Source organism: Streptomyces sp. NPDC029956, from assembly GCF_055574655.1.
In genome coordinates, this window is record NZ_JBVHZJ010000002.1 from 1 (window position 1) to 56,512 (window position 56,512).

The 56,512-nt window shown below is 72.3% G+C and carries 50 protein-coding genes; 26 read left to right on the forward strand and 24 right to left on the reverse strand.

All coding sequences use genetic code 11. The features are described 5' to 3' along the window. A partial coding sequence (locus tag ACZ4XX_RS01230) for an ROK family protein (protein WP_468505934.1) occupies nt 1-333 on the forward strand: 333 nt, incomplete at its 5' end. Between the two features lie 16 nt (nt 334-349). On the opposite strand, the gene ACZ4XX_RS01235 is transcribed toward ACZ4XX_RS01230, so the two are convergent. From ACZ4XX_RS01235 to ACZ4XX_RS01255, 5 genes are all read right to left on the reverse strand, one after another. Continuing rightward, nucleotides 350-1,486, reverse strand: coding sequence for an XdhC family protein (locus ACZ4XX_RS01235; protein WP_468505935.1), 1,137 nt, complete (start codon nt 1,484-1,486; stop codon nt 350-352). 43 nt (nt 1,487-1,529) lie between these two features. Continuing rightward, nucleotides 1,530-2,996: an NCS2 family permease gene (locus ACZ4XX_RS01240; RefSeq protein WP_468505936.1), complete on the reverse strand. Its 1,467-nt coding sequence runs from the start codon at nt 2,994-2,996 to the stop codon at nt 1,530-1,532. 297 nt (nt 2,997-3,293) lie between these two features. After that, the gene (locus ACZ4XX_RS01245) at nt 3,294-5,693 is read right to left on the reverse strand and encodes a xanthine dehydrogenase family protein molybdopterin-binding subunit (protein WP_468505937.1); all 2,400 of its coding nucleotides are present in this window, start codon (nt 5,691-5,693) and stop codon (nt 3,294-3,296) included. 2 nt (nt 5,694-5,695) lie between these two features. Beyond that, on the reverse strand, nt 5,696-6,292 hold the full coding sequence (locus ACZ4XX_RS01250) for a (2Fe-2S)-binding protein (protein WP_055601528.1): 597 nt from the start codon (nt 6,290-6,292) through the stop codon (nt 5,696-5,698). Between the two features lie 2 nt (nt 6,293-6,294). Then, complete coding sequence (locus tag ACZ4XX_RS01255) at nt 6,295-7,185, reverse strand: FAD binding domain-containing protein (RefSeq protein WP_209497449.1); 891 nt, start codon at nt 7,183-7,185, stop codon at nt 6,295-6,297. A gap of 309 nt (nt 7,186-7,494) precedes the next feature. Here ACZ4XX_RS01255 and ACZ4XX_RS01260 point away from each other — a divergent pair, with 309 nt between their 5' ends. After that, nucleotides 7,495-9,192 (forward strand): PucR family transcriptional regulator, encoded by a 1,698-nt coding sequence (locus ACZ4XX_RS01260; RefSeq protein WP_468505938.1) that lies wholly within the window; start codon nt 7,495-7,497, stop codon nt 9,190-9,192. Nucleotides 9,193-9,495: 303 nt separating this feature from the next. Further along, nucleotides 9,496-10,284, forward strand: a complete 789-nt coding sequence (locus ACZ4XX_RS01265; protein WP_468505939.1) for a hypothetical protein — start codon at nt 9,496-9,498, stop codon at nt 10,282-10,284. A gap of 33 nt (nt 10,285-10,317) precedes the next feature. Here ACZ4XX_RS01265 and ACZ4XX_RS01270 read toward each other — a convergent pair whose 3' ends face one another. The 3 genes from ACZ4XX_RS01270 to ACZ4XX_RS01280 form a co-directional block, all read right to left on the reverse strand. Beyond that, on the reverse strand, nt 10,318-11,994 hold the full coding sequence (locus ACZ4XX_RS01270; protein WP_468505940.1) for a hypothetical protein: 1,677 nt from the start codon (nt 11,992-11,994) through the stop codon (nt 10,318-10,320). A 124-nt stretch (nt 11,995-12,118) separates the two neighbouring features. Further along, nucleotides 12,119-12,793 (reverse strand): hypothetical protein, encoded by a 675-nt coding sequence (locus ACZ4XX_RS01275; protein ID WP_468505941.1) that lies wholly within the window; start codon nt 12,791-12,793, stop codon nt 12,119-12,121. Between the two features lie 28 nt (nt 12,794-12,821). Then, a complete protein-coding gene (locus ACZ4XX_RS01280; protein ID WP_468505942.1) occupies nt 12,822-13,757 on the reverse strand; it encodes a GntR family transcriptional regulator in 936 nt (311 codons plus the stop codon). A gap of 194 nt (nt 13,758-13,951) precedes the next feature. Between ACZ4XX_RS01280 and ACZ4XX_RS01285 the strand changes: the two genes are divergently transcribed. After that, nucleotides 13,952-14,818 carry a (2Fe-2S)-binding protein gene (locus tag ACZ4XX_RS01285; protein WP_468505943.1) on the forward strand — a complete coding sequence of 289 codons (867 nt, stop codon included), beginning with the start codon at nt 13,952-13,954 and terminating at the stop codon, nt 14,816-14,818. Nucleotides 14,819-15,022: 204 nt separating this feature from the next. Continuing rightward, entirely contained in the window at nt 15,023-16,147 is a 1,125-nt protein-coding gene (locus tag ACZ4XX_RS01290) for a DUF2637 domain-containing protein (protein ID WP_468505944.1), read from the forward strand. A 59-nt stretch (nt 16,148-16,206) separates the two neighbouring features. Here ACZ4XX_RS01290 and ACZ4XX_RS01295 read toward each other — a convergent pair whose 3' ends face one another. From ACZ4XX_RS01295 to ACZ4XX_RS01310, 4 genes are all read right to left on the reverse strand, one after another. Then, complete coding sequence (locus ACZ4XX_RS01295) at nt 16,207-16,611, reverse strand: ATP-binding protein (RefSeq protein ID WP_468505945.1); 405 nt, start codon at nt 16,609-16,611, stop codon at nt 16,207-16,209. Nucleotides 16,612-16,681: 70 nt separating this feature from the next. Then, entirely contained in the window at nt 16,682-18,424 is a 1,743-nt protein-coding gene (locus ACZ4XX_RS01300) for a pyruvate dehydrogenase (RefSeq protein ID WP_468505946.1), read from the reverse strand. 55 nt (nt 18,425-18,479) lie between these two features. Then, nucleotides 18,480-20,108: a protein phosphatase 2C domain-containing protein gene (locus ACZ4XX_RS01305; protein ID WP_468505947.1), complete on the reverse strand. Its 1,629-nt coding sequence runs from the start codon at nt 20,106-20,108 to the stop codon at nt 18,480-18,482. Between the two features lie 123 nt (nt 20,109-20,231). Next, nucleotides 20,232-23,993: a S8 family peptidase gene (locus ACZ4XX_RS01310; protein ID WP_468505948.1), complete on the reverse strand. Its 3,762-nt coding sequence runs from the start codon at nt 23,991-23,993 to the stop codon at nt 20,232-20,234. A gap of 233 nt (nt 23,994-24,226) precedes the next feature. Between ACZ4XX_RS01310 and ACZ4XX_RS01315 the strand changes: the two genes are divergently transcribed. From ACZ4XX_RS01315 to ACZ4XX_RS01325, 3 genes are all read left to right on the forward strand, one after another. After that, nucleotides 24,227-25,210 (forward strand): helix-turn-helix domain-containing protein, encoded by a 984-nt coding sequence (locus ACZ4XX_RS01315; RefSeq protein ID WP_468505949.1) that lies wholly within the window; start codon nt 24,227-24,229, stop codon nt 25,208-25,210. An 81-nt stretch (nt 25,211-25,291) separates the two neighbouring features. Continuing rightward, the gene (locus tag ACZ4XX_RS01320; RefSeq protein ID WP_468505950.1) at nt 25,292-25,774 is read left to right on the forward strand and encodes a DUF456 domain-containing protein; all 483 of its coding nucleotides are present in this window, start codon (nt 25,292-25,294) and stop codon (nt 25,772-25,774) included. A gap of 123 nt (nt 25,775-25,897) precedes the next feature. After that, nucleotides 25,898-26,296 carry a PPOX class F420-dependent oxidoreductase gene (locus ACZ4XX_RS01325; RefSeq protein WP_468505951.1) on the forward strand — a complete coding sequence of 133 codons (399 nt, stop codon included), beginning with the start codon at nt 25,898-25,900 and terminating at the stop codon, nt 26,294-26,296. Here the strand turns inward: ACZ4XX_RS01325 and ACZ4XX_RS01330 are convergent. Beyond that, complete coding sequence (locus tag ACZ4XX_RS01330) at nt 26,217-27,674, reverse strand: DNA-3-methyladenine glycosylase 2 family protein (protein WP_468505952.1); 1,458 nt, start codon at nt 27,672-27,674, stop codon at nt 26,217-26,219. The two genes, ACZ4XX_RS01325 and ACZ4XX_RS01330, sit on opposite strands and share 80 nt — an antisense overlap. A 107-nt stretch (nt 27,675-27,781) precedes the next feature. Beyond that, nucleotides 27,782-28,903: a ribosome small subunit-dependent GTPase A gene (gene rsgA / locus ACZ4XX_RS01335; protein WP_468505953.1), complete on the reverse strand. Its 1,122-nt coding sequence runs from the start codon at nt 28,901-28,903 to the stop codon at nt 27,782-27,784. A gap of 371 nt (nt 28,904-29,274) precedes the next feature. On the opposite strand from rsgA, the gene ACZ4XX_RS01340 reads away from it, so the two are divergent. Beyond that, entirely contained in the window at nt 29,275-29,685 is a 411-nt protein-coding gene (locus tag ACZ4XX_RS01340; protein WP_468505954.1) for a VOC family protein, read from the forward strand. On the opposite strand, the gene ACZ4XX_RS01345 is transcribed toward ACZ4XX_RS01340, so the two are convergent. After that, complete coding sequence (locus tag ACZ4XX_RS01345; RefSeq protein WP_468505955.1) at nt 29,613-30,359, reverse strand: helix-turn-helix domain-containing protein; 747 nt, start codon at nt 30,357-30,359, stop codon at nt 29,613-29,615. The two genes, ACZ4XX_RS01340 and ACZ4XX_RS01345, sit on opposite strands and share 73 nt — an antisense overlap. 27 nt (nt 30,360-30,386) lie before the next feature. Then, nucleotides 30,387-31,511 carry a YihY/virulence factor BrkB family protein gene (locus tag ACZ4XX_RS01350; protein WP_468505956.1) on the reverse strand — a complete coding sequence of 375 codons (1,125 nt, stop codon included), beginning with the start codon at nt 31,509-31,511 and terminating at the stop codon, nt 30,387-30,389. Nucleotides 31,512-31,528: 17 nt separating this feature from the next. Between ACZ4XX_RS01350 and ACZ4XX_RS01355 the strand changes: the two genes are divergently transcribed. From ACZ4XX_RS01355 to ACZ4XX_RS01425, 15 genes are all read left to right on the forward strand, one after another. Beyond that, complete coding sequence (locus ACZ4XX_RS01355) at nt 31,529-33,166, forward strand: acyl-CoA dehydrogenase family protein (RefSeq protein ID WP_468505957.1); 1,638 nt, start codon at nt 31,529-31,531, stop codon at nt 33,164-33,166. Nucleotides 33,167-33,452: 286 nt separating this feature from the next. Then, nucleotides 33,453-34,754, forward strand: coding sequence for a GAF domain-containing protein (locus tag ACZ4XX_RS01360; RefSeq protein WP_468505958.1), 1,302 nt, complete (start codon nt 33,453-33,455; stop codon nt 34,752-34,754). Nucleotides 34,755-34,998: 244 nt separating this feature from the next. Next, on the forward strand, nt 34,999-35,568 hold the full coding sequence (locus ACZ4XX_RS01365) for a GNAT family N-acetyltransferase (protein WP_468505959.1): 570 nt from the start codon (nt 34,999-35,001) through the stop codon (nt 35,566-35,568). Between the two features lie 209 nt (nt 35,569-35,777). After that, nucleotides 35,778-35,861: a putative leader peptide gene (locus ACZ4XX_RS01370; RefSeq protein ID WP_310591794.1), complete on the forward strand. Its 84-nt coding sequence runs from the start codon at nt 35,778-35,780 to the stop codon at nt 35,859-35,861. A gap of 136 nt (nt 35,862-35,997) precedes the next feature. Further along, nucleotides 35,998-37,695 (forward strand): nitrite/sulfite reductase, encoded by a 1,698-nt coding sequence (locus tag ACZ4XX_RS01375; protein ID WP_468505960.1) that lies wholly within the window; start codon nt 35,998-36,000, stop codon nt 37,693-37,695. Beyond that, on the forward strand, nt 37,692-37,871 hold the full coding sequence (locus ACZ4XX_RS01380; protein WP_078944884.1) for a hypothetical protein: 180 nt from the start codon (nt 37,692-37,694) through the stop codon (nt 37,869-37,871). Before ACZ4XX_RS01375 ends, ACZ4XX_RS01380 begins: the two co-directional genes overlap by 4 nt. Beyond that, complete coding sequence (locus tag ACZ4XX_RS01385; protein ID WP_468505961.1) at nt 37,868-38,575, forward strand: phosphoadenylyl-sulfate reductase; 708 nt, start codon at nt 37,868-37,870, stop codon at nt 38,573-38,575. The genes ACZ4XX_RS01380 and ACZ4XX_RS01385 overlap by 4 nt, the downstream gene beginning before the upstream one ends. Next, nucleotides 38,557-39,138: an adenylyl-sulfate kinase gene (gene cysC, locus ACZ4XX_RS01390; RefSeq protein WP_468505962.1), complete on the forward strand. Its 582-nt coding sequence runs from the start codon at nt 38,557-38,559 to the stop codon at nt 39,136-39,138. The genes ACZ4XX_RS01385 and cysC overlap by 19 nt, the downstream gene beginning before the upstream one ends. Then, nucleotides 39,135-40,070: a sulfate adenylyltransferase subunit CysD gene (gene cysD, locus ACZ4XX_RS01395; protein ID WP_055600886.1), complete on the forward strand. Its 936-nt coding sequence runs from the start codon at nt 39,135-39,137 to the stop codon at nt 40,068-40,070. The genes cysC and cysD overlap by 4 nt, the downstream gene beginning before the upstream one ends. Continuing rightward, on the forward strand, nt 40,070-41,413 hold the full coding sequence (locus ACZ4XX_RS01400) for a sulfate adenylyltransferase subunit 1 (RefSeq protein WP_468505963.1): 1,344 nt from the start codon (nt 40,070-40,072) through the stop codon (nt 41,411-41,413). Before cysD ends, ACZ4XX_RS01400 begins: the two co-directional genes overlap by 1 nt. Nucleotides 41,414-41,618: 205 nt before the next feature. After that, on the forward strand, nt 41,619-42,728 hold the full coding sequence (locus tag ACZ4XX_RS01405; protein ID WP_468505964.1) for an ABC transporter substrate-binding protein: 1,110 nt from the start codon (nt 41,619-41,621) through the stop codon (nt 42,726-42,728). A gap of 55 nt (nt 42,729-42,783) precedes the next feature. After that, nucleotides 42,784-43,578: an ABC transporter ATP-binding protein gene (locus ACZ4XX_RS01410; RefSeq protein ID WP_030323069.1), complete on the forward strand. Its 795-nt coding sequence runs from the start codon at nt 42,784-42,786 to the stop codon at nt 43,576-43,578. Continuing rightward, nucleotides 43,565-44,452: an ABC transporter permease gene (locus ACZ4XX_RS01415; RefSeq protein ID WP_468505965.1), complete on the forward strand. Its 888-nt coding sequence runs from the start codon at nt 43,565-43,567 to the stop codon at nt 44,450-44,452. Before ACZ4XX_RS01410 ends, ACZ4XX_RS01415 begins: the two co-directional genes overlap by 14 nt. A 10-nt stretch (nt 44,453-44,462) precedes the next feature. After that, nucleotides 44,463-45,263 carry a sirohydrochlorin chelatase gene (locus ACZ4XX_RS01420; RefSeq protein WP_468505966.1) on the forward strand — a complete coding sequence of 267 codons (801 nt, stop codon included), beginning with the start codon at nt 44,463-44,465 and terminating at the stop codon, nt 45,261-45,263. 177 nt (nt 45,264-45,440) lie between these two features. Next, entirely contained in the window at nt 45,441-46,307 is an 867-nt protein-coding gene (locus tag ACZ4XX_RS01425; RefSeq protein ID WP_468506142.1) for a D-alanyl-D-alanine carboxypeptidase family protein, read from the forward strand. Nucleotides 46,308-46,410: 103 nt separating this feature from the next. Here the strand turns inward: ACZ4XX_RS01425 and ACZ4XX_RS01430 are convergent, their stop codons facing one another. From ACZ4XX_RS01430 to ACZ4XX_RS01450, 5 genes are all read right to left on the reverse strand, one after another. After that, the gene (locus tag ACZ4XX_RS01430; protein WP_468505967.1) at nt 46,411-47,037 is read right to left on the reverse strand and encodes a mycothiol-dependent nitroreductase Rv2466c family protein; all 627 of its coding nucleotides are present in this window, start codon (nt 47,035-47,037) and stop codon (nt 46,411-46,413) included. Nucleotides 47,038-47,111: 74 nt separating this feature from the next. Further along, nucleotides 47,112-47,669 carry a DUF1697 domain-containing protein gene (locus ACZ4XX_RS01435; protein WP_468505968.1) on the reverse strand — a complete coding sequence of 186 codons (558 nt, stop codon included), beginning with the start codon at nt 47,667-47,669 and terminating at the stop codon, nt 47,112-47,114. A gap of 152 nt (nt 47,670-47,821) precedes the next feature. Beyond that, nucleotides 47,822-49,117, reverse strand: coding sequence for an ABC transporter substrate-binding protein (locus ACZ4XX_RS01440; protein ID WP_468505969.1), 1,296 nt, complete (start codon nt 49,115-49,117; stop codon nt 47,822-47,824). Continuing rightward, on the reverse strand, nt 49,114-49,956 hold the full coding sequence (locus ACZ4XX_RS01445; protein ID WP_468505970.1) for a carbohydrate ABC transporter permease: 843 nt from the start codon (nt 49,954-49,956) through the stop codon (nt 49,114-49,116). The genes ACZ4XX_RS01440 and ACZ4XX_RS01445 overlap by 4 nt, the downstream gene beginning before the upstream one ends. After that, nucleotides 49,953-50,897, reverse strand: coding sequence for a carbohydrate ABC transporter permease (locus ACZ4XX_RS01450; protein WP_468505971.1), 945 nt, complete (start codon nt 50,895-50,897; stop codon nt 49,953-49,955). The genes ACZ4XX_RS01445 and ACZ4XX_RS01450 overlap by 4 nt, the downstream gene beginning before the upstream one ends. Before the next feature lie 223 nt (nt 50,898-51,120). On the opposite strand from ACZ4XX_RS01450, the gene ACZ4XX_RS01455 reads away from it, so the two are divergent. Together ACZ4XX_RS01455 and ACZ4XX_RS01460 are read left to right on the forward strand one after the other, a co-directional pair. Next, on the forward strand, nt 51,121-51,978 hold the full coding sequence (locus ACZ4XX_RS01455; RefSeq protein ID WP_468505972.1) for a phosphotransferase: 858 nt from the start codon (nt 51,121-51,123) through the stop codon (nt 51,976-51,978). Nucleotides 51,979-52,023: 45 nt separating this feature from the next. Beyond that, nucleotides 52,024-52,848: an alpha/beta fold hydrolase gene (locus ACZ4XX_RS01460; protein WP_468505973.1), complete on the forward strand. Its 825-nt coding sequence runs from the start codon at nt 52,024-52,026 to the stop codon at nt 52,846-52,848. A gap of 19 nt (nt 52,849-52,867) precedes the next feature. On the opposite strand, the gene ACZ4XX_RS01465 is transcribed toward ACZ4XX_RS01460, so the two are convergent. From ACZ4XX_RS01465 to ACZ4XX_RS01475, 3 genes are all read right to left on the reverse strand, one after another. Next, a complete protein-coding gene (locus ACZ4XX_RS01465) occupies nt 52,868-53,593 on the reverse strand; it encodes an exonuclease domain-containing protein (protein ID WP_468505974.1) in 726 nt (241 codons plus the stop codon). 87 nt (nt 53,594-53,680) lie between these two features. Beyond that, nucleotides 53,681-54,964, reverse strand: coding sequence for an SAV2148 family HEPN domain-containing protein (locus ACZ4XX_RS01470; RefSeq protein WP_468505975.1), 1,284 nt, complete (start codon nt 54,962-54,964; stop codon nt 53,681-53,683). Between the two features lie 110 nt (nt 54,965-55,074). Then, a complete protein-coding gene (locus ACZ4XX_RS01475; RefSeq protein WP_468505976.1) occupies nt 55,075-56,445 on the reverse strand; it encodes a copper amine oxidase in 1,371 nt (456 codons plus the stop codon). Between the last annotated feature and the right edge of the window lie 67 nt (nt 56,446-56,512).

Genomic DNA, 56,512 nt, shown 5'->3' on the forward strand with positions numbered 1-56,512 from the left:
ACCGCCGAGTACCTCGGTGCGGGATTCGCCGACCTCATCAACCTCTTCCAGCCCGAACGCATCCTGGTCGGCGGCTGGGCCGGCCTCCAGCTCGGCGCCCGCTTCCTGGAGACGGTCAAGGGGTACGCGAACGAGTACGCGCTGGCGTACCCGGCGGCCCGGGTCGGCATCGGCATGGGCACGCTCGGCCCCGACGCGGTCACGGTCGGCGCGGCGATCCTGCCGCTCGCGGACTTCTTCGGCCGGGGCGGGCGCCGCGCCGAGGCGGAGACGACGGAGGAGCAGCCGGCCTGGGCGTCGACCGTGAGGGAACGGGTCCGGGGCAGGAGCTGAGAGGTGTCCGACACCCTCAGGCGACGGAGCCTATGCGTCCCGCCGGCTCGCGGGGGCCGTCGTGGTGGATCGGGGTGTGGGCGCCCGTGAGGGAGAGGCCCGTGCCGCCCCGGCGGTTCGCGACGATCTCCGCGCCGATCGACAGGGCCGTCTCCTCCGGCGTACGGGCTCCGAGGTCGAGGCCGATCGGGGAGCGCAGACGGGCGAGTTCGAGTTCGGTGACGCCGACCTCGCGGAGGCGCTCGTTGCGGTCCTCGTGGGTGCGGCGGGAGCCCATCGCGCCGACGTAGGCGACGGGAAGCCTGAGGGCGGCCCGGAGCAGCGGCACGTCGAACTTGGCGTCGTGGGTGAGGACGCAGAGCACCGTACGGCCGTCCACCTCCGTGGACTCCAGGTAGCGGTGGGGCCATTCGACGACGATCTCGTCGGCCTCGGGGAAGCGGGCCGGCGTCGCGAAGACGGGCCGCGCGTCGCACACGGTGACGTGGTAGCCGAGGAACTTGCCGACCCGGACCAGGGCGGCCGCGAAGTCGATGGCGCCGAAGACGATCATGCGGGGGGCCGGGACCGAGGACTCGACCAGGAGGGTCAGCGGCTGTCCGCAGCGGCTGCCGTCCTCGCCGATCTCCACCGTGCCGGTGCGGCCCGCGTCGAGCATCGCGCGGGCCTCGCCGGCCGCCGTGCGGTCCAGCTCCGGGTGGCCGCCGAGCTTCCCCTCGTACGCGCCGTCGGGGCGGACCAGGAGGGCCCGGCCCATCAGGTCCTCGGGGCCGGAGACGATCCGGGCCAGGGCCGCCGCCTCCCCCGCGGTGGCGGCGGCCAGCGCGGCGGGGTAGACCCCGCCGCGGACCGGGGTGACGAGGATGTCGATGATGCCGCCGCAGGTCAGACCGACCGCGAAGGCGTCCTCGTCGCTGTAGCCGAAGCGCTCGACGACGGTCTTCCCGTCTTCGAGGGCCTGCTGGCACAGGTCGTAGACCGCGCCCTCCACACACCCGCCGGAGACCGAGCCGATCGCCGTGCCGTCGCTGTCGACGGCGAGCGCGGCGCCCGGCTGCCGGGGCGCGCTCCCGCCGACCGCCACGACCGTGGCGACGGCGAACTCGCGTCCCTGCTCGACCCACCGGTGCAGCTCTTCGGCGATGTCCAGCATCTCGAACTCCTCGATATGTGTGTGGAGGGCGACGGTACGGGCGTCAGCTGACGCCCAGCCAGCTCTCGATCGGATGGATCGCGAAGAACACGATGAAGATCGCGGTCAGGCCCCACATGAAGGCGCCCACTTCGCGTGCCTTGCCCTGCGCCGTCTTGATGACGGCGTAGGAGATGACGCCGGCCGCGACACCCGTGGTGATGGTGTACGTGAACGGCATCAGGACCACGGTGAGGAACACCGGGATCGCGACGGAGCGGTCGCTCCAGTCGACGTGCTTGGCGTTCTGCATCATCATCGCGCCGATGACGACCAGGGCCGCGGAGGCCACCTCGGCCGGCACGATCGCGGTGATCGGGGTGAAGAAGAGGCAGGCGGCGAAGAACGCGCCGGTGACGACGGAGGAGAGGCCCGTGCGGGCACCCTCGCCGACGCCGGTGGCCGACTCGACGAAGACGGTCTGGCCGGAGCCGCCGACGCCGCCGCCGATGACACCGCCGGCACCGTCGATGAACAGCGCCTTGGAGAGGCCGGGCATCCGGCCCTGGGAGTCGGCCAGCTTGGCCTCGGAGCCGACGCCGATGATCGTGGCCATGGCGTCGAAGAAGCCGGCGAGCACCAGAGTGAAGATGATCATGGTGATCGTGATGTAGCCGACGTCGCCCCAGCCGCTGAACGACACCTCGCCGATGAGCGAGAAGTCCGGCGTGGATACCGCGCTGCCGTTGAGCTCCGGCGGGCCGGAGAACCAGGCCTTGGCCGGCAGGTCGCCGACGGCGTTGACGACGGCGGCGATGACCGTGCCCGCGACGATGCCGATCAGGATGGCGCCGGGCACGTTGCGGGCCTGGAGCGCGAAGATCAGCAGCAGCGTGAAGGCGAAGATGAGGACCGGCCAGCCGGCCAGCTCACCGGCCGGGCCGAGGACGACCGGGCCGCCTCCGGGAGAAGGGTTCTCGTGGACGAAGCCGGCCTTGACGAAGCCGATCAGCGCGATGAAGAGGCCGATGCCGATGGTGATCGCGTGCTTGATCGCCAGCGGGATCGCGTTCATGATCATCTCACGGAGGCCGGTGACCACCAGGAGACAGATCACCACACCGTAGGCCACACACATGGCCATGGCCTGCGGCCAGGTCATGACGGCGATGACCTGCGAGGACAGCACGCCGGAGACGCTGAGACCGGCTGCGAGGGCGAGCGGGACCTTGCCCCAGAAGCCCATCAGCAGGGTGGTCACGGCGGCGGCGAGCGCGGTCGCGGTGATGAGGGCGGGCTGGCTGAGGACGTTGCCGTCCACATCCTTGCCGCCGAGGATCAGGGGGTTGAGCAGGAGAATGTACGCCATCGCCATGAAGGTGGTGACGCCGCCGCGGATCTCCGTCGCGACGGTGGATCCTCTCTCCGAGATGTGAAAGTACCGGTCGAGCCAAGAGCGGCCGGCGGGGACGTTCGAGCCGGAGCCCGCGTCCTCCGAAGCGGTCTTGGGCTCCACAGACGACTGGGTCATGGGGCCTACTCCCAAGGTTCAAAGGGGCACCCGCGTCAGACCTCGAAGGACTTCTGATCTGCTGAAGTTGCGGGATTTGGGATGCTGCGTGGGCTGCACGACCCGGGGGACGGCCCGAGACGAACGGAATGAAGCGGTACTGCGTGATGAAGCGGTACTGCGGTACTGCCGTTACCACGGGTGCTGCTGGTACTGCGGTTACCACGGGGTGCTGCTGGTACTGCTGGGGGTTACTCCGGGCGGTACGGGCTGGGGAGGCGTGACGTTCCCTGGGAGGCACGTACCGCCCGGAGAGTCCTAGAGGGTGCCGGTGAGCGCCTCGGGGCGGACCGGCGTCTTGTTGAGCTCCAGGCCCGTCGCCGCCCGGATCGCCGCGAGGACGGCCGGGGTGGACGACAGGGTCGGCGCCTCACCGATGCCCCGCACGCCGTACGGCGCGTTGGGGTCGGCAAGTTCCAGGTAGTCGACCGGGATGGTCGGCGTGTCGAGGATGGTCGGGATCAGGTAGTCCGTGAAGGAGGGGTTGCGCACCTTCGCGGTCTTCGGGTCGACGATGATCTCCTCCATCACCGCGACGCCCAGGCCCTGGGTGGTGCCACCCTGGATCTGGCCGATCACGGAGAGCGGGTTGAGCGCCTTGCCGACGTCCTGGGCGCAGGCCAGTTCGATGACCTTGACCAGGCCGAGCTCGGTGTCGACCTCCACCACCGCACGGTGTGCGGCGAAGGCGTACTGGACGTGGCCGTCGCCCTGGCCGGTGACGAGGTCGAAGGCCTGGGTGGGGCGGTGCCGCCACTCCTCCTCGACCTCCACCGACCGGTCGCCGAGGACGTCCGCGATGGAGGCGAGGGCCTCGCCGCCGTCGGTGACGACCTTGCCGCCCTCCAGGAGGAGTTCGGCGTTGGCCCAGGCCGGGTGGTACGAGCCGAACTTGCGCCGGCCCATCTCCAGGACCTTCTCGCGGACGATCCCGCAGGAGTTCTTGATGGCGCCGCCGGTCATGTACGTCTGACGGCCCGCGGAGGTCGAACCCGCCGAGCCCACCTGGGTGTCGGCGGGGTGGATGGTGACCTGCTGGACGCCGAGCTCGGTGCGGGCGATCTGCGCGTGGATGGTGACACCGCCCTGGCCGACCTCCGCCATCGCGGTGTGGACGGTGGCGACGGCCTCGCCGTTGATGACCTCCATGCGGATCTTGGCGGTCGAGTAGTCGTCGAAGCCCTCGGAGAAGCCGACGTTCTTGATGCCGACGGCGTAGCCGACGCCCCGCACGACGCTCTCGCCGTGCGTGGTGTTGGACAGGCCGCCCGGCAGCGCGCGGACGTCCGCGCCCTCGCCCGCGGTCTCCCACTGGCGCTCCGGCGGCATGGGGCGGGCCTTGACCCGGCGCAGCAGCTCGGCGACCGGGGCCGGCGAGTCGACGACCTGGCCGGTCGGCATGATCGTGCCCTGCTCCATGGCGTTGAGCTGGCGCAGTTCCACCGGGTCCATGCCCAGCTTCGCCGCGAGCTTGTCCATCTGGGCCTCGTAGGCGAAGCAGGCCTGGACGGCGCCGAAGCCGCGCATCGCGCCGCAGGGCGGGTTGTTGGTGTAGAGGCCGATCGCCTCGATCTCGACGTCCTCGATGACGTACGGGCCGACCGAGAGGGACGAGGCGTTGCCGACGACCGATGCCGTGGACGAGGCGTAGGCGCCGCCGTCGAGCACGATCTTGCACTTCATGTGCGTGAGCTTGCCGTCCTTGGTGGCACCGTGCTCGTACCAGAGCTTCGCCGGGTGCCGGTGGACGTGCCCGAAGAAGGACTCGTACCGGTTGTAGACCATCTTGACCGGCTTGCCGGTGCGCAGCGCGAGGATGGACGCGAGGATCTGCATCGAGATGTCCTCGCGGCCGCCGAACGCGCCGCCGACGCCGGCCATGGTCATGCGGACCTTCTCCTCGGGCAGGCCGAGGCAGGGGGCGATCTGCTTGAGGTCCGAGTGCAGCCACTGGGTGGCGACGTACAGGTCGACGCCGCCGTCCTCGGACGGTACGGCGAGGCCGGACTCCGGGCCGAGGAAGGCCTGGTCCTGCATGCCGAAGGTGTACTCGCCGGAGACGATGACGTCGGCCCGCTTGGCGGCCTCGGTCGCGTTGCCGCGGATGATCGGCTGGCGGTGCACGATGTTCATGTGCGGGACGTGACCGGAGTGGTGGTCGTCGCGGTTCTCGTGGACCAGGATCGCGTCCGGAGCGGTGGCCGAGGCCTCGTCCGTGATGACCGGGAGCTCCCGGTACTCGATCTTGATCTTCGCGGCGGCGCGGCGGGCGGTCTCCGGGTGGTCGGCGGCCACGAGGGCGACCGGCTCACCGTGGTGACGGACCTTGCCGTAGGCGAGGACCGGGGTGTCCTGGAACTCCATGCCGTAGTTCTTCGCGGCGGGCAGGTCCTCGTGGGTCAGGACGGCGTAGACGCCGTCCATGGTGAGGGCCTCGGTGGTGTCGATGGACAGGATCTCGGCGTGCGCGACGGTGGAGCGCAGGATCTGGCCCCACAGCATGTCCTCGTGCCACATGTCCGAGGAGTACGCGAACTCGCCGGTGACCTTGAGGGTGCCGTCCGGGCGGAGCGTCGACTCGCCGATGCCGCCCTTGACGTGGTTCTGCGTGACGTCGGTGGGCGTGCCCACCGGAACGGTGCGTGTGTTCTGAGCCATCGTCAGACCGCCTCTCCCTGACGCTCCTGGCGAGCGGCCGCGAGGCGGACCGCGTCGAGGATCTTCTCGTAACCGGTGCAGCGGCAGAGGTTGCCGGAGAGCGCCTCGCGGATGTCCGCGTCCGTCGGGGACGGGTTGCGCTCCAGCATCTCGTCGGCCGCCACCAGCAGACCGGGGGTGCAGAAGCCGCACTGGACGGCGCCGGCGTCGATGAACGCCTGCTGGATCGGGGACAGTTCGACGCCCTCGCCGGTCTGCGAGTCCTGACCGGGCTTGGCTTCCCACTTCTTGGCGGCGTCGAGCGAGGTGCCGCAGGCGCCGGAGGCGCAACCGGCGTGCTCGGAACGCTCCTTGGCGAACTCGGCGAGGCCCTCGACGGTGACGACCTCGCGGCCCTCGACCTGACCGGCGGCGACGAGACAGGAACAGACCGGCACTCCGTCGAGGCGGACCGTGCAGGAACCGCACTCGCCCTGCTCGCAGGCGTTCTTGGAACCGGGCAGGCCCATCCGCTCACGCAGGACGTAGAGGAGGGACTCGCCCTCCCAGACGTCGTCGGCTTCCTGCGGACGTCCGTTGACCGTGAAATTGACGCGCATGGTTATGCAGCTCCCTCAAGCGTGCGGCCGGTGCCGCGGTACTGCTCCCAGGTCCAGCCGAGCTGGCGGCGGGCCATGATGCCGACGGCGTGGCGGCGGTACTTGGCGGTGCCTCGGACATCGTCGATCGGGTTGGCGGCGCCCGAGCAGAGGTCGGCGAACTGCTTCGCGATCGACGGGGTGATGATCTTGCCGTTGTCCCAGAAACCGCCCTCCTCCAGAGCCGCGTTCAGGAAGGCCTCGGCCTCCTTGGCGCGGATCGGGGTCGGCGCGGCGGAGCCGATGCCGGTACGCACGGTCCGGGTCTCCGGGTGCAGGGCCAGGCCGAAGGCGCACACGGCGATGACCATCGCGTTGCGGGTGCCGACCTTGGAGTACTGCTGGGGGCCGTCCGCCTTCTTGATGTGGACGGTCTTGATGAGCTCGTCGGGCTGGAGCGCGTTGCGCTTCACGCCCGTGTAGAACTCGTCGATCGGGATGAACCGGCTGCCGCGGACCGACTCGACCTCGACCTCGGCGCCCGCGGCGAGCAGGGCCGGGTGGGCGTCGCCGGCGGGCGAGGCGGTGCCGAGGTTGCCCCCGACGCCGCCGCGGTTCCGGATCTGCGGGGAGGCGACCGTGTGCGAGGCGAGTGCCAGGCCCGGCAGCTCGGCCCGCAGGTTCTCCATGATCTGGGTGTACGGAACGGCGGCGCCGAGGCGGACGTTCTCCTCGCCGACCTCCCACTCACGCAGCAGCTCGATGCGGTTCAGGTCCAGGAGGTACTCGGGCCGCCGGTGGTCGAAATTGATCTCGACCATGACGTCCGTGCCACCCGAAAGGGGCACGGCCGTGGGGTGCTCTGCCTTGGCGGCGAGCGCCTCCTCCCAGCTGGCGGGGCGAAGGAAGTCCATGGTGGCTCTCTTCCAGTGATTCTGGTGATCGGGGGTCGTGCGCAGGGGTTCCGGGGAGACGGCCGGTCCTCGACTTCACGTTCATGTGCTGTTCACGCGGTGTGTGGCCTAGTACACAAGCCGACGCTCGCCCGGGTGCAGTCACCGAAAACATGAAGGAGTTGGCTGGGTCCCGTCGTCGTCTTGTAGATTCGAACGAAAGGCGAGGAACAGTTACCTCGCTGTTTTCCCCTGGAAACGGTGGCCCCACGCCACCGTCGACAACGCGACAACCTCACCACCCACTGACGAAGGAACGGCGGCGACACGATGCGGCTGCGCGCACTGCTGGAGAACGACGCGCTCGGGCTGCGCCTGCTCGGCGGCGAGGACGAGCTGGACCGCACCGTCCGCGGCGTGATGACGACGGACCTCAAGGACCCCAGCCGGTACCTGTCCGGCGGCGAGCTGGTGCTGACCGGCCTCGCCTGGCTGCGGGAACCGGCCGACGCCGAGCCCTTCGTCCGGATCCTGGCCTCGGCCGGGGTCGCCGCGCTTGCGGCGGGCGAGGCCGAGCTGGGCGACATCCCCGACGATCTCGTAGAGGCGTGTTCACGCCATCGTCTGCCGCTTTTCGCGGTGAACGAGACCGTTGCGTTCGCGACGATCACCGAACACGTTGTTCGACAGGTCTCCGGCGAACGGGCGGGCGACCTGGCGGCCGTCGTCGACCGGCACCGGCGGCTCATGACCTCGGGACCGGCGGGCGGCGGCCCCGAGGTGGTCCTCGACCTGCTCGGCTCCGACCTGGACCTGCGGGCCTGGGTCCTCTCCCCCACCGGCCGCCAGATCGCGGGTGCGGGCGAGCCCCTTCCGGCCCCGCTGGCCGCCACCCTCGCCGGTGAGCACCTGGCCGCCACCCGGACCGGGCGGCGCGGCCCGCACCGGCTGAGCACGGGCGGCGCGGCGTACTCCCTCTTCCCGATCCGCAACACCGGCCGGGGCGCCGCCCCCGCCTCCCGGGACGTGCGCGAGACGGTCCTCTCGGACTGGCTGCTCGCCGTCGAGGCGGACGCCGGTGACTGGCCGGCCGCCCGGCTGGACCTGCTCCAGGGCGTCACCCAGCTGATCGCCGTCGAGCGGGACCGGCGCGACGCGGCCCGTACGGTGCGGCGCCGGCTCGCCCAGGAGGTCCTGGAGCTGGTGCAGACGGGCGCCGCGCCCGCCGAGATCGCGGCCAGGCTGCGGGTCGCCGCCCCGGTGCTGCTGCCCGGACTCGGTACGGCCCCGCACTGGCAGGTGGTCGTCGCCCGGGTCGAGTGGGAGCAGGAGGCCGGTCAGAGTCCCGCCGTGGACGCCGGCCCGGTCGCCCAGGCGCTCCTGGAGGAGATCCTCGTCGACCCGGCGACCGTGGGCGCCGAGTCCGCCGACCGGATCGCCGTGGCGCACAGCGGCGACGAGGCCGTCGCACTGGTCCCGCTGGCCGCGGGTCCGCTGCCGGACAGCGAGGACGACGGCCCGGCCACCGCGCTGGGCCTGCACGCGGACGCGCTGCTCGCGGCCGTACGCGCTCCGCTGTCGGCCGGCCTCGCGGACGACGGGCGGCTCACCCTCGGCGTCAGCGCCGCCGTGCACTCGGCGGAGGGCCTGCGCGGGGCCCTGGAGGAGGCCCGGCACGCCCGCCGGGTCGCCGCGGCCCGTCCGGGCCGGGTCTGCGCCGCGGGCCACCACGAGCTGGCCTCGCACGTCCTGCTGCTGCCGTTCGTCCCGGACGACGTCCGGCGCGCGTTCACGGCCCGGCTGCTCGACCCGCTGCGCGACTACGACCGCCGGCACCGCGCGGAGCTGATCCCGACCCTCGAGGCCTTCCTCGACTGCGACGGTTCCTGGACACGCTGTGCGACCCGGCTCCACCTGCACGTGAACACGCTGCGGTACCGGGTGGGCCGGATCGAGCAGCTCACGGGCCGTGATCTGTCCCGCCTCGAGGACAAGCTCGACTTCTTCCTGGCCCTCCGGATGAGCTGATCGGATGACCCGGGGGGCCCACGTGGATTCACCCCTTCGGGCGAGTCCGACGGAGTGACGTCCGGGCCGGTGGGGGCCCGTCGGCCGGGACGTCCGGCGGGCCCGGCCGGGGCCTGATCACGGGCCCGGCGGCCGTCCGACGGCCCGTCGACCGCGGTCCTGACGGCGGCCCGTCGATCCATCGGTGTCTTGTGAATTCTTTCACCTGACCCCTTGGCCAGGTACTCCCCTTCGTGCTGAGATGCGGGTCTCACTCAACAGCTCAATGGCGCGCTCGGGGAGGGCAATGTGGCGGATACCGCCATGTCTGGTTCCGAATCAAGGGGCGGCGAAGATCCGTCCCTCGCCTACGGCAAGGAGACTCCCGTGGAGACCGCCATATGGCGGCTCCGCTCCCGGGGTTGCTGGACGGACGCGGCCGCGCTGCTCGCGCCCCACGCGACCGAACCGGCTGCCGCACTCGAACGGGCCGCGCTGCTGATCGAGCGCTGCCTCTACACGGAACAGGGCTGGGCCGACGCGGAGGAGGCGCTCCGGGCGGCCGAGGCGGTGGCCGGCACCGACGAGGAACGCGGGGCCGCCGCCTGTGAACGCGGTTATCTGGCCTACGCGTCGACACTTCTGGGGGTACGGGACCGGGCCGACGAGGCGCGGATGGCACTGGGCCGGGCGGCCGCACTGATCGCCCCGTCCGCCGACGGCAGGCCGCTGCTCGACCTGCGGCGCGGGCTGATCGCGCAGAACCTCGGCGACTCCCCGCAGGCGGCCCGCGCCGCGTACCGCAGGGCGCATGCCGGGGCCACCGCGCAGGGCGACTCGCTCCTGCTGTCCTCGACATGGCGCCACCTCGCCGGACTCGCCCTGAGGGAGGGCGAGTTGGCGGAGGCGAGACACGGTTTCGCGGAGTCGCTCCGCATCCGCGAGGAACTGGGCTACCTGGTCGGTACGGCCCCGGCCCTCACCGCCCTCGCCACCACGGAGACCGAGCCGGAGGCGGGCCGCCTGCGCGCCGAGGCCCGCCGTCTCTTCCGCCTCCTGGGCGGGGTGCCGACCTGGCTCGCGAGCCAGCTGACACCCCGGCCGGCCACCTGAAGTCCCTTCTTCCGAAGGGTCGGTGACAGTCCCTCAGGACGTCGTGCGCCTCGGCGCGAGACACACCAGGCTCTCGTCGGTGCCGATGAGCAGGGAGCCGGCGCCGGTGACGGCGACCGCGCGGACCGGGGGGCCCGGGCGGAACGAGAGGGTCGGGCCGCCCTCCGGGCGGTGGAGTTCGACGAGACCGTCGCCCCAGGCGACGGCGATCAGCGGACCCTGCGGGGTCTCCGTCGCATGCAGGGAGACCACCGGCGAGGGCCGTTCGGTGAGGGGTTCGGGGCGCGGATCGCGGCCCGGGGTCCAGAACCGGACGGTCCCGTCGACGCCCCCGGAGCAGACGAACGGGGTCTCGGACTCCACCGCCGCGACCGCCGTGACCCGGCCGCTGTGCGAGGCGGCCTGATGCAGGCCCCGCAGACCGAAGGCGTGCACCGAGCCGAGCCGGTCCCCCACCACGACCGAACCGGCGATCGCCGCGAGGGCCGTTCCCGGATGCCGCGCCAGGGTCGCCGACACGGCCTCCGTGAGGCGCTCCAGATACGGGGCCCGCGGCGTGGTCCCCCGCACGGTGTGCAGCCGCCCCCGGTCGTCCAGGAGCAGCACGGCGCCGTCGGGCGCGGGCGCGAGCGCGGTGATCCGGCCGGGGACGGTGTGGGCGAGGCGGCCCGCCGGGCTCGCGTCGGCCTCGTGGAGGAGTCGCACGGCTCCGGTGCGGTCGCCGACGAGCAGTGTCCCCTCCAACGGCCCGCCCGCCGCGCCGAGGACGGTGACCGGGCCCGGCCAGGGCGGGGTCAGGTCGCCGCGGTGCCGGGCCCAGCGGAGTCGCCAGGGCGAGCCCTCCGCGAGCTGGGCGAGCGCGGGACGGAGCCGGGGGTCGGCACCGTCGCCGAGAGCGGCGAGCAGCACCGACGCCCTTTCCGCGGGCGTCTGTTCACGGCAGAGGGACTGCCCGGCCCGCATCCACGCGGCTCGCAGTCCGCCGTGGTCCTCGGCGGCGTTCTCGCCGGGACGGGCGGGCACCTCGGGGCCGTCGAGCGTGCCCGGGAGTCCGGCGGCGGCCGCCCCCGTGACGTACGCCGTGGTGACGAGCAGCGGGTCCGCCGTGCAGACGGCCACCGGGTCGGAGAGGTCCGGCAGCGGCCGGGCCCGCTCGGGGACGCCGGGGTCGACGGCGTCGGCGTCGCCGTCGAGGTCCACGACGGCGACCCGCCGGTCGGTGCGCAGGGCGGCGGGGGCCGGGGTGCCGCTGCGCGCCTCGACCACGAGACGGACCCGGCCGACGCCCGCGAGCTCGGCGATGAGATCGGTGAGCGCGGCGGGTTCGGCGGCGGCGTGCAGATCGGTGAGGAGCAGGACGGCGCGTCCCGCGGGCCGGGCCTCACTGGTGGCGAGGGCGTGCACGAGGTCGCCGGGCGACCGTGCCACCACACCGAGGCGGTCGGCGATCGTCCAGGTCGCACCGAGGGCGCTCTGTCCGGCCAGCGGGACGAGCACCCGGGCCGTGCGGCGGCGCGGCCGGCCGGCCCGCGGGCCGTGCTTGGCGAACCAGCCGAGCAGAGCCGTCTTGCCGCTGCCGGGGGCGCCGGTGACGAGGCAGAGCCGGGGCGCCTCGGGATCGGTGAGCCAGCCGAGCAGGGCGGTGGCCTCGGTCTCCGTACCGGTGACGGGTCGGCCTCCGTCCGCCGGGGACGGGGTCGCGGACGGCATGGGGCACCTCACGGGCGACGCGGTACGGGCGGCTGTCGCCCTTGACCTTAGTGGGCGCGGGCCCCCGGGGGACCGCCGTCGCGGGGACGGTCCTCCGGGAGCTTCCGCGGGTTGCCCGGGGCGGTCAGGCGTCGGGGTCGCCACCCGCCGCGACGACCTGGAGCCGGCCGAGCTGGACCTGGGCCGCGCTCTCCGCCCGCTCGGGTCCGAACCGGTAGGTGCTCACATAGGACACCACGGTGCCGACGCGCATGTAGACCCCGACGTAGTCGTCCCGCTCGAAGGCGAACGTCTCGTCGGCCCCGGACTCGGCCTTCACCGGCGTGAACGTTCCGGCCTCGCCCTTCGACGACGTCCTCACCTTCTCCACCGCCTTCAGTACGGCGGTCGCCTCCGCCTCCGTGCCGAAGGTGTAGAGCGTGAAGGTGGCCCCCTCGTCCGAGGAGGAGCCGGCCAGGACCAGGTCCTTGATGCTCGCGGCCTTCACTCCGGCGCAGTCCACGTCCTCCAGCTTGTCGGCGCAGAACGCGGCGGCCTCGGCCTCCGGGACCAGCTCGGCGTCGCCGCCGGTGAACGTGCCGCTGCTGAAGTCGGAGGATACGGGCAGGGCGTTGATCAGCCCGGTCGCGTCCAGCGAGGCCGGCTGGAACGTCTCCTCGCCGTCCGCGAGCCCCGCGGCCGCGTCGGTCACGTCGCTGTCGCCGCATCCCGTGAGTGCGGCCGCCAGAGCCGCCGCGACGGCGATCCCCCGTACACCTGTCCTCATCCTGATTCCCCCTGCGGCCTTGCCGGTTGACATGATCATCAACCTTAGCGGCCGGCAGGGATCAGGCGTTCGAGCCGGTGAAGTGCTCGCGTACGAGGGATTCGACGACGGTGAGGTCCTGGGCGATCAGGGCGTCGAGCAGGGCGGTGTGCTCGGCGGCGTCGGCGACGAGCACACCGTGGCGGACGACCGGCGCGCTGATCAGGGGCCACTGGGAGCGGCGGTGGAGGTCGTCGGCGACCGCGAGCAGCTGCTCGTTCCCCGCGAGGGAGAGGACTGCGCGGTGGAAGGCCCGGTCGGCCTCGGCGTAGTGGGCGCGGTCGCCCCGGGCCGCGGCGGTCGAGGTGGCCTCCGCGAGCGGGCGGAGCTCGGACCAGCGGGCGGCCGGGACCGTGCGGGCGAGCCGCAGCATGACGGGAACCTCGATGAGCGCGCGGACCTCGGCGAGTTCGGCGAGCTCGCGCGGAGTCCGTTCGGTGACGCGGAAGCCCCTGTTCGGCACGACCTCGACGGCGCCCTCGACGGCGAGGCGCTGCATGGCCTCGCGGACCGGGGTGGCCGAGACGCCGAACCGCTCGCCGAGGGCGGGGGCGGAGTACACCTCGCCGGGGACGAGCTCGCCGCCGACGAGGGCGGTACGGAGCGCGTCGAGGATCTGGCCGCGGACGGAGTGCCGTACGACACGGGGGGCGGGGAGGGGAGCGCGGGCGGCAGCCGGCGCGACACCGGGTGCCGGTGCGAGGCCGCATGCGGGTGTGGTGCCGGCTGCGCGTGCGACGCCGGGGGTGTCCGGCTCGCCGTGGGTGTGCTCGCCCCGGGCGGACTCCGCGCCGTGGGGCCGCCCCGTGTCGAGGGCCTGCTCGACGCCGCCCTGAGGCCGTCCGGTGCCACGCGCCTGCTCCGGCACCCGTGCGCCCTCCTCCGAGCCCCGGGCGGCGTCGCCGGAGTGCGGGGACGGCCTCTCCGTCGCCCGCTCGCGCGCTGCGCCCTGCTCCACCCGGGTCCTCCTGCGGCCTCGTGCCGGGCCCGGCTCGCGTCGCGCGGGTCCTCTGTGCACCATAGGCGAACGGACCGACATCAGGGGTGTGAGGGCTGCCTCGCTGGTGGGGGGCCCTTGGCCGGTGGTGAGAGGTGACTCCGAATCGGGTAAGGTAAGGCTAACCTGCCAACGCTCGCGATTCGGTGGTCCGCATGACCGTCCCCGCCCTGTTGCCCGCCCTCCCGACCTCACCCGTCGCGGCCGCCTACGCCCGGCTCGCCGAGGTCTTCCCCCATCTCCGGATAGAGGAACACGTCGACGGCGAGCGGCTGCCGCGCGGCGCCGGCTGGGTCGGCGCGGACGAGCTCGCGGCCGGCGGCCCGGACCTCGACGCCTTCCTCGCCTGGGACAACGCGCAGGTGCTGCGCGACTACGGCACCCAGGCCCGCCCCGACGTCGTCGCCAGCTTCGGACTGCACCGGTACGCCTGGCCCGCCTGTCTGCTCGTCACCGTCCCCTGGTTCCTGGACCGCAGGGTGCCCCGGCTGCCCGCACGGAACGTGTCGTTCCAGCGGGCGCTGGGGCGGATGGCCGTCCGAGTGGAGGAGTTCGCCTGCCTGCCCGGCGACCCCGCGGCCTCGCTCCCAGGCGCCCGGGTGGTCGCCGACGAGGACGCGCTCCGGGCCGAGGTGCGCGCCTCGCTCGCCGAGCACTTCGAGGCGATCCTCGACGGCTTCGGCTCCCGGATGCGGCGCGGCCGCCGCGCCCTGTGGGGGATGGCCACGGACGAGATCGTCGAGGGCCTCTGGTACGTCGGCGCCCTGTTCGGCGAGGAGCGGCGGGCGATGGACGAGCTCGACCTCCTGATGCCGGGCACCGTCAAGCCGTACAAGCCCTACGCGGGCTCGGCGGGCTTCCGTGAACTGCCCGGCACCGAGGGGCCGGACGGCGCTCCGCGGGCCACCCGCGACCGGGCGACCTGCTGCCTCTTCTACACGCTGCGCCCCGAGGACACCTGCATCACGTGTCCGCGTACGTGCGACGCCGAGCGGGTCCGCCGGCTCGCGGCGACCGCCTGAGGCTCCCGAGTGATTACGCCACCCGGACGGGTGGCGTAAATCGAACTCAAACCCCGTTCCCTGCATGGGCGTTCGACCAGATCGCACCTATTCGTATGCCGTGACTCCCCGATGGCGTGCTCTTGCCCGGAAACCCCTTGAGCGCCCCGCGGGGTCGGCCAGTATGGGCCGCCAAACGCCCTACTGCGATGCAAGGGACACCGCATGAGACTGACCGACATATCGCTGGACTGGCTGCTTCCGGGCGGCGTCATGGTGGCCGGAGTCCTGACGGCGGTGGCGGTGCTCGCGCGCGGGAAGCGCGCCGGTGACCAGGCCGCGGCCGAGGACTCCTGGGAACGCAGCGAGGAGCGCCGCAGACGCAAGGAAGCCGTGTACGGCACCGCTTCCTACGTCCTCCTCTTCTGCTGTGCCGCGGTCGCCGCGGCCCTGTCCTTCCACGGCCTGGTCGGCTTCGGCCGGCAGAACCTCAACCTCACCGGGGGCTGGGAGTACCTCGTCCCCTTCGGCCTCGACGGCGCCGCCATGTTCTGCTCGGTGCTCGCGGTCCGCGAGGCGAGCCACGGTGACGCGGCTCTCGGCTCGCGGCTGCTCGTCTGGCTGTTCGCAGGCGCGGCGGCCTGGTTCAACTGGGTGCACGCCCCGCGCGGCCTCGGCCACGACGGGGCGCCGCAGTTCTTCGCGGGCATGTCGCTCTCGGCGGCGGTCCTCTTCGACCGGGCGCTCAAGCAGACCCGCAGGGCCGCGCTGCGCGAGCAGGGCCTGGTGCCCCGCCCGCTGCCGCAGATCCGGATCGTGCGGTGGATGAGGGCACCCCGGGAGACGTTCGCCGCCTGGTCGCTGATGCTCCTGGAGGGCGTACGCACCCTGGACGAGGCCGTGGACGAGGTGCGCGAGGACCGGCGGGAGAAGGAGCAGAACCGGATCCGCCGGCGCGACCAGGTCAAGCTCGACCGGGCACGGCTGAAGGCGATCAACCGCCAGCACCGCGCCTTCGGGCTCGGCCGGGGCGGCGGGCGCCAGGTGGAGATGGCGGCGCTCAACGCCACCCCGGGCTCCGGAACGGGCTCGGGTGCGGGGTCCGGCACGGGCTCAGGTTCCGGTTCCGCGTCGGCGTCCGTGCAGGCCGCCGTCGCGGAACCGGCCATAGCGGATCCGGGACAACTGCCGCTTCGACCCCGGCCCTCCCTGCAAGCCGTCAGAGGCCGTGACAGCCACACGGGCGACTCCCGGACGGTGGACCTCACCGCGGAGGACGACACCCAGACGCTGCCCCGTCTCGACTCCCTCGAGCGCAAGCTCAAGGACCTGGAGCAGCAGTTCGGCTGAGCACCGCTCCGTCCCGGCCGGGCTCCGCCCGGTCCACCGCACACCGGCGGGGCCGCCTCTCAGGCGGCCCCGCCGTTCAGTTCGAACCAGACCACCTTGCCCACCCCGTGGTTCTCGACTCCCCAGGAGTCGGCCAGGGCCTCGACGAGGATCAGCCCCCTGCCGTGCGTACCGTCGTCGGCGCGCGGTACGTGCGGTGGCGCGATACCGGGGACGAAGTCGCGGACCTCGACCCTGAGCTGCTCGGGCACGACCGTCGCCGTCACGACGGCCCCGTGCTCGGTGTGGATCAGGGCGTTGGTCACCAGCTCGCTGGTGAGCAGTTCCGCCACGTCGGAGGCGCCCGGTCGACCCCATTTCCCCAGCAGTTCGCGTAAGGCGTGTCGCACCTCGGGCACCGCGGTGAGATCCGCGCATCCCACCTTTCTGAGCAGTTGAGTCGGCTGTCGTGCCTCCCCGGCCATATCCCCCACCCACAGATCGCGTCGAACAGGCTCACGGGGATGCATGCCCCGCCAAATCGTCCGCATTCCCTCAGAGTCGGGGCACGTTGCGCAGGTTGGAGCGGGCCATCTGGACCATCCGGCCCACTCCCCCGTCCAGGACGATCTTGCCGGCGGAGAGGGCGAAGCCGGTCACCATGTCGGCGCTGATCTTCGGCGGGATGGAGAGCGCGTTGGGGTCGGTGACGACGTCCACCAGGGCCGGGCCCTTGTGCCTGAAGGCGTCCTTGAGGGCGCTCGTCAGATGCTTGGGCTTCTCGACCCGTACGCCGTAGGCCCCGGCGGCCCGGGCGATGGCCGCGAAGTCCGGGTTCCTGTTCGTCGTTCCGTACGAGGGAAGTCCGGAGACCAGCATCTCCAGCTCGACCATGCCGAGCGAGGAGTTGTTGAAGACGATCACCTTCACCGGCAGGTCGTACTGCACGAGGGTGAGGAAGTCGCCCATCAGCATGGAGAATCCGCCGTCGCCGGAGAGCGAGACGACCTGCCGGTTGCGGTCGGTGAACTGGGCGCCGATGGCCTGCGGCAGCGCGTTCGCCATCGAGCCGTGGCTGAACGAACCGATGATCCTGCGCCGCCCGTTGGGGCTGAGGTAGCGGGCCGCCCAGACGTTGCACATCCCGGTGTCGACCGTGAACACGGCGTCGTCGTCGGCGAGTTCGTCGATCACGGAGGCCACGTACTCGGGGTGGATCGGTACGTGCTTCTCGACCTTGCGGGTGTAGGCCTTGATCACGCCTTCGAGTGCGTCGGCGTGCTTCTTGAGCATCTTGTCGAGGAAGCGCCGGTCGGTCTTCGCCCGGACACGGGGGATCACACAGCGCAGGGTCTCGCGGACGTCACCCCAGACGGCGAGGTCGAGCCGGGAGCGTCGTCCGAGGTGCTCGGGCCGGACGTCCACCTGCACGATCCTGACGTCGTCGGGGAGGAAGGCGTTGTACGGGAAGTCGGTGCCGAGCAGGATCAGCAGATCGCACTCGTGGGTGGCCTCGTACGCGGCGCCGTAGCCGAGGAGTCCACTCATGCCGACGTCGTACGGATTGTCGTACTGGATCCACTCCTTGCCCCGCAGGGCGTGGCCGACCGGTGACTTGATCCGCTCGGCGAACTGCATCACCTCGGGGTGTGCCCCGGCCGTCCCGCTGCCGCAGAAGAGCGTCACCTTGTCGGCCGCGTCGATCATCCGGACCAGGGCGTCGATCTCGGCGTCCCCCGGGCGTACGGTCGGCCGGGAGGTCACGAGCGCGATCTCCACCGCCTTCTCCGGGGCTGGCTGGGAGGCGATGTCGCCGGGCAGCGCGACCACGCTGACGCCGCCGCGGCCGACGGCGTGCTGGATCGCGGTGTGGAGCAGCCGGGGCATCTGCTGCGGGTTGGAGATGAGTTCGCTGTAGTGGCTGCACTCGCGGAACAGCTGGTCGGGGTGGGTCTCCTGGAAGAAGCCCAGGCCGATCTCGCTCGACGGGATGTGCGAGGCGAGGGCGAGGACCGGGGCCATCGAGCGGTGCGCGTCGTACAGGCCGTTGATGAGGTGCAGGTTCCCCGGGCCGCAGGAGCCTGCGCAGGCGGCGAGGCCACCGGTGATCTGGGCCTCGGCGCCGGCGGCGAAGGCCGCGACCTCCTCGTGCCGCACCTGGATCCAGTCGAGCGAGGGGGTGCGGCGGATCGCGTCGACGACCGGGTTCAGGCTGTCGCCGACGACGCCGTACAGGCGCCGGACCCCCGCGCGGACGAGGATGTCGACGAACTGCTCCGCCACGTTCTGTTTGGCCATGGCTCCATCAACCCACGGCCCGGCGGGTTGCGCCCGGCGGGTTGCGCCCGGTGGATTACGCCTCCCAGACACCCACCCCCGTACGGTCGTCGGCGTAACCGGTCACCCTCAGCTGGGTGTCGGCGAGGAACGCGGCCAGGCCGGGCGCCTCCGCGTCGGCCCAGCGGGCGGCGAGCTCGCGGGCAAGCGCGGGTTCGCCGCGCATCGGCTCCGCCAGACCGGGTGAGGCGAGGAGCAGGGTGTCGCCGGGGCGGGCGACGGACGCGCGGAAGCGGAACGGCTCCGCCGGCGGAGGTACGGGCTCCTCGACGAGCGGCCCCGGCGCGGTCGTGATGCCGAGGTCCATGGTGAGCCGGTCGCCTTCCTCGGTCTCGGAGGCCACGTCCTGGGGAGGCGGCGAGCCGAAGCCCACGACGGGGGCGCCGGTGACGGCGGCCGGCTCGGGCAGGAGCGGCTCGATGTCCTGCCAGGAGCCGTCGCGGAGCCGGAAGAGACCGCCGCCGCCGATGCCGAAGAAGACCCGGGTGCGGCAGTCGGGGTCGGCGGGGACGAGCAGACAGCGGAGGGTCGCGGTGTACTCGTCGGGGGCGAGGCCGCGCTCGGCGGCGCGGGTGCGGAGCTTGCCGTACGTACGGTCGGTGAGCCGGTGCAGTCCCGACTTGAGGTCGCCGCGGCGGCCGGACCTGATGTCCTCGGAGAGCCGGGCGTGGCTGCGGCAGACGGCCTCGGCGATCCACCGGCAGGCGTCGGCGGCGGCGAGATGGGCGTCCTCGGCGGCCCGGGAGCCGGCGGCGACGGCGACGAGGACGAGCGCCGTCTCGTCGTGCCCGAAGCGGGCGGTGAGCAGGGCGTCGCGGCGGGGCTCTCCCCGGTAGCGCGCGGAGTCACCGCGTACGGACGCGGCCCGCAGGGTGCAGGTGCCGTACCGGGCGCCGTCGAGCACCGTGTCGGACACCAGCTCGCCGAGCTCCCCGGGCCGGGCGACGGGCAGCGCGGTCGGCTCGGGCTCGTAGGTGGGCGGCCGGCTCCCGACGTGTCCGGTACGGGGCCGGGGCACGGAGACCTCGACGGTCAGGTCGGATCCGGAGCCGGGACCGGAGCGCGGACCGCCGGCCGGGGCCTCGTCCTCGTACCCGGAACCCGGCGCGGACGCGAAGCCGGTCTCGGACGCGGAGTCGATGCCGCTCTCGGCGGCGGACCCGAAGCCGGTCCCGGACGCGGGATCCGTCCCGCTCCCGGCCCCCTCACGGTCGCCCGGTCTCCCCGGCGCCTGCGTCTGCACCTGGACGGTCGGCGTCTCGACGGGCGGGGCGGGCGGAGGCGGCGGAGGCGGGGCGGGAAAGGTCTGCGGGCCCTCCTGCCGTGCCTCCCAGGGCGCCGCCCCGGGCACGAGAGGTACGGAGGGGGCGGGCGGCGGAGGCGGCTCGGCGGCCACCGGCGGCGAAGGCGGTGCGGCGGGCGGGGGCGGCGGCGCGGGCGCCTTCGGCGGCACCGGGATCGGGACGGCCGCCGTGGCCCACGGGTCCGGCGCCGGGCCCGGAGTCCCGCCCGGCGGGCTCGTGGTGGCCCGGGTCGCCGTGGTGAAGTGGTCGTCGAGGGTGTCACCCGACGCCGTCGGGGCCGTGTCCGGCGCCGACTCGTCGTAGAGCTTGTCCCACCAGTTGTCGTCCCCCTGCTGAGTCATGCCCTTATTGTCCACCGTGCGGGGCGCCCGAAAACGGGACATCCGGAAAACCGTTGCTGCACATGGGTGATCCGCCGGGCGGCCCCACCCCCCACGGGAAGGACGCCCGGCGGACCGGCGTGATCAGCGCACGTCGTAGGCGCGGACCACGGTCTGGGTGACGGAGTTGCCGTTGGCGTCCGTCAGTTCGGTCTTCAGGGTGACCGGCTTACCGGTCGCTCCCGTGTGGTTCACGGTCGCGGTCCAGTGGCCGCCCTGCTGAGAGACCTGCGCTTCGGTCCAGGTCGTACCCCCGTCGTAGGAGTACGAGAGCTTGGCCGAGGTGAGCGCTGCGGGGGTGTAGCCCGCGTGACCCGTCGCGGTGAGGCCGATGTGCTGGCCGTCGGTCGCGGCGAGGGTCTTGAGTCCGTCCTCCGGAAGGTCGTACCGGGGGAAGAGAATCGGGATGCCCTGAGAATAGACGCTCTCGTCAAGCTTGGAGGTGAATTTCCATACCGAGTTGACGGAGGTGGAACGGGCCCACACCTTGCTGCCGATCTTCATGGTGTTCTGTTCGAGCGTGTACGTCCCGGCTTCGGCCGGGACCTCGAAGGCGCCGAACGGCCAGCCGTTCTGCCCGAGGAGCTCACCGTCGCGGCTGAGGCTCAGGTTGCCGATGTCACCGAAGGAGCCGGGCTCGGCGTGGTGGGTGCCGTCGCCCCACATGGCGGCGGAGAAGCCGATGTAGTTGCCCTGGCGCTCGGCGGCGAGGACCGGCTTGCCGGTGGCGTCGCGGGGGGCGGTGGGGGCGATGACGCCGTCGTACCAGTTCTCGGTGCGCTTCTCGCCGGACGTGTACGTGTGCGGGGCGCCGATCATCAGCTCGCCGAAGGGGAAGCTGCTGCCGACCATCTCCCCCCAGGCCGTGTCGCCGGTCGTGTAGAGATCCGTGCGGCTGCCGGGTGCCGGGACGCTCTCCAGGGAGCCGAAGGAGACACGGGTGCCGTTCGGGCGGTAGGCGTCCGCGAAGTACATGAAGTCGGCGCCGATTCCGGCGGATCCGAAGCGGGCGTCCTTGCGGCCGAGGCGGTCGTCCCGGACGCGGTAGGTCTTGTCGTCGCGGACGGAGCCGGACTCGGGGAAGGCCAGGCTGTAGGAGTACGGGCTCTTCGCGGTGGCCTTCCAGCCGAGCGTGACCTCACCGGCGGCCAGCCTGCCGCGGAGGGCCGCCGCCTCGCCGGACGGGACGGAGAGGACGGGCAGGCCGAGGCCGGTGAACGAGCCGCCGGGGTACCAGCGTTCGGGCGTCGTGTGGTGGACGATCACGGCGACGGCGCCGGCGGCCTTGGCGTCCCGGGCGAGGGCGCCCGCGTTGGTGGAGCCGTCGGGCAGCCGGACGAGGGCGATACGGCCCTGGACGCCGGCGGCCTTCAGCTCCTCAGGGGTGCCGGTTCCGGCGTCGACGAGCCGGGCGGAGCCGGTGCCGTCGAGGTTGTCGGAGCCGGTGGACGCGGTGAGCGGGTGCAGGGTCAGTCCGTCGGAGGTGCGCAGCGAGGTGATCTGCGGGGCGGCGGTGCGCCAGTAGCTGCCGAACTCGAAGTCGCCCTCGTCGGCGCCGCCTTCGACCGAGGCGTAGTAGCCGCGGATGGTGCGCGGTCCGGCGGCGGTTCCGGCGTGCATCCAGAAGCCGTCCCAGGAGCGGGCGAACGCGAGGGTGGCGCCGCGGATTTCGGAGGCCTTGTCGGTCGCGACCGACAGCTTGTGGGCCTTGCGGGCGTCGAGGACGACGGTGGTGTCCTTCTTGACCTCCAGCTGCGGGCGGCCGAGGTAGCTGAGCGAGTCGTTCAGCGTGGCGCTCTCGCCCGCGTCGGGGGTGGCGACGAAGGAGGAGAGGAAGTAGCTGCCGGGGCGCACCCGGTAGACCTGGTCGGTGGCCCCGTCGTTGAAGCGACGCTCACCACTGGCGACGTCGGTGCCGATGACGTCGAGGGAGGAGGCTCCGGCGGCGGGCTTGCCCTGGCGGTCGATCAGCTTGACGCGCAGGGTGACCGTTTCGGGCTCGACGTAGAGCGAGAACGGGGTGGAGACGTGGATGCCGCCCTTGCCGGTGGCGATCACGCGGCCGGTGACGTCGCCGTACTGGGCGCGGTCGAGGCGGGCCGTGGGGTCGAGCTCCAGCGGGACCTGGACGGTGGCGCCGGCGGGGACGGTGACGGTGCGCCCGCCGAGGCGGGCGACAGGACTCCGCACGGTGGAGCCGTCGTTGCCGGTGACCTTCTCGACGGCCAGGTTCAGGGTGACCGGGGCGCCGGAGGTGTTGGTGTACGGGACGGAGACCGTGGTGCGGTCGGTCCTGTCCTGCGGCCAGTTGTAGGTGCCGCCCTGGACGGCGGGCGAGCCGAGGACCGTCTGGTCGATGGCGGCCTTGACGTCGAGTCGGCCGCCGCCGACCTCGCGGACGTCGCCGGGGACGGAGCTCTCGGCGGACGCGACGAGCGCGGCCTTGACCTGCTGGGCGGTCCAGTCGGGGTGGCGCTGCTTGACGATGGCGGCGGCGCCCGCGACGTGCGGGGTGGCCATCGACGTACCGGACATGGACTGATAGGCGTAGACGCCCCGGCCGCCGGCCGCGGCGGCGGAGATGCCGACGCCGGGCGCCGCGATCTCGGGCTTGAGGGTGTGGTTGACGATCGTCGGTCCGCGGCTGGAGAAGTACGCCGTGGAGTCGTCGCGGTCGGTGGCTCCGACGGTGAGCACGCTGGGCGCGCAGCCGGGCGAGGAGACCGTGTTGAGGGTGGGGCCCGAGTTGCCGGCGGCGATGACGAACAACGTGCCCTTGTTCTGGGCGAGTTCCTCGGCCGCGAGGCTCATCGGGTCGGTGCAGTCGGTGGGTACGGGGCTGCCGAGGCTCATCGAGACGACGTCGGCGCCCTGGGCGACGGCCCATTCCATGCCCGCGATGATCCAGGAGGCGGCGCCGGAGCCGGAGTCGTTGAGGACCTTGCCGTTGAGGAGGGCCGCGCCGGGTGCGACGCCCTTCTTCCTGCCGTCGCTCGCGGCACCGGAGCCGCCGACGGTGGAGAGGGTGTGGGTGCCGTGGCCCTGGCGGTCGTCGGCGCTGTCCGAGTCGGTGAAGTTCTCCGCGGCGGCGATCCGGCCCTCGAGGTCGGGGTGCTCGGCGTCGGCGCCGGTGTCGAGGACGGCGACCTTGGTGCCCGTGCCGTCGTAACCCGCGGCCCAGGCCTCGGGGGCGTGGACCTGCTTCGTCGAGCGCTCCAGGGTGGCCTGGACCTTGCGGTCGAGCCAGAGCTTCCTGATTCCGGAGGCGGAGCGGGCCGTGGGGGTGTTGACCTCGGCCCAGAACGTGGCGGCCTGCTTCTTCTCCGCCTTGAGCGCGACGCCGTCGACGGTCCTGAGGACCTGGCCGCGCTTCGCGCCGCGCGGGGCGGCGGGAACGGAGCGGGCCAGGTCGGAGCCGTAGACCGCGATGAGGGGCAGCGTCGTGGTGGCGGCGTCGTCGTAGCCCTGCCGGACGAGGCCGGTGACGTTGAAGAGCTCGTGGTCGACGCGGCCCGCGGCGAGCGCGTCGGTGGCGCCCTCGGGGTAGACGTACAGGTCCTGGCCGGAGCGGCGGGTCTGGACCAGGGGGACGGTTCCGTCCTCACGCGGCAGGGCGGTGGCGGAGGGGTTGCCGTCGGCGTCGTGGCTGACCACGACGCGGTCCCCGGTGACCAGGGTCACCGTGACGGGACGGTCCCCGGTGCGGGCCGCGGCCTCGCTCCCCACCAGCGGTCGCTTGCCGGCCGGGTCGTCCTGCGGCTCGTTCGCCACGGACGGCGCGACCGCGGTGACGGCCAGGACGACGGCGGTCGCCGCCCCCATGGCCGTACGCGAAATCGGGCGCATCGCTCTCCCCATCTGATTCCGGAAAAAGGGCACAAGGCACCCGTCTCCGGAGGCTGTTGGTGCTGCGGTGGCGCCACATTGGCAGAGGTGAGGGCGGTACAGGGATGATGGGCGAGGCGGGAATACGCCGTGGCCGTTTCCCGCCAGGTCACCAACGGAACGAATGCCTCCGGTGGAGGTCCTGGGAAGATCCGGGGCGCGCCTCCGGAGGTAGGGCGAGGGGTGGGGCATCCATGCTGGGAGCGATAGGACTCGATGAGCGCCAGGAGTCCGCGTACCGGGCGCTGGTCGCGCTGGGCGCGGCCGAGGTGACCGACCTGGCGCACCGGCTCGCGCTGCCCGAGCAGGACACCGAGCGGGCGCTGCGCCGCCTGGAGTCGCAGGGCCTCGCCGCGCAGTCCTCGGCCAGGACCGGACGGTGGGTGGCGGCGCCGCCGGGGGTGGCCCTGGGCGCCCTCCTCACCCAGCAGCGCCACGAGCTGGAGCAGGCGGAGCTGGCGGCGGCGCTGCTGGCCGAGGAGTACCGGGCGGAGGCGGCGGAGGCGGCCGTGCACGATCTGGTGGAGGTGGTGACCGGCGCCGGCGCCGTCACCCACCGCTTCCTGCAGCTCCAGCTGGGCGCGCAGGAGGAGGTCTGCGCCCTGGTGACGGGCAAGCCGATCGCGGTCTCCGGCATGGAGAACGACGCGGAGGAGCAGGCCGCCGGGCGGGGGGTGCGCTACCGGGTGGTGATCGAGCGGGATGTGCTGACGCTCCCGTCCGGGCTGCTCGAACTCTCGGCGGCGCTCAGCCGCGAGGAGCGGATCCGGGTCGCGGACCGGGTCCCGACGAAGCTGGTGGTCGCCGACGGGAACCTGGCGATGGTGCCGCTGACCGGGCGGGGCGTGGAACCGGCGGCGATCGTCGTGCACGCGAGCGGGCTCCTGGAATCGCTGATGGGTCTGTTCGAGTCGGTCTGGCGGGAGGCGCTGCCGCTGAGACTCGGGGCGGGTGCGCAGATCACCGAGGAGGAGGCGCCCGGTCCGGATGTCATGGACCTGGAGATCCTTTCACTGCTGCTGGCCGGAATGACGGACGCGAGCGTGGCCAAGCAGCTGGACCTGGGTCTGCGTACCGTGCAGCGCCGGGTGAAGGGCCTGATGGAGCTGACCGGGGTGACGACCCGGCTGCAGCTGGGCTGGCACGCGTACGAGAAGGGCTGGGTGGCGCGCGGCTGAGGGGCCCGGCGCCCCGCCCGCGGCGTACCCGGATGCCCGCCGCGACCTGCGCGGACGCCGGTTGTGGGGGACGCTGGGCGCGTGGGTGTGTGGCAGCTCCTGATGGTCGCGACCGTGATGCTGCTCGGTGTGTTCGGGGTGCTTACCCCCGGCGTGCCGGGGACGTGGCTGGTGTGGGCCGCCATGCTCTGGTGGTCCCTGCACGAGCGGACCGACCTGGCCTGGATCCTGCTCGCCTCCACGACCGGTCTGCTGCTGCTGACCCAGGTGGTGGTCTGGCAGCTGCCACCCCGTCGCTTCCGGGGTGTGGGCATCACCCGTCGGATGGTGACGTACGCGGGCGCGGGCGCCGTCCTGGGTTTCGTCCTGGTGCCGGTGCTCGGCGCGATCCCCGGCTTCGTCGGCGGGATCTACCTCTCGGAACGCCTCCGGCTGGGCGGCCACGGCCAGGCCAGGGCGGCGACCCGGACGGTGATGCGGGCGGCCGGCACGAGCGTCCTGGTGGAGCTCTTCTCCTGCCTGCTGATCGTGGGGGCGTGGGCCGGGGCGGTGCTCTGGGGCTGAGGGGTTCGAGGGCAGGGCCCAGGTCCGCTGAGGGGTTCGACGACAGGACCTAGGTCGCAAGGGGGAGACTGGACGGGTCCGGCTGCCGATCCGCGCGGGGCGCGGGCGCACGATGCTGGTTCCATGAGGGATTTCGAGGGCTTCAACGCGGCGGAACGCGCGTATCTCACGGGCGGCCGGCAGCTCGCCCGGATGGCCACGGTCGACCCTTCCGGTCAGCCCCAGGTCAACCCGGTGGGCTTCTTCCCGCAGGAGGACGGCACCGTCCTGGTGGGCGGCCTCGCGATGGGCCGTACCAAGAAGTGGCGCAATCTGCGGGCGAACCCGAAGGTCGCGCTGGTCGTGGACGATCTCGCGAGCGTCCGCCCCTGGCGGGTGCGGGGCGTCGAGATCCGGGGCGAGGCGGAGCTCCTGGTCGGCCCGCACGCGCTGGGCCCGCACTTCAGCGAGGAGGTGATCCGGATCCGTCCGCGCCGGATCCACAGCTGGGGTCTTGAGGAGCCGCCGGGAGCGGGGTCCTGAGGTAACGGGCGGCGTACGAGCGCCAGGGCCGCCACTCCTCCGTGGCCGGGACACCCGCCGGGGGTACGTCGGGGTCGCCGAGGGCGCGCATCCGGATGAGGGCGGCGGCCTCCGCGGTCACTCCGGGGACGGCCCGGAGGGCGGTCTCGGCCTCGTCGCGGTCGGCGCCGGGGTCGAGGCGTACGGCTCCGTCGGCGAGCGCGCGGGCCAGCGGGCCGGCGACGGGGTGGCCGGTCAGTGCCCCGGGCTCCGGGAAGACGTGGGTGAGGCTGCCGCACCCGGTGGCCAGCGGGGTGCCGTGCGCCTCGACGACCCGGGCGGACTCCGCCGCGCCGAGCAGCGTCCGCAGCGCGAACTCCTCCGGCTCGGCCGTCCCCGGGGACCGTACGCCGGGCCGGGCGGCCACCTCGGCGGCGAGCCCGGGCGCCGCGCCGAGCCGCTCGGCGACCGCGTACGGGTCGGCGTCCAGGTCGAAGAGGAGGCGCAGCCGGTGCACGGCGGTGGTCAGGTCGCGCAGCTCGGTGAGGTGGATCCGGGCCTCCAGCCAGCGTCCGGCGGAGCGCTCGTCGACGGAGACGATCCCGGTGCCGTACGGGAGGCGGAGGGTGCGCCGGTAGGTGCGGGTGCCGGGGGCGCCGACGACCTCCTCCACGCGGGGCAGGGCCTCGGCCGCCAGCAGGTCGAAGACCTCGCCGGCCGCGTACGGTCCGCGGTGGGCGAGCCTCAGCGGTACCCCGGCGGCGAGCGCGGTACGGGCTCCGGCGCCGCTGCCCGCCTCGGCGCGCAGCGCGCTGGGGGTGCGCGCGTAGACGGCGCGGATCGTCTCGTTGAACTGGCGGACGCTGGCGAAGCCGGCCGCGAAGGCGATCTCGGTCACCGGCAGCCCGGTGGTCTGGAGGAGCAGTCGGGCGGTGTGCGCCCGCTGGGCGCGGGCGAGCGCGACGGGTCCGGCGCCGAGCTCGGCGGTGAGCTGGCGCTGGACCTGCCGGGTGCTGTAGCCGAGGCGTCCGGCCAGGCCGGGCACGCCTTCGCGGTCGACGACGCCGTCGCCGATCATCCGCATCGCGCGCCCGACGACATCGGCCCGTACGTCCCAGGCGGCGGAGCCGGGCACGGCGTCCGGACGGCAGCGGCGGCAGGCGCGGAAGCCGTGGCCCTGGGCGGCGGCGGCCGTCGGGAAGAACGCGACGTTCTGGCGTTTGGGGGTGACGGCGGGGCAGCTGGGGCGGCAGTAGATGCCGGTGGTGCGGACGGCGAAGAAGAACTCGCCGTCGAACCGCGCGTCCCTGCTGCTGACCGCCTCGTATCGGGTGTCGTCGTCCTTCACGTCTCCCAGTGTGCGACGGCCGACGACCCCCGGCTCGCGGTTTTCGGACACGGCGTTGCGGGAGCGGAGAGGGCATCGCGGGAGCGGACCTGCCGTTGCGGGAGCGGAGAGGACACCCGACCGGCGTCCTCTCCCCCCTGCATCCGCACGCGCGCCCGCTACCGGACGCGCCCGCGCTTCATCTCCATGGCGTGGCGGCCCTCGGCACCCTTGCGCTTCCAGTCCTTGAGGATCTCGTTGCGCACGCGGGCGTCGGTCTTGGCCACGATCCGCTGGTTCTCCCGGATCAGCTTGCGGTAGCTCTCCAGACGGCGCACCGGAAGCGAACCGTCCTCGATCGCGGCGGCCACGGCGCAGCCGGGCTCCGACTCGTGGGCGCAGTCGTGGAAGCGGCAGTCCGCCGCCAGTTCCTCGATCTCCGAGAAGACCTGGCCGACGCCGGTCTCCGCGTCCCAGAGGCCGACTCCGCGCAGTCCGGGGGTGTCGATGAGGACTCCCCCGGTCGGAAGGACGAAGAGGTTGCGGGTGGTGGTGGTGTGACGGCCCTTGCCGTCGATGTCACGGGCGGCCTGGACGTCCATGACGTCCTCGCCGACGAGGGCGTTGGCGAGGGTCGACTTCCCGGCGCCGGAGACGCCGAGGAGCACGGTCGTACCGCCCGCGACCACCGCGGACAGCACGTCGAGCCCCTCCCCCGTGGCCGAGCTCAGGGGGACGACCTGGACGCCGGGGGCGACCGTCTCGACGTCCTCGACGAGGTAGGACAGCCCGACGGGGTCGGGCACGAGGTCCGCCTTGCTGAGGACGACGGTCGGCTGGGCGCCGGACTCCCAGGCCAGGGCGAGGAAGCGCTCGATGCGGCCGAGGTCGAGCTCGACGGCGAGCGAGACGGTGATGACGGCGTGGTCGACGTTGGCCGCGAGGATCTGGCCCTCGGACCGCTTGGACGAGGTGGACCGCGCGAAGGCCGTACGGCGCGGCAGGCACGCCCGTACGTAACGGGGGTCGCCGGCGCCCTCGGGGTCGATGGCGGCCCAGTCGCCGGTGCAGATGACCCGGAGCGGGTCGTGCGGGGTCACGAACGCCGTGTCGGCGCGCACGATCCCGTCGGCGGTGGCGACGTCGCACTGGCCTCGGTCGACCCGGATCACCCGGCCGGGGACGAGCCCGTGGGCGATGTACGGAGCGAAGCCCTCGGCCCAGCCGGAGTCCCAGCCATGGGCGTCGAGCGACGAGGAGTAGGACGAGGAAGAGGTGACGTGGGAAAGCGGGAAAGACAAGGGGGACCCTTCACAGGGGCGGCCCCGGCGCTGCGTGTCAGAACGTTGAGGTCAGCCGGTGGCCACGGAGGTGGTGTGGATGAACTTCTGCGTGAGGGCAAGGCCCGTCGAGATGACAGCCATCGGTCACACCTCCTGTGTGTCTTTCGCGTGGTCCCGTCACGATCGCGCTGCCGCGATCGTGCACGGGAGACACCGTAGCCGGACCGCATCGGCACGCGCCACGGGTTTTATTCAGGCCATCGCGGGTGCGTTTCAGGCCGGGGCGGCGGGGCGGTCTCGCCCCGCCGGACGTGCGGTCGGACGTGCGGTCGGACCGCGCGTCCGATTCCTCCAAGACCCGGCGGGGGCCCCGTGCCTACCGTGCTCCCATGAACACAGCACCCCGCCTCGACCTCATCGGCGTCGTCGTCTCCGACATGGCCGCCTCGCTCGCCTTCTACCGCCGTCTCGGCCTGGAGATCCCGGACGGGGCCGAGTCCGCCCCGCACGTGGAGGCCGCGCTGCCCGGCGGACTGCGGATCGCCTGGGACACGGAGGACGTCGTGCGCTCCTTCGACCCCGGATGGCGGCGGCCCGAGGGCGGCAACCGGATCGAGCTCGCCTTCCGGTGCGCCACGCCGGAGGACGTGGACGCTGCGTACACGGAGCTGGTCGCCGCCGGGTACCGGGGGCATCTGAAGCCCTGGGACGCGGTCTGGGGGCAGCGCTACGCCGTGGTCCTCGACCCGGACGGTTCGGGCGTCTCGCTGTTCGCCGACGCCGCCACGGACGCCACGTAGGCGCCGAGCGTCGTCCCGGCCAGCGCCCTGGTCTCGCGTGCGAGATGGGCCTGGTCGACGCAGCCCGCGCGGACGGCCGCCTCGGCGTACGGCACGCCCGCCAGGACCAGGGCGAGGGCCCGCTGGAGCCTGAGGACGCGGGCGAGGGTCTTGGGGCCGTAGCCGAAGGCGTCCAGGGACCGCCGGTGCAGCTGACGGGCGCCGATCCCGACCGCGTCGGCCGTCTCGGCGACCCCCCGGCCGGCCGCCAGGCGCGCCACGACGGCCCGGAGCAGCGGATCGGGTGCGGGGGCCCCGGCGGCCCGGAGCCGGACGAGTTCGTCCAGGGCGGCGGCCGGGTCGGGGGCCTCGGTGATCCGCTCGCCGAGCCGCCGTGCCTCGGCCTCGCCCCACAGCGCGCCGAGGGCGACGCGCCGGTCCCGCAGCTCGTGGGCCGGGACGCCGAGGAGGCCGGGGGCGTCACCGGGGGCGAAGCGGATTCCCGCGTACCGGGCGGCGATCTCCCCCGGTACGTACGCGCGTGTGTCGGGTCCGGCGACGAGGAGGTGGCCGTCGGCCCAGATCAGGTCCATGCAGCCGTCGGGCAGGACGGGCCGGACGGCGTCCGCGGCAGGGCCGGCGGTCCGGGTCCACAGGACGGCTCCGTCGAGCAGGGCGGGGCGCTCCTCGTACACACCTCGACGATAGGCCCCGCGTGTCGGTCAGTCCTTCTCCCAGCCGGAGTGGAGGCGGGCCTTCACGTCGTCCGGGGGCAGGAACCGGGACCAGCGTTCGGGGAACTCGGACGGCATGTCCGGGTCGTCCTCGTCGACGTCCTCCGCCTCCGCACGCACGCGTGCGACCAGTTCCGCCGCCTGGATGGCGCGGGCCCGCTCGTTGGCCTCACGGGCCGCGGCCGTGGCGACGGAGGGCCAGACGCGGTCGATGGCCGCGTTCACGGCGGCGCCGACCAGGACGGCGAAGGCCGAGATGCCGATCCAGAGGAGGACGGCGATGGGGGCGGCGAGGGAGCCGTAGATCGTCGGCCCCTCGACCTGGCTGGTGAGGTAGATGCGCAGCAGGAAGCTGCCGAGGACCCACATCCCGAGGGCGACGAGGGCGCCCGGGATGTCCTCGATCCAGGGCGACCTGACGGGCACGGACACGTGGTAGAGCGTGGTGAGGAAGGCGATGGAGAGCAGGATGACGGCCGGCCAGTAGAGGACGGAGACGACCTCGGTGCTCCAGGGGAGGATTTCGACGACCCGGTCGGGTCCGACGACCGCGAGGGGCAGCACGACGGCACCGATGAGCAGGGCCACGAGGTAGAGCAGGAAGGCCAGGAGGCGGGTCTTCACGATGCCGCGGTGGCCGTCGAGTCCGTACATGACGGTGATGGTGTCGATGAAGACGTTCACCGCGCGCGAGCCGGACCAGAGGGCGATGGCGAAGCCGAGGGAGATCAGGTCGGGCCGTTTGCCCTGGGTCACGTCGTCCAGGATCGGTTTGGCGATGTCGTCGACGCCCCGGTCGGAGAGGACCGTTCCGGCGGCGCGGAGGATGTTCTCCTGGATGCTCGCCACGGTGTCCGTGTTCGTCCAGTCGTCGGCGTAGCCGAGGAGGGCGATCAGACCGAGGAGCAGCGGCGGCAGGGACAGCAGTGTGAAGAAGGCGGCCTCGGCGGCGAGGCCGAGGATCCGGTACTCGATGCACGAGTTGACGGTGTCCTTCAGAAGCAGCCAGACCATCTTCCGCTTCGAGACGTTGCGGTAGAGGACGCGCGCGCGGTGGAGCCTGCTCCAGGGCCGCCGCTCGGGCCGTTCGGGTGTTTCGCTTGCTGCCTGCACCTGCTTACCGTATCGGCATGGCAGCGAGCACCCACACCGTGACCAACCAGGCTCCGCCCCTGGTCGGGTACGACGTCTTCATGACCGATCCCGTCCTGACGGAGGCGGTCGAGCGGCACCTCGCGCCGGAGCTCCTGGCGGAGGTCCGCGAGGACCTCGTCGTGCTCGGCCAGGCCGCCGGTTCGGCGCAGGTCCGGGAGTGGGGCGAGCGGGCGAACGCCAACCCGCCGCGGCTGCGCACCCACGACCGGTACGGCCATCGGATCGACGAGGTCGACTTCGATCCGGCCTGGCACCGGCTCCTCGGCAAGTCGGTGGGGGCCGGCCTGACGGACGCCTGGGGCAGACCGGGCGGTCATGTGCGCCGGGCCGCCGGGTTCCTGGTGGTGTCGCAGGCGGAGGCGGGGCACGGCTGCCCGCTGTCGATGACGCACGCCGCGGTGCCCGCGCTGCGCGCCGAGCCGGAGCTCGCCGAGGTGTGGGAGCCGGCGGCGACCTCGCACGTGTACGAGCGGGAGCTCCGCCCGGTCGCGGAGAAGCCGGGTGCCCTGCTCGGGATGGCGATGACGGAGAAGCAGGGCGGCAGTGACGTCCGGGCCAACACGACGGAGGCGCGCCCGCTGGCGGCCGACGGGGAGTACGTCCTGACGGGGCACAAGTGGTTCTGTTCGGCTCCGATGTCGGACGCCTTCCTGGTCCTCGCGCAGGCGCCGGCGGGACTCACCTGTCTCCTGGTGCCGCGGGTGCTCGCGGACGGTTCGCGCAACGCGTTCGCGATCCAGCGTCTGAAGGACAAGCTGGGCAACCGTTCGAACGCCTCCGCGGAGGTGGAGTTCGACGGGACGACCTGGGCGCGCCGGGTCGGCGAGGAGGGGCGCGGGCTCCGCACGATCATGGGGATGGTGGCGGCGACCCGGCTCGACTGCGTCCTCGGTTCGGCGGCCCTGATGCGGCAGGCGGTGGCGCAGGCGGTGCACCACTGCGCGTACCGCGAGGCCTTCGGCGGGCCGCTCGTCGACAAGCCGCTGATGAGGAACGTACTCGCGGATCTCCATCTGGAGTCCGAGGCGGCGACGGTGCTCGGGATGCGGCTGGCAGCGGCCTGCGACGCGGACACCCCGCAGGAGCGCGCCCTGCTCCGTATCGCCGTTCCGGCGGCGAAGTACTGGGTCACGAAGCGGTGCACGCCGATGGTGGCGGAGGCGCTGGAGTGCCTGGGCGGCAACGGGTACGTCGAGGAGTCGGGGATGCCCCGGCTGCTGCGGGAGTCGCCGCTCAACTCGGTCTGGGAGGGATCGGGGAACGTCCAGGCGCTCGACGTGGTCCGCGCGCTGCGGACGGAGCCCGCCGCGCTGGACGCGTTCCTGCGGGAGGTCGGGGCGGCGCGAGGCGCGGACCACCGGCTCGACCGGGCGATCCGGGGCCTGCTCGTCGAACTGGCGGACCTGGACGGGATCGAGGCCCGGGCGCGACGGCTCGCGGAGCGGCTCGCGCTGGTCCTCCAGGGGGCGCTCCTGGTGCGGTGGGCGCCGCCGGAGGTCGCTGACGCGTTCTGCGCGGCGCGGCTGGGCGGGGACGGGGGCGCGGCGTTCGGGACCCTGCCGCACACGCTGGACCTGCGGGCGCTCGTGGAGCGGGGACGGGTGGAGATCTGAGGCGACCGCGCACACCCGGGGGGAAGTTCGCCGCGCGTGCCAGGGGTGGACCGCAAGGGTCGGCACGCGCGGAAAAGCGGGGGTGGTGCTGCGCCGACACGGCACCACCCGCCGCTCGCACCAGCTTCACCCGGGGGGCCGGTCGGCGACCAGAGTTGCAAAGGGTTGCAGGATTACCCGAACCGGGCCTCGCCGGGCGGTTCCGAACGGCACGATGGGCACCGACACTCCGGACATCTGCCCCGTGCAGAACCGATACAGCACCCCGGGTGGCTGGGAGAGACCGATGAATAACACGCAGCTCGACATGAAGCGCCTCGCCGCCATGGACGCCGCCCAGGCCACCCGGCTGCTCCGCCGGGTCCGCGAGGAGACGCTCGCCGGCCGTACGCCGCCGATCGCGCCCCGTGCGGTGATCGACGCGTCCTGGCGGCGGATGGCCCGGCTGGGGCTCGACCCCGACCAGGGTACGAGCAGCGTGCTGCTCCAGCGCGACGAGCTGGAGGAGCGGCGCAGAACCACGCTCCTCTCCGAGGTCATGCAGACGCTCAGCGGCGGCCTCGCCGGAATCGCCGACACGTCCCTCCAGATCATGGTGGTCACCGACGAGCACGGCCGGGTGCTGTGGCGGCAGGGGAACCTGGCGGTGCTGCGGCGGGCGAACGGCATCTGCCTGGAGGAGGGCGCGGCCTGGACCGAGCACACCACCGGGACGAACGCGGTCGGTACGGCCCTCGCCATGGGCCGGGCGGTCCAGGTGCACTCCGCCGAGCACTACGTGCAGGCGCTCCACAACTGGACCTGCGCCGCCGCGCCCGTGCACGACCCGCGCGACCGGCGGCTGCTCGGCATCGTGGACGTGAGCGGTCCCGCGTCCAGCTTCCATCCGGCGATGCTGGCCCTGGTCGGTTCGGTGGCCCAGCTCGCCGAGGCGGAGATGCGGGAGCGGCACCGCAGCTCGGTCGAGCGGCTGCGGGCGGTGGCCGCGCCGATCCTGTGCCGGGTGGGCGGCCGGGCCGTCGCGGTGGACGCCCACGGCTGGACGGCGGCGGTGACGGGGCTCGCGCCGGTGGACCGGATCGCGCTGCCGAAGTCCTTCCGGTCCGGCCGGATGTGGCTGCCCTCGCTCGGTGTGTGCGCGGTGGAGCCGCTGCCGGGCGGCTGGCTGCTGCGGGTCGAGGAGGAGACGCCGACGGAGGAGCCGGGCACGGCGGCGGCGAGCCGGGTGGTCCTGGACATGAGCAGGCCGCGCCGCTGGACGGTGTCCGTCTCGGGTGCGGCGGGCAGCTGGCAGCAGGAGCTGAGCCCCCGGCACGCGGAGCTCCTCTACGTCCTGGCGATGCACCGGGACGGCCGGACGGCGGCGGAGCTGGCGGACGACGTGTTCGGCGACCGCACACGGACGGTGACCGTACGGGCGGAGATGTCCCGGGTACGCCGGAACCTGGCCGGGGTCCTGGCGCACCGCCCGTACCGCTTCAGCGAGGAGGTCGCGGTGGAGGTCCTCCGCCCGGAACGCCCGGCGGACCTGCTGCCCCACTCCCTGGCGCCGGCGGTACGGGGCCCTCGCACGGATACGAACGGGTAGACGCCGACACGCACGCGTAGGCGCGGGCACGAACGCGTGGGCGGACGGAGCACGACACGCACGCGTAGGCGCGGGCACGCACGCGTAGGCGCGGAGCACGGCACGCACGCCATCGAGGGGGCCGTCGTTCCCCTCCGAGCCGCCGACGGTCACGACCGTCCAGCATGCGGACACCCCCGCGCCGGCAACCCCGCCCCCCGGCCCCCGGTCGCCCCGCCGAACGGGGTCGTGATGCGATGAACCCATGCGCATCACTCTCACCACCTGGTCCCTCGAACAGACCTCACCGTCCGATCTCCGTCCCTCCCCCACCCCGGAGGGGGACGACATCACGATCGCGCGGGCCGCGGTCCCGTCGCCGGAGTACAGCCGCTTCCTCTATACGGCGGTCGGCGGCGACATCCGCTGGAACGACCGGCTGTCACTGACGTACAAGCAGTGGCAGGAGATCGTCGACAAGCCGGGCGCCGAGATCTGGGTGGCGTACGACAAGGGGACGCCGGCCGGCTACGTGGAGCTGGACCCGCAGGACGACGGCACCGTGGAGATCGTCTACTTCGGCCTGATCCCGGCCTTCCGGGGCCGCCGGATCGGTGGCCACCTGCTGTCGTACGGAGTGGCGAGGGCCTGGGACCTGGCCGAGCGCTGGCCCGGGCGGGAGGCGACGAAGCGCGTCTGGCTGCACACCTGCTCCCTCGACGGCCCGCACGCCATGGCCAACTACGAGCGCCGCGGCTTCCGGCTCTTCGACACCAAGGTGGAGGAGGTCGACGAGAGCGAGACCCCGGGCCCGTGGCCGGGCGCCCACGCCTGACGCCGCAGGGCGCGGCACGCGGTGCGTGCCCCTCGACCCACGGCACTCGGTGCGCGCCGCACGTGCCTCGTACCGAAGACCCGTGAGGGGGCCCTGATCAGGGCCCCCTTCGCGTGACCCAGACCACACCATCTCGCGAAGCGAGACGACTACGTCCGCATTCTGGACGATGCTGGACTGGGTCCAAAGTCCCGTGACACGCTTCCGTCATGTCTGGAACTGGAATTGCCTTGGTGAGTCGGCGGCACGTCGACCTAGGCCGCATGTCCAGCGCCATCTGTCCGGCGCGCTGAGAGAACCAGCACCGCCGCGATCACTTTTCAGCACGACTCTGCCCGACCCTGCTGCGCACTGACGCGCCACCCTCCGACCTGAGCGCCAGTGTGCAGGTCAGAGCCGCCCTCTCGCAGTCCCGAAGGACAAGACGCCATGGCCGCCACCCCGGAAAACCCCACTCCCGCCGCCGCACGCCGCAAGACCGGGCGCCACCGTGGCGAGGGTCAGTGGGCCGTGGGGCACTTCACCCCCCTGAACGGCAATGAGCAGTTCAAGAAGGACGACGACGGTCTCAACGTACGGACACGTATTGAGACGGTCTACTCGAAGCGCGGATTCGACTCCATCGACCCCAACGACCTGCGCGGACGCATGCGCTGGTGGGGCCTCTACACCCAGCGCAAGCAGGGTCTGGACGGCACCAAGACGGGTGTCCTGGAGCCGGAGGAGCTGGACGACGAGTACTTCATGCTCCGCGTCCGCATCGACGGCGGCCGGCTGACCACCGAGCAGCTCCGGGTGATCGGCGAGATCTCCGAGGAGTTCGCCCGCGGCACCGCCGACATCACGGACCGGCAGAACGTCCAGTACCACTGGATCCGCATCGAGGACGTCCCCGAGATCTGGAACCGCCTGGAGGCGGTCGGTCTGTCCACCACCGAGGCCTGCGGCGACACCCCGCGTGTCATCCTCGGCTCCCCGGTGGCCGGCATCGCGGCCGACGAGATCATCGACGGCACGCCCGCGATCGACGAGATCTACCGTCGGATCGTCGGCAACAAGGACTTCTCCAACCTGCCCCGCAAGTTCAAGTCCGCGATCTCCGGCTCGCCGCTGCTCGACGTGGCGCACGAGATCAACGACATCGCCTTCGTCGGCGTGAACCACCCGGAGCACGGCCCCGGCTTCGACGTCTGGGTCGGCGGCGGTCTCTCCACCAACCCCAAGCTGGGCGTCCGCCTCGGCACCTGGGTCTCCCTCGACGAGGTCCCGGACGTCTACGAGGGCGTCATCTCGATCTTCCGCGACTACGGCTACCGCCGGCTGCGCAACCGCGCCCGGCTGAAGTTCCTCGTCGCCGACTGGGGCCCGGAGAAGTTCCGCCAGGTCCTGGAGGACGAGTACCTCCAGCGCAAGCTGAACGACGGCCCCGCCCCCGAGCAGCCCGCCGGCCGCTGGCGCGACCACGTCGGTGTGCACCGCCAGCAGGACGGCAACTTCTACGTGGGCTTCGCGCCGCGCGTCGGACGGGTCGACGGCGCCACCCTGACGAAGATCGCCGCGGTCGCCGAGGCGCACGGCTCCGGCCGGGTCCGCACCACCGCCGAGCAGAAGATGCTCGTCCTCGACATCGAGGAGGCGCAGGTCGACTCGATCGTCGCCGCCCTGGAGGCCCTCGACCTGCGGGTCACGCCCTCGCCGTTCCGGCGCGGCACGATGGCCTGCACCGGCATCGAGTTCTGCAAGCTCGCGATCGTCGAGACCAAGGCCCGCGGGGCCTCGCTCATCGACGAACTGGAGCGCCGCGTACCGGAGTTCGACGAGCCGCTGACGATCAACATCAACGGCTGCCCGAACGCCTGCGCCCGCATCCAGGTCGCGGACATCGGCCTCAAGGGCCAGCTGGTCCTGGACGACGACGGCAACCGCGTCGAGGGCTACCAGGTGCACCTGGGCGGCGCGCTCGGCCTGGAGGCCGGCTTCGGCCGCAAGGTCCGCGGCCTCAAGGTCACCGCGGCCGAGCTCCCCGACTACGTGGAGCGGGTCCTCAAGCGCTTCCAGGCGGAGCGCGAGACCGGCGAGCGCTTCGCGACCTGGGCGGCCCGCGCCTCGGAGGAGGCACTGTCATGAGCGAGCGTGCCGCACCGTTCCACTGCCCCTACTGCGGCGACGAGGACCTGCGTCCCAACGAGCAGGGCCACGGCGCCTGGGAATGCGCCGCGTGCAGCCGAGCCTTCCAGTTGAAGTTCCTGGGGCTGCTCGCCCCCGGCACTTCGGGCAACACCCCTGGAGGGAAAGAGATATGACGCTCACTCAGGACGCCACCACGGCCGACCTCAAGGCACTCGCCGAGCAGGCCGGCCGTGATCTGGAGGACGCCTCCGCGCTGGAGATCCTCCGCTGGGCCGTGGACACCTTCGGCGAGGGCTTCTGCGTCACCTCCTCCATGGAGGACGCGGTCGTCGCCCATCTCGCCTCGCGGGTCCGGCCCGGCGTGGACGTCGTCTTCCTCGACACCGGCTACCACTTCGAGGAGACCATCGGCACCCGTGACGCCGTGGACGCCGTCATGGACGTCCACGTCATCACCCTGACGCCGCGTCAGACGGTCGCCGAGCAGGACGCCGAGTACGGCCCGAAGCTCCACGACCGCGACCCCGACCTGTGCTGCGCGCTGCGCAAGGTCAAGCCCCTCGAAGAGGGCCTGACCCGGTACGGCGCGTGGGCGACGGGTCTGCGCCGCGACGAGTCCCCGACCCGGGCGAACACCCCGGTCGTCGGCTGGGACGAGAAGCGCCGCAAGGTCAAGGTCTCCCCCATCGCCCGCTGGACGCAGGACGACGTCGACGCGTACGTCACGGAGTACGGCGTCCTCACCAACCCGCTCCTGATGGACGGTTACGCCTCCGTCGGCTGCGCCCCCTGCACCCGCCGCGTCCTGGAGGGCGAGGACGCCCGCGCCGGACGCTGGGCGGGCCGCGGCAAGACCGAATGCGGGCTGCACGGATGACGGACACTCAGGAAGTTCAGGAGAAGCACGTGACGGGTGCCACCATCTGGCTCACCGGCCTGCCGAGCGCCGGCAAGACCACCATCGCGTACGAGCTGGCCGGCCGGCTCCGCGAGGAGGGCCACCGGGTCGAGGTGCTCGACGGCGACGAGATCCGCGAGTTCCTCTCCGCGGGCCTCGGCTTCAGCCGCGAGGACCGGCACACCAACGTGCAGCGGATCGGGTTCGTCGCGGAACTGCTCGCCTCCAACGGCGTGAAGGCCCTCGTCCCCGTCATCGCCCCGTACGAGGACAGCCGCGAGGCGGTCCGCAAGCGCCACGCGTCCGAGAACACCCCCTACGTCGAGGTGCACGTCGCCACTCCGGTGGACGTCTGCTCCGTACGCGATGTGAAGGGCCTCTACGCCAAGCAGGCCGCGGGCGAGATCAGCGGTCTCACCGGCGTCGACGACCCGTACGACGAGCCGCGCAACCCCGATCTGCGGATCGAGTCCCACACCCAGACCGTGCAGGAGTCCGCGGCGCAGCTCCACGCGCTGCTCACCGAGAGGGGTCTGCTGTGACCACCGTCGCCCATGTTCACGACAGCACCGACAATCCGTTCGCGCTGTCGCACCTCGACTCCCTGGAGTCCGAGGCCGTCCACATCTTCCGTGAGGTGGCGGGCGAGTTCGAGCGGCCGGTGATCCTCTTCTCCGGCGGCAAGGACTCCATCGTCATGCTGCACCTGGCGCTGAAGGCCTTCGCCCCCGCGGCGATCCCCTTCACCCTGCTGCACGTCGACACCGGGCACAACTTCCCCGAGGTGCTCGAGTACCGCGACCGCACCGTCGCCAAGCACGGGCTGCGGCTGCACGTCGCCTCCGTGCAGGAGTACATCGACGCAGGGAAGCTGCGCGAGCGCCCCGACGGCACCCGCAACCCGCTGCAGACCGTCCCGCTCACCGAGGCGATCCAGCAGCACCGCTTCGACGCCGTCTTCGGCGGCGGCCGCCGCGACGAGGAGAAGGCCCGCGCCAAGGAGCGGGTGTTCTCGCTGCGCGACGAGTTCTCGCAGTGGGACCCGCGCCGCCAGCGCCCCGAGCTGTGGCAGCTCTACAACGGCCGGCACGCCCCCGGCGAGCACGTCCGTGTCTTCCCGCTGTCCAACTGGACCGAGCTGGACGTCTGGCAGTACATCCAGCGCGAGAAGATCGAGCTCCCGGAGATCTACTTCGCCCATGAGCGCGAGGTGTTCGCCCGCAGCGGGATGTGGCTGACGGCCGGCGACTGGGGCGGCCCGAAGGAGTCCGAGACCACGCAGACGCGGCTGATCCGCTACCGCACCGTCGGCGACATGTCCTGCACCGGCGCCGTCGACTCCGACGCCACCACGCTGGACGCCGTCATCGCCGAGATCGCCGCCTCCCGGCTCACCGAGCGGGGCGCGACCCGCGCCGACGACAAGATGTCCGAGGCAGCGATGGAAGACCGCAAGCGCGAAGGGTACTTCTAATGAGCACGTCCACCGAGCAGCTGACCGAGCAGCTGGCGGCCACCACCCTGCTGCGCTTCGCCACCGCCGGCTCCGTCGACGACGGCAAGTCCACCCTGGTGGGCCGGCTCCTCCACGACTCCAAGTCGGTCCTGGTCGACCAGCTGGAGGCCGTGGAGCACGCCTCGCGCTCCCGCGGCCAGGAGGCCCCCGACCTGGCGCTCCTCACCGACGGTCTGCGGGCCGAGCGCGAGCAGGGCATCACCATCGACGTGGCCTACCGCTACTTCGCGACGCCCCGCCGCCGCTTCATCCTCGCCGACACCCCCGGACACGTGCAGTACACCCGGAACATGGTGACCGGCGCCTCCACCGCCGAGCTGGCCGTGGTCCTCGTCGACGCCCGCAACGGCGTGGTCGAGCAGACCCGCCGGCACGCGGCCGTCGCCGCCCTGCTCCGCGTCCCGCACGTGGTCCTGGCCGTGAACAAGATGGACCTGGTCGAGTACCAGGAGCCCGTCTTCGCCGCGATCGCCGAGGAGTTCACGACGTACGCCTCCGAGCTCGGCGTCCCGGAGATCACCGCGATCCCGATCTCCGCGCTGGCCGGCGACAACGTCGTGGAGCCGTCCGCGAACATGGACTGGTACGGCGGTCCGACGGTCCTGGAACACCTGGAGACCGTCCCGGTCAGCCACGACCTGACGGCCTGCCACGCGCGGTTCCCCGTGCAGTACGTGATCCGCCCGCAGACCGCCGAGCACCCCGACTACCGGGGCTACGCCGGTCAGATCGCGGCCGGTGCCTTCCGGGTCGGCGAGGAGATCACCGTCCTGCCGTCGGGGAAGACCTCCACGATCACCGGGATCGACGCGCTGGGCGAGTCCGTGGACATCGCCTGGGCCCCGCAGTCGGTCACCATCCGGCTCGCCGACGACATCGACATCTCGCGCGGCGACCTGCTGGCCCCCAGCGGTGACGCCCCGCCGACCACGCAGGACATCGAGGCGACCGTCTGCCACGTGGCGGACCGGGCGCTCGCCGTCGGCCAGCGGGTGCTGCTGAAGCACACCACCCGCACGGTCAAGGCGATCGTCAAGGAGATCCCCTCGCGGCTGACCCTGGACGACCTCTCGCAGCACCCGAACCCGGGGCAGCTGGTCACCAACGACATCGGCCGGGTCGTGGTGCGCACCGCCGAGCCGCTCGCGCTCGACGCGTACGCCGACTCGCGCCGCACCGGTTCGTTCCTGCTGATCGACCCGGCGGACGGCACCACGCTCGCGGCGGGCATGGCGGGCGAGTCCTTCGCCACCGCCAAGGCCGTCTCGGTCGTCGAGGACGAGGAAGGGTGGGACTTCTGACATGGGCGAGAACGTCTACGCGACCTTCGCGAAGGAAGGCGGCCGGGTGGGCTCCGGCGCCCTCGGTGCGGGCATGGGAGGCGTCGCGCGATGTGCGTGCTGACCTCGACGCGCCGCATGCGCGGCGCGACCCCGCTCCACCCGCTCCACCCCGAACGACATAGACGCAGACTTCGAAAACGCTGAATCGAGGGGAAAACCTCCCGTGCCTGCCACCACCCGTACCACCCTGCGCCGCGGCCTCGCCGCCGCCGCCGCTCTGCCGCTGCTGATCGGCGCGCTCGCCTCCTGCGGCTACGGCTCCGACGCCAAGAACGACGAGAAGAAGGTGGCCGCCGAGGGCAAGAAGCTCTCCGCCGACACCGTACGGCTCGGGTACTTCCCCAACCTCACGCACGCGACGGCGCTGATCGGCGTCAAGGACGGCCTGATCCAGAAGGAACTCGGCGGCACCGTGCTGAAGCCGCAGACCTTCAACGCCGGCCCGTCCGAGATCGAGGCGCTCAACGGCGGCTCCCTCGACATCGGCTTCATCGGCCCCTCGCCGTCCATCAACGCGTACGTCAAGTCCAAGGGCTCGAACCTGCGGATCATCTCCGGCTCCGCCTCCGGCGGCGTCAAGCTGGTCGTGAACCCGGACAAGATCAAGACCCTGGACGACCTCAAGGGCAAGCGGATCGCCACCCCTCAGAAGGGGAACACGCAGGACGTCGCGCTCCTCAACTGGATCGCCGAGAAGGGCTGGAAGGTCGACCCGGAGTCCGGCAAGGGTGACGTCTCCGTCGTCCGCACGGACAACAAGGTCACCCCGGACGCCTTCAAGTCCGGCTCCATCGACGGCGCCTGGGTTCCCGAGCCGACCGCCTCCAAGCTGGTCTCCCAGGGCGGCACCGTCCTCCTCGACGAGACCACCCTGTGGCCCGACAAGAAGTTCGTGATCACGAACATCATCGTGTCGCAGAAGTTCCTCACGGAGCACCCGGACGTGGTCGAGGCCGTGCTGACGGGCACGGTGAAGACCAACGCGTGGATCAACGCCAACCCGGACAAGGCGAAGGCGTCCGCGAACGCGGCGCTGAAGTCCCTCGGCGGCAAGGCGCTGGACGCCAAGGTCATCGACCCGGCGTGGCCGAGCATCGCGATCACCGACGACCCGCTGGCCGCGACGCTGAAGACCCAGTCCGAGTGGGCGGTCAAGGCCCAGCTGATCAAGCAGCCCGAGCTGGCCGGCATCTACGACCTGAAGCTCCTCAACAAGGTGCTGAAGGCCGCCGGCAAGCCCGAGGTCTCCGACGCCGGTCTCGGCGTCAAGTAACCCCGCCGAGCCGACGAAACAGACCGCGAATCCGTAACCCCAGGAGGTGACGACCATGGCCACGACGTTCGCCAAGGCTGCCGAGGGCACCGTAGCGGAGCAGACGCACGCCGCCCGGATCGAGCACGTCTCGAAGTCCTTCTCCGGCCCGGCCGGTACCCAGCTCGTCCTGGACGACGTCAGTCTCGACGTCGCGCCCGGCGAGTTCGTCACCATCCTGGGGGCATCGGGGTGCGGTAAATCCACCCTGCTGAACCTGGTCGCGGGGCTCGACCGGCCGACCCAGGGGTCCATCGAGACCCCGGGCGGCCGGCCGGCCCTGATGTTCCAGGAGCACGCCCTCTTCCCGTGGCTGACCGCGGGCAAGAACATCGAACTGGCCCTGCGGCTGCGCGGGGTGTCCAAGGCCGAGCGCAGGCCGGAGGCCGAGCGGCTGCTCGAACTGGTCCGGCTCGGCGGCGCGTACGGGAAGCGGGTGCACGAGCTGTCCGGCGGCATGCGGCAGCGGGTGGCCCTCGCCCGGGCGCTGGCCCAGGACAGCCAACTGCTGCTGATGGACGAGCCGTTCGCGGCTCTCGACGCCATCACCCGTGACGTGCTGCACGGCGAGCTCACCCGTATCTGGGAGGAGACCAACCTCTCGGTCCTGTTCGTCACCCACAACGTGCGCGAGGCCGTGCGCCTCGCGCAGCGGGTGGTCCTCCTCTCCTCCCGCCCCGGGCGGGTCGCGAAGGAATGGACCGTGGGCATCCAGCAGCCGCGCCGCATCGAGGACGCGGACGTGGCCGAGCTGTCCCTTGAGATCACTGAACACCTGCGTGGGGAGATCCGCCGCCATGGCCAGCACTGACACCGCCGCGACGGTCAAGAAGGACGACCTCGCCGGTCTGGAGGCCGGACTCGACGCCCTGGACGCGGTCGAGATCCGCCGCACCCCGGTCCGGGAGGTCCTCCTCAAGAAGGTCTTCCCGCCCACCCTCGCCGTCCTCCTGGTCCTCGCGGTCTGGCAGATCCTCGTCTCCGCGAAGATCACCGAGGAGACCAAGCTCCCCGCGCCGTCCGCGGTATGGGACGGCCTGACCGACATGTGGCTGCAGGGCACCCTGCTCGAGGTCATCTGGACCAGCGTGTCCCGGGGTCTGGCCGGCTTCCTGCTGGCCCTCGCCATCGGCACCCCGCTGGGCCTGCTGGTCGCCCGGGTGAAGTTCGTGCGCGCCGCGATCGGCCCGATCCTGTCGGGTCTGCAGTCGCTGCCCTCGGTGGCGTGGGTGCCGCCGGCGGTGCTCTGGTTCGGCCTGAACGACGCGATGATGTTCACGGTGATCCTGCTGGGCGCCGTCCCGTCCATCGCCAACGGTCTGGTCTCCGGTGTCGACCAGGTCCCGCCGCTGTTCCTGCGGGCCGGCCGCACCATGGGCGCCACCGGTCTGCGGGGCACCTGGCACGTGACGCTCCCGGCGGCGCTGCCCGGCTACCTGGCCGGTCTGAAGCAGGGCTGGGCGTTCTCCTGGCGCTCGCTGATGGCCGCCGAGATCATCGCCTCCTCCCCGGATCTGGGCCTGGGCCTGGGCCAGTTGCTGGAGAACGGCCGGAACAACATCGACCTGCCCGGCGTGTTCCTGGCGATCCTGCTGATCCTGGTCGTCGGCATCGCGATCGACCTGCTGATCTTCAGCCCGCTGGAGCGCTGGGTGCTCCGCAGCCGCGGTCTGCTGGTGAAGTGAGCCGACCCACATGAACCGACCCGCCCTCCCGTCGCCCACCACCGGCCTTGCGCGGAAGCGCTACGCGCCCGTCCTTCTCGTCATCGCCCACGGCAGCCGCGACCCGCGGCACGCGGCGACCGTCCAGGCGCTGGTACGCCGGGTCGGCGCGCTGCGGCCGGGGCTGCGGGTGGAGACGGCGTTCCTGGACTTCAACCTGCCGTCGGTGCCGGGGGTGCTCGACCGGCTCGCCGCCGACGGCGTCCGGGACGTGGTGGCGCTGCCGCTGCTGCTGACCCGGGCCTTCCACGCGAAGGCCGACATCCCCGCCGTACTGCGCCAGGCGCCGCCTTCCCTGCGGATCCGCCAGGCGGAGGTCCTCGGCCCCTCGCCGCTGCTCGTGGAAGCGGTGGAACGGCGGCTGTACGAGGCCGGGCTCACGCCCGGCGACAAGAGCGCGACCGGGGTCGTCCTGGCCTCGGCGGGCTCCACCGACCCGGAGGCGATCGCGGTGATCGCAGAAACGGCGCGGGAGCTGCGGCGCACCGGTTGGTGCTCCGTGCGGCCCGCGTTCGCCTCCGCATCTCTGCCCCGCACGGAGGACGCCGTGCGGGCCCTGCGGGCCGAGCCGAGTGTCCGCCGGGTGGCGGTCGCCCCGTACGTCATCGCCCCCGGCCGTCTCCCGGACCGCATCGCGGCGGGCGCGGCGGAGGCGGACGTCCTGGCGGACGTCCTGGGCCCCTCCCCGGAGCTGGCCCGGCTGCTCCTGGCGCGCTACGACGCCGCCCACGCGGCCCACGCGGCCCGCCTCGCCGTGGCCCACTCGGCCTAGGCAGCGCCGTTCCCCTTGTCGCCCTCGCTCGTTGGGCAACCGATGCGATGAACTTCATGGCCCGGCCGTGCATCCATGGACCCGTCTCAAGCGTCTTCTGTGCGCCGGGTTCGCACGAACCCGGACCACATCGGTTCCTACCAAGGGCAGAAGACTTTGATCACTTCGACACTCGGCGTGCGCAGGGCCGTGACCGTCACGTTCACGGCCTCGGCCGTGCTGGCCGGCGGTCTCTTCACGGGCCAGGCGTACGCCGCGCCGCCCACCCCGTCGATCACCGCCGCGGGCGGTTTCGTCATGAACAACGGGACGGGCACCACGCTGTTCGGGAAGGCCGCGGACACCCGTCGGTCGACCGGTTCCACCACCAAGATCATGACCGCGAAGGTGGTCCTGGCCCAGCGCGGCCTGAACCTCGACGCCAAGGTCACCGTCCAGAAGGCGTACAGCGACTACATCGTCTCCAAGAACGCCTCGTCCGCCCGGCTCATCGTCGGGGACAAGGTGACGGTCCGGCAGCTCCTCTACGGTCTGATGCTGCCGTCGGGTTGCGACGCGGCGTACGCGCTGGCCGACAAGTTCGGCACCGGCACCACGCGGGCCGCCCGGATCAAGTCGTTCATCGGGAAGATGAACACCGAGGCCCGGAACCTCGGCATGCGCAACACCCACTTCGACTCGTTCGACGGAATAAGCAATGGGAGCAACTACTCCACTCCGCGCGATCTGACGAAGCTCGCGAGCAGTGCGATGAAGAACTCCACGTTCCGCGCCGTGGTCAAGACGAAGTCCACGAAGCAGAAGGTGACCACGAAGACCGGCGGTTACCGGTACATGTCGTGGACCAACACGAACAAGCTTCTGAGCACGTACAGCGGCGCGATCGGTCTGAAGACCGGTTCCGGTCCGCAGGCCAAGTACTGCCTCGTCTTCGCGGCGACCCGCGGCAGCAAGACGGTCATCGGCGCGGTGCTCGCCTCGTCGAGCGAGACGAACCGGGCGGCCGACGTCAAGAAGCTGCTGGACTACGGCTTCGCCAGATAAGAGCGTGTTCGGCGGTGAACGGCCCACGACGGCGCCGGTCCCGCCCGGGGCCTGTCTTCCGCTCGTCGGGAGGCAGGCCCCGCCGTGTTCCGCCGGACACCCGCTAGCTGAAGTCGAGGCCGCCCGTGCGGGTCCGCTTCAGTTCGAAGAGGTCCGGGTGGCCGGCGAGGACGCGGAAGCTGTCGAAGAGTTCGGCCGCGCGCTCGCCGCGCGGGACGGCGCGCAGCACCGGGCCGAACCACACGGTGCCGTCGACGTGGATCGTAGGGGTGCCGACGTACGCGTCGGCGTCGGGGTCCTTGCCGGCGTCGTGGCTGCGGCGGACGGCCGCGTCGTATGCCGGGTCGTGGGCCGCTTCGGCGAGTTCCGCGGGCAGCCCGAGCTCGGCGAGCGACTCGGCGACGACCGCGTCGAAGTCCTTCCGCTTCTGTTCGTGGATGCGGGTCCCGTACGCGGTGTAGAGCGGGCGCAGGATCTCCGCGCCGTGCCGCTCGGCGGCGGCCGCCGCGACTCTGACCGGTCCGATCGAGGCGTCGACGAGTTCGCGGTACCAGTCGGGCAGGGTGTTGCCCTCGTTGTGCAGGTACAGGCTCATGACCTTGAAGCTGAGGTCGATGTCCCGCTCGCGCTCGACCTCCAGGATCCACCGGGAGGTGATCCAGGCGAAGGGGCAGGCGGGGTCGAAGTAGAAGTCGACGGCGGGGCGGGGCGCGGTCTCTGTGTGCGTCATACCGAGAAATCTAGCCAGCCATTGGCCTGCCCCCATGGTCCAATCGGACACCCTGCGAGTGGTCCACTTCGCGGTCAGTCCTCCCGGGTCATCTCGATGAGCTTGACCACGGTGTTCCAGTTGCGGGCGGTGGCGACGAGCCCCTTCACGACCGCGGGGCGGTTCACCACGTCGGCCAGCCTGGACGTCCCCAGTCCGTCGGGGACATGGAGGTAGAGCACGCGGTCGCCGAGGGCGAAGTCCTCGGGGAGGTAGGCCTCGCGGTCGATCGAGGCGAAGCGCTCGGGGTCCGCGGGCCCGGAGTAGTAGATGGCGTGCAGTTCCCTGCCCTTGAGCTCGGCGGCCGGGAAGGGGCAGGCCTCGGCCACCGCCGCCAGGTAGTGGCCGTCGCGGACCAGGCAGTCGACGTGGAAGCCGAAGCGCTCCTCGATCGCGGCTTCGAGCGCGGTCGCGAGCTCGTCCTCCCCTGCACCGGAGTCGGTGGTGAAGACGGCGTTCCCGCTCTGGAGATAGGTGCGGACGTTCGTGTGCCCGAGACCTTCGAGCAGCGGGCGGAGCTCCGCCATGGGGACCTTGCGGTGGCCGCTCACGTTGATGCCGCGGAGCAGGGCCGCGTACGTCTTCGTCGTCATGGGGTCAATCTAGGCGGGCCACCGCGCCTCGTGGGGGGCGGCGCGGTGGCCGGTTCGAACACTGTCCGATCAGGGGGATCCGCGAGAAGACCCTTCACCCATCTGTGACTTATTCAACAAACTTTCGTAATGCCGAACCCCTCGTGAACACGTCATTTGCGCTGATAGCGGGCGAGCACCCGATTGCCGTCCACCACCAGACGTCTGCGCAGCTCGGCACCGTCGATGGCGCCGCTGTAGTACTCCTGGAAGGCGGGTGTCGCCACCTTGTCCTTCCACTCCGGGTAGCCGCGCACCGACTGCGCCGGCGCGGGCCGCAGCCGTTCGGCCACCGCCGCCCCGGTCGCCCAGCCGTCCCGGGCCGTGTGCAGCGAGGGGTCGGCGAGGGCGGTCGTGCCGGTGGGCAGCATCCAGTCGCCGCGCGCGAGCCGCACCATGTTCCCGGGGCGCAGGAAGAAGTCGAGGAACGCGGCCGCCTCCTTCTTGTACGGGCTGTCCGCGGCGATCGACAGGGTCTGCGGGGAGACGCCCTGGGTGAGCCCCGCGTCTCCGACGGGGGCGGGCAGGACCGTCCACTCGAAGCCCTTCGGGGCCTGTCGGGCGATCTGCTGCCGGTAGGCGAAGCCCAGCGGGACCATGGCGTACTTGCCGGCGAAGAGACCGGGGAGGGTGTCGGAGCCGCCGCTGCCGAGCGTGGTGCGCGGGGCGGTGCGGTCGGTGACGACCTGGTCGTGGACCGTGCCGGGGACGACGGCGTCGGCCTCGGTGAAACGGACGGTCACCCGGCCGTCGGCCCCCCGGTGGAACAGCTGCCCGCCCGCCGAGAGTCCCAGGTTGAGGCTGACCGAGACGGGTTCCTTGAGCGGCCAGGCGACCGCGTACCGGCCGGAACCCATGGCGCGGGTGAGGTCCCGGGTGATCTGCCGGAACTCGCTCCAGGTCCAGGGGTCCTCCGGGGTGGGGAGGCGGACGCCGGAGGATTCGAGGATCCTCCGGTTGGCGATGATCACGCGCGGTTCCTGGAGGAACGGCACTCCGTAGATCCCCTCGCCGAAGGTGGTGGTCTCCCAGCTGCGGGCCGGGATGTCGGCGCGGAGCCGTGCGGGCAGCAGGGGGCGGAGGTCGGCGAGGTCGCCGCCATAGGCGAAGTCGGCGAGGTCGTCGGAGGCGTCGTGGATGATGTCGGGCGCCTCGCCGCCCTCGAAGGAGGTGAGGAGCTGGTCGTGGACGGAGTCCCAGCTGCCCTGGACGTAGTCGATCTGGACTCCGGGGTGGGTGGCGTTCCACTCCTTCACCAGCTGCCGGTTGGCGTCGACGGACTCCTGCTGCCAGGCGAGGGACTGGAAGCGGAGCCGTACGACCCCGTCGTCGGGGGCGTCGCTCCCCGCCGTGCAGCCGGTGACGAGCAGGGCGAGTGCGGCGGTGAGGGTGAGGATCCGTCGTCTCATGACTTCACCGCCCCGGCCAATGTCCCGCCGGCGATCCGCCGCTGGAGGAAGCCGAAGACGAGGAGGGAGGGCAGGGTGGCGAGGAAGGCGGCGGCGGCCAGCGGGCCGAGGTCGGCGACGCCCTCGGCGCCGAGGAAGTGGGTGAGGACGACCGGCAGGGTCTGCTTCTCCGGGGTCTTGAGCAGGACGAGCGCGAAGAAGAACTCGTTCCACGCGGTGACGAAGGCGAAGAGGGCGGTGGCGACGATGCCGGGGACGAGCAGCGGGGCGGTGACCGAGACGAGCGTACGGAGCCGGCCGGCGCCGTCGACGGCCGCGGCCTCCTCCAGTTCGGCGGGGACGGCCCGGACGTACCCCGTCAGCATCCAGAGGGCGAAGGGCAGCGACCAGACCACATAGACCAGGACGAGGCCGAACACGCTGTTCACGAGGTGCAGGTTCTTGAGGATCAGGAAGAGCGGGATGATCACGAGGACGAACGGGAACGCCTGGCTGATCACCACCCAGCCGGTCGCGGCCGAGGCGAGCCTGCCCCGGTGGCGGGCCGTCACATAGGCGAGCGGGGTCGCGACGGCCACCGCGATCACGGCGGCGGCGACCGCGGCGACCAGGCTGTTCCCGGCGGCCCTGAGCAGCGGCTGTTCGTCGAACGCCTGCCGGAAGTTGGCGAGCGTGGGGTTCTCCGGGATCCAGGTGGGGTGCAGCGAGGCGAGCTCGGGGGCGGGCTTGAAGGCGATGGAGACCAGCCAGAGGAAGGGGAAGGCGAGGAAGACCAGATAGGCGAGGAGGGCCACGTACTGGCCGACTCGCGCGGGTCTGCTCGTCCGGAGGGCGCTCACCGGTCCTGGTCCCCTTTCAGCCGTCGTACGAGGGAGAGGGCGATGAGCACCGAGACGGCGGCGACCATCACGCAGCCCATCGCGGCGGCGTAGCCGAACTGGCCGTACCGGAAGGCCTCTTCGTAGGCGAAGAGCATGGGGAGCCGGGTCCGGCCGCCCGGTCCGCCGTTGGTCAGCACATAGACCAGGGCGAAGGAGTTGAAGTTCCAGATGAGGTTGAGGGCGGTGATGGCGAGGGCGACCGGCCGGAGCGCGGGCCAGGTGACGGCGCGGAAGCGGCGCCAGGCGCCGGCGCCGTCGAGGGCGGCTGCCTCGTGGAGTTCGTGCGGGGTGTTCTGCAGTCCGGCGAGCAGGGCGACGGTGGTCTGCGGCATCCCGGCCCAGACGCCGACGAGGATGACGGCGGGGAGCGCGGTGGCGAGGCCGGAGAGCCAGTCGCGGCCCTCGCCGAGGCCCAGGTTCCGGAGCGTCTCGTTGAGGATGCCGGCGTCGGGGTTGTAGACGAGCCGCCACATGATGCCGACGACGACCTCGGGCATCGCCCAGGGAATGATCGCGAGGGCCCGTGCCAGCCAGCGGAAGCGGAGCTTCTGGTCGAGCAGGAGGGCGAGGCCGAGGGCGAGCAGGAACTGGGGGACGGTGACCCCGACGGCCCAGACCACGCCGATGCGGAACGAGTCCCAGAAGAGGGTGTCGTGCAGCAGGTCCTGGAAGTTGAGCGTGCCGACCCAGCCGGTGGCCCGGGTGCGGCCGGACTGTGCGTCCGTGAAGGCGAGCGCGACGCCGTAGAGCAGCGGGCCCACGCTGAGGACCAGGATGGGCAGCAGCGCCGGGAGCACCAGGAACCAGGCGCCGAAGTCGGGACCGCGCGGGCGTGTCCCGTGGGCGGCGCGCGGTGCGCGCGACCGGTCCGGCCGCTTCGTCGCGGTCAGCGAGCTCACCGATTCGACCCCCGTCCGCCCGCCCCCGGCCGCCGCCGCGGGAATCTCGCCATGGTCCTGAGGGCCCGGGGCACCGTCAAGGCGGCCTGCGCGGTGAGCTGCGCGGATGGGAGACTTTGGCGCGATCACGCGGGTTGCAGCCGCACGGGTTGCCGTCACACGGGTTGCAGTCGCACGGGCCCCGGTCGCTCGGACCGGGGTGGCACAGATACGGGAGAGGTCGATGGACGAGGCGCGGGCGCGGGAGATCCTGGCCGCGGCGGGGGTGCCGGTCGCGGAGGCGCGGCTGCTGGCCCTCGGGGAGAACGCGGTCTTCGCCGTGGGCGATCTCGCCGTGAAGGTGGGCCGGGACGCGGAGCTGTTCGAGCGGGCGGAGCGGGAGCTGGCGCTGGCCGCCTGGCTGGCCGACGCCGGGGTCCCGGCGGTGCGGGCCGCCGAGGAGAAGCCGCGGCTGGTCGAGGGGCACCCGCTCACCTTCTGGCACCGGCTGCCCGAGGCGGTGCGGCCCGCGGAGCCCCGTGACCTGGCACCGCTGCTCCGGCGGATCCACGCCCTGCCGGAGCCGGCGGCCTTCACGCTGCCGCGCCGTGAGCTGCTCGGCGGGGTCGAGCGGTGGCTGCGGCTCGCGGGCGACGCGATCGACCCGGCGGACGCGGCCTTCCTGCGGGAGCGGCGCGATGCGTTCGCTCCTGCGGCGGCCGCGCTCACGCCGCACCTGACGCCGGGCCCGATCCACGGCGACGCCCTTCCCCGGAACGTCCATGTCGGCCCCGACGGCCCGGTCCTGGTGGACCTGGAGACCTTCTCCTCGGACCTGCGCGAGCACGACCTCGTGGTGCTCGCCCTCTCCCGGGACCGGTACGGCCTGGACCCGGCCGCGTACGAGGCCTTCACCGGGGCGTACGGCTGGGATGTGCGGGAGTGGGAGGGGTGCGCGGTGCTGCGCGGGGCGCGGGAGACCGCGAGCTGTGCGTGGGTGGCCCAGCACGCGCCGACGAACCCCCGGGCTCTGGCCGAATTCGAGCGGCGGGTGGCCTCGCTGCGGGACGGCGACCCCGAGGTGCGCTGGTATCCGTTCTGACATCATGATCCTGACCGAACCGGGTTCCGAGAACGGGGTGTTGGGATGCGCGTGGAACTGTCCGAGGTGACGCTCGACGTCGAGGTGAGCGGTGCGGGACCGGCCGTGCTGCTCGTGCACGGCTTTCCCGACAGCCACCGCCTGTGGCGTCATCAGATCCCGGCGCTGAACGCGGCCGGGTTCATGACGGTCGCCCCGACGCTGCGGGGCTTCGGCGCCTCCGACCGCCCCGAGGGCGGTCCGGAGGCGTACGACCCGGGCAAGCACGTCTGCGATCTGCTGGAGCTGCTCGCCCGGCTGGAGGTCGACCGGTTCCACGTGGTCGGCCACGACTGGGGTTCGGGGCTGGCGCAGGGCATCGCGCAGGTCGTACCCGACCGGGTGGCGAGCGCGACCCTGATGTCGGTGGGCAATGTGGCGGCGATCCTCGCCGCGGGCTGGGAGCAGCGGCAGCGCCTGTGGCACCTGTCGATGTTCCAGCACGAGGGACTCGCCGAGGAGTGGCTCTCCCGCGACGACTTCGCGCGTCTGCGCGAGATGCTCGACGACCACGCGGAGGCGGAGGCCGTTCTGGAGCCGTTGCGCGCTCCGGGCGCGCTGACCGCCGCCCTCCAGATCTACCGGTCGGGTCTTTCCATCGAGACCCAGCTGGCCGTGCCCCCGGTGCTTCCCCCGCTGTCCGTCCCGGCCATGGGCGTCTGGTCCACCGGCGACCGATTCCTCGACGAGCGGCAGATGGTGGACACCGGCGAACACGTCTCCGGTTCCTGGCGCTACGAGCGCGTGGAGGACGCGGGCCACTGGTTCCCGCTGGACCGGCCGGACAGGGTGAACGAACTGCTGCTCTCCTTCCTCAAGGAGAACTCCTGACGCGGCTGCGCCGGGGGTGCTAGAACGCCACCGCGACCGTGTCGCGCAGGGGCCACGTGGAGTCGACGACCGCCTCCGCGTCGCCCTTGCGGCGCAGGAAGTCCTGGAAGTTCTCGGCCCAGGCTCGGTACCAGCCGATCTGGCGCTCGTGGAGCTCGGCCGGGTCCAGTTCGGCGACCTGGCGGTGCCGCTCGGCTATCGCGACGGCGACCCGGACGGCGGCGAGCGCGTCGGCGGCGGCCTGGTGGGCGGCTTCGAGCACCACCCCGTACTCGCCGCAGACCGCTTCCAGGTTCCGCTTGCCGCGCCGGTAGCGGTCGACGGCCCGATCGATGGTGTACGGGTCGACGACGGGCCCGATGGGGACGCCGCCGAGCCGCTCGCTGAGCGAGGGCAGTCCGTGCCGGCGGAGCTCGGCGGAGAGCAGCGTCAGGTCGAAGGAGGCGTTGTACGCGACGACCGGGACGCCGTCCTCCCAGTACGCGGCGAGGGCCTGCGCGATCTCTTCGGCGACCTCGCGTGCCGGCCTGCCCTCGGCGGCCGCCCGCTCGGTGCTGATGCCGTGGATCGCGGACGCCTGTTCCGGGATGCGGATGCCCGGGTCGGCGAGCCAGTCCCGCCGGTGTGCGACGTGTCCCCCGCCGTCGACCTCGATGATCGAGGCCGTCACGATCCGGGCCTCCAGCGGTTCGGTGCCGGTCGTCTCCAGGTCGAAGCCGACCAGCGTCTCGCCGTGCCAAGCCATCGGGTCCTCCTTACGTGATCTCCCCCGTGGTGCTGACCACCCTCGCACGCACCACTGACAACGCTCCCGGCCTCCCCCGTCGAAGGGTCAGGAGACGGGCCGGGAGTCGAGCCAGACGGACTCGAACTCCTCCCGGTATGTCTCGAAAAGTCCGTGATCGCCGTCACGGATGCCCTGGCCGTGACGCACCACGTTCCGTCCGCCGCCGCGCAGGACGAGCACCGGCGCCTCGATGCCCCGGGCCCGGCGCAGATAGGACTGCACGACGCCGACCCCGTCCGGTCCGTCGCCGTCCACCAGGTAGGCGGTGAAGCGGGGCGTCTCGTCGAAGACGTGGATCTGGAAGGCGCCCGGGTCGCGGAGCTTGGAGCGGACCCGGCGCATGTGGAGGATGTTCATCTCCACCGAGCGGCTCAGCTCGCCCTTCTTGAGGCCGAGTTCGCGCTCACGGCGCTTGACCGCGCTGCTCGCGGGGTTGAGGAACAGGAGCCGGGTCCGGCAGCCGGACTCGGCGAGCCGGACCATGCGGCGCCCCGAGAAGTTCTGCACGAGCAGATTGAGACCTATGCCCGTGGCGTCGAGGCGACGGGCCCCGCCGAAGAGGTCCTCGGCCGGCAGCTGCCGCTGGAGCCTGACCCGGTCGGGGTGGACGGAGACCACGTCCGCGTACCGGTCCCCGACGAGGTCCTCGACCGCGTCCACGGGCAGCCGGTCGGCGGAGGGCACCCCGGCGCCGCTGCCGAGGATCTCCAGGATGCGGGCCGAGGCCCGTTCCGACTGGGCGAGGACGGTCAGCGAGAGCGCCCGGTTGCGGGAGACCACGTTGCGCGTGACCTCCAGCTCGTCGAGGGCGAGCTCGACCTCCCGACGGTCGTCGAAGTAGGGCTCGAAGCACGGCCAGTGCTGCACCATCAGCTCCCGCAGCTGCGGCAGCGTGAGGAAGCTGAGGACGTTGTCGTCGGCCGGGTCGAGCAGATAGCCCTTGCGGCGCGACACCTCGCGCACGGCGACCGCCCGCTGCACCCACTCCTGGCCCGCCGGGCCCGCCGCGGCCACCACCCACTCCTCGCCGTGCACGGGCTCGTACACGGGCCGCAGGACGGCGGCGACCACGGCACGGAGCCGCTGCTCGACGAGGTTCAGCCAGATGTAGGCCCGTCCGGCGCGCTGGGCGCGGGTGCGGACCTCGCTCCAGGCCTCGGCGTCCCAGTCGAGTTCGGCGCCTATCTCCACCGGCCGGGCCACGGTGACCGTGCCGGGCGGCACGGCGCCCGGCGGCGCGACCGCGCCCGGCGGGGCCTCGGCGGGACCGGCAGGACCCTTCTCCTGACCCGGATCCCCTGGGGGCAGCTCCAGACCTCCCGAGCTCACCCGCGCACCGCCTTCTGCATTTGGACGCCCGTGTCGACCGGTCCGACAACGATCAAGGAAGGGTACTCCGCGAGCGGGAGGCGGTGCAGCAGGATCGTCAGGCTCCTTCCTCAACTCCCCAGATCGGGCTGCCCGTTCTCGGAGGCGAGATCGGACGGAGTGAGCGGATTCATAGCGGTTACGTCCCTGGGGGCGAGCTGGAAGCCCTGCCAGTGGACCGGCATGGGCTGCTGGTCCTCGTCCCGGGCGATGTGGTGGAACCCGATGTTGACCCAGACCGACGGCTTGGTCAGGGTCTCGCCGTTGACCCACTTGTCCACGCTGTCACCGGCGTTGGCCGCGCAGCCGCCGATGTTGTTGCTCGCGAACTTCTCGCAGGCGCGGGCCTGCGTGAAGTACACGTCGTGCTTGGTGAAGCCGCGCCCCGCGTGGGTGTCGGTGCGGCCGGGGACGATCTCGTACGACCGGGCGTGGCCGTCGGCGTTCTTGCCGGTGCCGCTGACCACCCGCCACCAGCGCATGTTCGCGGCGTCACCCGCGAGTTCCTTGGTGACGACGGTGCGCTTGGTCTTCACGGTCGGTCCGCCGCGGCCCGGGGCGGGCGCGGTGACGGTGGAGTCGAACTGCTCGATGCGGTCCTTGGTGGAGCCGTCGAGGCCGAAGTCGAGCTTCCAGAAGACGTTGTGGGCGTGGCTCGTGGCGTAGGCGCGGGCGCCCTTGCCGATGGGCCAGCCGCGGCCGTCGGTCGCGTTGTAGTCGACGGGCGAGAGGCTGCCGGTGGCACCGACGTTGGCGCCGATGGTGCCGTCGGAGGAGAACCGCCATTCGGAAATGTACTCGTACCAGCCGACCTTGTTCACCGTGTAGACGAGCAGGTCCTTGGCCTGAGCCTGGTACACCTTGCTGCCGCTGTCGCTGGCCATCCGGTAGGCGTGGCCACGCGCGCGCGTGGTGGTGCACAGGCCCTTGATCTGACCGACCTGGGGCACCTTGACCGTGGTGAGGGTGCCGCCGGGGCACTCGGCCGGCTTGAGGTTCTGCAGGCCCCAGCCGAAGCCGGCGCCGGTGAGGTCGTCGTACTCGGCGACCCCGTCGTCGTAGGGCACGTGGATCTGGGCGAGCCGGGCGCTGGTGAGGACCTTGACGGGGGCGGCGGCGCCGGGCGGCTGGTAGGTCACCTTGTCGAGCGTGAGCCCGGCGTCGGTGTCGTACCTCCAGCACATGCGCCAGGTGGTACCGCCGTCGAGCTTCTGCGTGATGCGGTAGGCGTCGGAGCAGTCGGCCTCGGGCGTGACGGGTGTGCGCGTCGGGGACGGCGGCGGCACCGCGGGGGTGCGCGTCGGGGCCGGTGCGGGGGCCGCGGTGGCCCCGGTCGCCGGGCCGGTGGCGGCGGTCGCGGTGCCGAGCAGGACGGCCGCGGTCAGGACGGCGCCGCGGGTGCGCCGCGGGTGCCGGTCGGACGGGCTGTGCGGGGTGGACATGGGAACGTACTCCCTCGTACGGAGATCGGCCCGCCGCCCGCGAGGGCGGCGGGAGAGGACCGGCGGC

Bases quoted from the DNA above. Each gene is read 5' to 3' on its own strand.
- ACZ4XX_RS01235 (WP_468505935.1), bottom strand. From the start codon at position 1,486: ATGCTGGACATCGCCGAAGAGCTGCACCGGTGGGTCGAGCAGGGACGC.
- ACZ4XX_RS01240 (WP_468505936.1), bottom strand. From the start codon at position 2,996: ATGACCCAGTCGTCTGTGGAGCCCAAGACCGCTTCGGAGGACGCGGGC.
- ACZ4XX_RS01245 (WP_468505937.1), bottom strand. From the start codon at position 5,693: ATGGCTCAGAACACACGCACCGTTCCGGTGGGCACGCCCACCGACGTC.
- ACZ4XX_RS01250 (WP_055601528.1), bottom strand. From the start codon at position 6,292: ATGCGCGTCAATTTCACGGTCAACGGACGTCCGCAGGAAGCCGACGAC.
- ACZ4XX_RS01255 (WP_209497449.1), bottom strand. From the start codon at position 7,185: ATGGACTTCCTTCGCCCCGCCAGCTGGGAGGAGGCGCTCGCCGCCAAG.
- ACZ4XX_RS01260 (WP_468505938.1), top strand. From the start codon at position 7,495: ATGCGGCTGCGCGCACTGCTGGAGAACGACGCGCTCGGGCTGCGCCTG.
- ACZ4XX_RS01265 (WP_468505939.1), top strand. From the start codon at position 9,496: ATGTCTGGTTCCGAATCAAGGGGCGGCGAAGATCCGTCCCTCGCCTAC.
- ACZ4XX_RS01270 (WP_468505940.1), bottom strand. From the start codon at position 11,994: ATGCCGTCCGCGACCCCGTCCCCGGCGGACGGAGGCCGACCCGTCACC.
- ACZ4XX_RS01275 (WP_468505941.1), bottom strand. From the start codon at position 12,793: ATGTCAACCGGCAAGGCCGCAGGGGGAATCAGGATGAGGACAGGTGTA.
- ACZ4XX_RS01285 (WP_468505943.1), top strand. From the start codon at position 13,952: ATGACCGTCCCCGCCCTGTTGCCCGCCCTCCCGACCTCACCCGTCGCG.
- ACZ4XX_RS01290 (WP_468505944.1), top strand. From the start codon at position 15,023: ATGAGACTGACCGACATATCGCTGGACTGGCTGCTTCCGGGCGGCGTC.
- ACZ4XX_RS01295 (WP_468505945.1), bottom strand. From the start codon at position 16,611: ATGGCCGGGGAGGCACGACAGCCGACTCAACTGCTCAGAAAGGTGGGA.
- ACZ4XX_RS01300 (WP_468505946.1), bottom strand. From the start codon at position 18,424: ATGGCCAAACAGAACGTGGCGGAGCAGTTCGTCGACATCCTCGTCCGC.
- ACZ4XX_RS01305 (WP_468505947.1), bottom strand. From the start codon at position 20,108: ATGACTCAGCAGGGGGACGACAACTGGTGGGACAAGCTCTACGACGAG.
- ACZ4XX_RS01310 (WP_468505948.1), bottom strand. From the start codon at position 23,993: ATGCGCCCGATTTCGCGTACGGCCATGGGGGCGGCGACCGCCGTCGTC.
- ACZ4XX_RS01315 (WP_468505949.1), top strand. From the start codon at position 24,227: ATGCTGGGAGCGATAGGACTCGATGAGCGCCAGGAGTCCGCGTACCGG.
- ACZ4XX_RS01325 (WP_468505951.1), top strand. From the start codon at position 25,898: ATGAGGGATTTCGAGGGCTTCAACGCGGCGGAACGCGCGTATCTCACG.
- ACZ4XX_RS01340 (WP_468505954.1), top strand. From the start codon at position 29,275: ATGAACACAGCACCCCGCCTCGACCTCATCGGCGTCGTCGTCTCCGAC.
- ACZ4XX_RS01355 (WP_468505957.1), top strand. From the start codon at position 31,529: ATGGCAGCGAGCACCCACACCGTGACCAACCAGGCTCCGCCCCTGGTC.
- ACZ4XX_RS01360 (WP_468505958.1), top strand. From the start codon at position 33,453: ATGAATAACACGCAGCTCGACATGAAGCGCCTCGCCGCCATGGACGCC.
- ACZ4XX_RS01365 (WP_468505959.1), top strand. From the start codon at position 34,999: ATGCGCATCACTCTCACCACCTGGTCCCTCGAACAGACCTCACCGTCC.
- ACZ4XX_RS01370 (WP_310591794.1), top strand. From the start codon at position 35,778: ATGTCTGGAACTGGAATTGCCTTGGTGAGTCGGCGGCACGTCGACCTA.
- ACZ4XX_RS01375 (WP_468505960.1), top strand. From the start codon at position 35,998: ATGGCCGCCACCCCGGAAAACCCCACTCCCGCCGCCGCACGCCGCAAG.
- ACZ4XX_RS01380 (WP_078944884.1), top strand. From the start codon at position 37,692: ATGAGCGAGCGTGCCGCACCGTTCCACTGCCCCTACTGCGGCGACGAG.
- ACZ4XX_RS01385 (WP_468505961.1), top strand. From the start codon at position 37,868: ATGACGCTCACTCAGGACGCCACCACGGCCGACCTCAAGGCACTCGCC.
- cysC (WP_468505962.1), top strand. From the start codon at position 38,557: ATGCGGGCTGCACGGATGACGGACACTCAGGAAGTTCAGGAGAAGCAC.
- ACZ4XX_RS01400 (WP_468505963.1), top strand. From the start codon at position 40,070: ATGAGCACGTCCACCGAGCAGCTGACCGAGCAGCTGGCGGCCACCACC.
- ACZ4XX_RS01410 (WP_030323069.1), top strand. From the start codon at position 42,784: ATGGCCACGACGTTCGCCAAGGCTGCCGAGGGCACCGTAGCGGAGCAG.
- ACZ4XX_RS01415 (WP_468505965.1), top strand. From the start codon at position 43,565: ATGGCCAGCACTGACACCGCCGCGACGGTCAAGAAGGACGACCTCGCC.
- ACZ4XX_RS01420 (WP_468505966.1), top strand. From the start codon at position 44,463: ATGAACCGACCCGCCCTCCCGTCGCCCACCACCGGCCTTGCGCGGAAG.
- ACZ4XX_RS01430 (WP_468505967.1), bottom strand. From the start codon at position 47,037: ATGACGCACACAGAGACCGCGCCCCGCCCCGCCGTCGACTTCTACTTC.
- ACZ4XX_RS01435 (WP_468505968.1), bottom strand. From the start codon at position 47,669: ATGACGACGAAGACGTACGCGGCCCTGCTCCGCGGCATCAACGTGAGC.
- ACZ4XX_RS01440 (WP_468505969.1), bottom strand. From the start codon at position 49,117: ATGAGACGACGGATCCTCACCCTCACCGCCGCACTCGCCCTGCTCGTC.
- ACZ4XX_RS01455 (WP_468505972.1), top strand. From the start codon at position 51,121: ATGGACGAGGCGCGGGCGCGGGAGATCCTGGCCGCGGCGGGGGTGCCG.
- ACZ4XX_RS01460 (WP_468505973.1), top strand. From the start codon at position 52,024: ATGCGCGTGGAACTGTCCGAGGTGACGCTCGACGTCGAGGTGAGCGGT.
- ACZ4XX_RS01465 (WP_468505974.1), bottom strand. From the start codon at position 53,593: ATGGCTTGGCACGGCGAGACGCTGGTCGGCTTCGACCTGGAGACGACC.
- ACZ4XX_RS01475 (WP_468505976.1), bottom strand. From the start codon at position 56,445: ATGTCCACCCCGCACAGCCCGTCCGACCGGCACCCGCGGCGCACCCGC.